This is a genomic window from Streptomyces pseudovenezuelae, assembly GCF_029892565.1.
Lineage (GTDB): Bacteria > Actinomycetota > Actinomycetes > Streptomycetales > Streptomycetaceae > Streptomyces > Streptomyces pseudovenezuelae_A.
Map to the genome: position 1 here is coordinate 1 of NZ_JARXVH010000014.1, position 57671 is coordinate 57671.

The window sequence follows — 57671 nt, forward strand, 5'->3', positions numbered from 1 at the left end:
TCGGAGAAGTACCAGCTCAAGCCCCGCGACTGGAAAGCCGCGGCACGCGAGGGACGTACCCTCGCCCCTCTGATCACCCGACTCAACACGATCCGCCGCGCGAGCCCGGCCCTCCGGCAGTTGCGCGATCTGCACTTCCATCATGTGGATCAGGACGCGGTGATCGCGTATTCGAAACGGAGCGGCTCGAACACGGTTCTGGTGGTCGTCAACCTCGACCCCCACCACACCCAGGAAGCCACGGTCTCGTTGGACATGCCACAACTCGGCCTGGAATGGCACGAGTCTGTGCCGGTGCGCGATGAGCTCACCGGCGAGACCTATCACTGGGGCAGGACCAACTATGTGCGCCTCGAACCGGGCCGTCGGCCCGCGCACGTCTTCACCGTCCTGCGACCGTCCACCCCGCAGATCGGAGGGTCACCCACAATATGATCGTCAACGAGCCCGTTCCGGACACCTTCGAGGACACGCCCGCCAAGGACCGGGACCCGGATTGGTTCAAGCGCGCGGTGTTCTACGAGGTCCTCGTCCGGTCCTTCCAGGACAGCAACGGCGACGGAGTCGGCGACCTCAAGGGACTCACCGCCAAACTGGACTACCTCCAGTGGCTGGGCATCGACTGCATCTGGCTGCCCCCCTTCTTCAAGTCCCCGCTGCGGGACGGCGGTTACGACGTCTCGGACTACACCGCCGTCCTGCCGGAGTTCGGTGACCTCGCCGACTTCGTCGAGTTCGTGGACGCCTCCCACCAGCGCGGGATGCGCGTCATCATCGACTTCGTCATGAACCACACCAGCGACCAGCACCCGTGGTTCCAGGAGTCCCGCAAGGATCCTGACGGGCCTTACGGCGACTACTACGTCTGGGCCGACGACGACAAGCAGTACCCCGAAGCACGCATCATCTTCGTCGACACCGAGGCCTCCAACTGGACCTTCGACCCGGTCCGCAAGCAGTACTACTGGCACCGCTTCTTCTCCCACCAGCCGGACCTCAACTACGAGAACCCGGCCGTGCAGGAGGAGATGATCTCCGCGCTGCGGTTCTGGCTGGATCTGGGCATCGACGGCTTCCGCCTCGACGCCGTGCCCTACCTGTACCAACAGGAAGGCACCAACTGCGAAAACCTTCCGGCAACCCACGAGTTCCTCAAGCGGGTCCGCAAGGAGATCGACGCCCACTACCCGGACACGGTGGTGCTGGCCGAGGCGAACCAGTGGCCCGAGGACGTCGTCGACTACTTCGGCGACTACGCCAGCGGCGGCGACGAATGCCACATGGCCTTCCACTTCCCCGTCATGCCCCGCATCTTCATGGCGGTGCGCAGGGAATCGCGCTACCCGGTCTCCGAGATCCTCGCCAAGACCCCGGCCATTCCGTCGAACTGCCAGTGGGGCATCTTCCTGCGCAACCACGACGAGCTCACCCTCGAAATGGTCACCGACGAAGAACGCGACTACATGTGGGCCGAGTACGCGAAGGACCCGCGCATGCGCGCCAACATCGGCATCCGCAGGCGCCTCGCCCCGCTCCTGGACAACGACCGCAACCAGATCGAGCTGTTCACCGCTCTCCTGCTGTCCCTGCCCGGCTCGCCGATCCTCTACTACGGCGACGAGATCGGCATGGGCGACAACATCTGGCTCGGCGACCGCGACGCCGTCCGCACCCCCATGCAGTGGACACCCGACCGCAACGCAGGGTTTTCCTCCTGCGACCCCGGCCGCCTCTTCCTGCCGACCATCATGGACCCCGTCCACGGTTACCAGGTCACCAACGTCGAGGCGTCGATGTCGTCGCCCTCCTCGCTGCTGCACTGGACCCGCCGCATGATCGAGATCCGCAAGCAGAACCACGCCTTCGGCCTCGGCACCTACACGGAACTGCCGTCGTCGAATCCGGCGGTGATCGCGTTCCTGCGGGAACACGAGGACGATCTGGTGCTGTGCGTGAACAACTTCTCGCGGTTCGCGCAGCCGACGGAACTCGATCTACGGGCCTTCAGCGGACGGCACCCGGTGGAGCTGTTCGGCGGGGTGCGATTCCCGGCCATCGGCGAGCTGCCGTACTTGCTGACCCTCGGCGGGCACGGCTTCTACTGGTTCCGGCTCCGCAAGGACGCCGCATAGAACCCCAGGGTGGGGCGGTTTCCACTGTCCCACCCGGGGCACGCATCAGTAACACCCCGACCTCCGGGGAAAGGACATGACGCTCATGTCGGACACGGTCACCCGCTTCGACGCGACAAGTACCGGCCTCCTCGCGTCACTGGACCCACTGCTGCGGGAATGGCTGCCCAGGCAGCGCTGGTTCGCCGGCAAGGGGCGTCCCGTCACCGGGTTCACGCTGGTCGCGGCCACCGAGCTGCTCCCGGCCGGCTCCCGGCTCGGCCTCTACCACCTGCTGGTCGTCGCCGAGCAGCCGCAGTCCTCCGGGGACTGCTACCAGCTCCTCATAGGCGTGCGCGAGGCGCTGCCACCACGGCTGGCGCCCGCGCTGATCGGACACGCTGAAGAGGGCGCGCTCGCCGGACGGACGGTGTACGACGCCCTGTACGACACCCGGCCCGCCGAGGTGCTCCTGGAGGCGCTGCGCACCCAGGCACGCATCGGCGGGCTTCGCTTCGAGCGGGACCAGGGCCAGGAGATACGCGAGGGCCTGGTCCCCCGCCTGATGACCGCCGAGCAGTCGAACTCGTCGGTCGTATACGGCGATACGTTCATCCTGAAGCTGCTGCGCCGGATCGTGCCCGGCATCAACCCCGACCTGGAGCTTCCGCTCGCGCTCGCCCGCGAGGGCTCCCCCCGGGTGCCCGCGCCGACGGCGTGGCTGCGCTCCGAGCTGGACGGGCAGTCGTATGTGCTGGGCGTGCTCCAGCCCTTCGTGCAGGGCGCGGCGGACGGCTGGGAGCTGGCCCTGCGGGAGCTGGGCAAGGGCGAGGACTTCACGGGTGAGGCGCGGGCGCTGGGCCGCGCCACCGCCGAGGTGCACACCGCGCTCGCCCGCGCGCTGCCGACCGTCACCCTGGGTCACGCCCAGCTGCGGCCGCTGGTGGACGGCATGGTCGAGCGGCTGGACGCGGCCGCGCAGGCGGTGCCCGCGCTGCGGCCGTACGTGCTCGGACTGCACTCCGCCTTCGAGGCGCTGGCCGACCTGGCCGCCGAGGGCCACACCTGGACCGCCCAGCGCATCCACGGCGACCTGCACCTCGGGCAGTGCCTGCGCTCGGCCGACGGGGAGTGGTCGCTGATCGACTTCGAGGGCGAGCCCGCCAAGCCGCTCGCCGAGCGCCGGCTGCCGCAGCCGGTGGCCCGGGACGTCGCGGGCATGCTCCGCTCCTTCGACTACGCGGCCCACTCGGCCGGACCGCCCAACCCCGACTGGGCCGCCGCCTGCCGGGCCGCGTACTGCGCCGGATACGCCGAGGCCGCCGGCCACGACCCGCGCACCGATCCCGTACTGCTGCGCGCCTACGAGACCGACAAGGCCATATACGAGGTCGTCTACGAGGCCCGGCACCGCCCCGACTGGCTGCCCGTGCCGATGGCGGCGATAGAGCGTTACGCCACATCCGACCTGACCTGACCCCAGCTTTCGCCTAGGAGGCGCCGCCCGTGACCCCCCGCCCCTCGTCCAGCGGTTCGCACGCGAAGAAGACGGCCGACCCGCAGGCCGCGAAGAAGCCTGCGAAGAAGACCGTGAAACAAGCCGCTGAGAAGGCCGCCGCCAAGTCCGCCGAGAAGGCTGTCCCGGCGAAGGAGACGGCGGTCAAGGAGACGGTGGCCAAGAAGGCGGTGGCCGAAAAGGCGGTGGCCAAGAAGGCGACGACGAAGAAAGCGGCGGCTCAGAAGGCGACAGTCAAGAAGAGCACGGCCAAGAAGACCGCGGCGAAGAAGAGCACCGCCAAGAAGGGTGCGGCCAAGGAGACGGCACCCGCTGTCAAGAAGGCCACCCCGAGCAAGAAAGCCGCCACCAAGAAGGCTGTTGCCAAGAAAACGGTGACCAAGAAGGCCGCGGCACAGAAGGCAACCGTGAAGACGATCTCGGCGAAGGAGACCCCCGGCAAGAAGGTCACCTCGTCGATCCCCGCCCCACCGCCGGAGGCACCGGCACCCGTCTCCCCCGTCTCTCCCGTCATGCCCTCCGCCGACCGCGACCGACTGATCGCCGGTACCCATCACGACCCGCACGGCGTGCTCGGCGCCCACCCGGTGCCGGGCGGCGTCGTATTCCGGGCGTTCAGGCCGTACGCGCAGGCCGTCACGGTCGTCGCCGGGGACCTGCGGGTGGAGCTGGAGGACGACGGGGGCGGGTTCTTCTCGGGTCTGGCGCCGCTGTCCGAGGTACCGGCGTACCGCCTGCTCGTGGCGTACGAGGGGTCGGTCCAGGAGATCGAGGACGCGTACCGCCTGCTGCCCACGCTGGGCGATCTGGACCTGCATCTGATCGGGGAGGGCCGGCACGAGGAGCTGTGGCACGTGCTCGGCGCGCACCCCATGACGCACCAGGGCGTGACCGGCACCCGCTTCTCGGTGTGGGCGCCGAACGCGCGCGGGGCGTGCGTGGCCGGCACCTTCAACTTCTGGGACGGCAGCGGGTATCCGATGCGCTCGCTGGGCTCCTCCGGGGTGTGGGAGCTGTTCGTGCCGGGCATCGGCGAGGGCGAGCTGTACAAGTTCGAGCTGACCCGCCAGGACGGTTCGAAGACTCAGCGCGCCGACCCGCTGGCCCGCCGCACCGAGGTCCCGCCGAACACCTCGTCCGTGGTGACCGCCTCGCACTACGAGTGGCAGGACGAGGAATGGATGGCGCGCCGCGCGGACGTTCCCGTGCACGAGGCGCCGTTCTCGGTCTACGAGGTCCATCTGCCGTCCTGGCGGCCCGGACTGACGTACCGTCAACTCGCCGAGCAGCTCCCCGCGTACGTCAAGGACCTCGGCTTCACGCACGTCGAGCTGATGCCGATCGCCGAGCACCCCTTCGGTGGTTCCTGGGGCTACCAGGTCACCGGCTTCTACGCGCCGACGGCCCGTCTTGGCACGCCCGACGACTTCCGGTTCCTGGTGGACGCGCTGCACCAGGCCGGGATCGGGGTGCTGATGGACTGGGTGCCGGCGCACTTCCCGCGCGACGACTGGGCGTTGGCGGAGTTCGACGGGCGGCCCTTGTACGAGCACGAGAACCCGCTGCGGTCGGCGCATCCCGACTGGGGCACGCTGGAGTTCGACTACGGCCGGCGCGAGGTGCGCAACTTCCTGGTGGCGAACGCCGTGTACTGGTGCCAGGAGTTCCACATCGACGGCCTGCGGGTGGACGCGGTCGCCTCGATGCTCTACCTCGACTACTCGCGTGAGCCCGGCCAGTGGCTGCCGAACGAGTTCGGCGGCCGGGAGAACCTCGACGCGGTCGCCTTCCTCCAGGAGATGAACGCGACCGTGTACCGGCGGGCGCCGGGCGTGGTGACCATCGCCGAGGAGTCCACGGCGTGGGACGGCGTCACGCGGGCCACCCACCACGTCGGTCCGGGCGGCTTCGGCGGTCTGGGGTTCGGGCTGAAGTGGAACATGGGCTGGATGCACGACTCGCTGGACTACATGAGCCACGAACCGGTGCACCGCAAGTTCCACCACAACGAGATGACCTTCTCGATGGTGTACGCCTACAGCGAGAACTACGTGCTGCCCATATCGCACGACGAAGTCGTGCACGGCAAGGGCTCGTTGGTCTCCAAGATGCCCGGCGACTGGTGGCAACAACGCGCCAACCTCCGCGCCTACCTCGCCTTCATGTGGGCCCACCCAGGCAAACAACTCCTCTTCATGGGCCAGGAATTCGCCCAAGGAGCCGAATGGTCCGAGGCCCACGGCCCCGACTGGTGGCTCCTTGACCCGGGCTACGGCGCCGAGCCCGACCACCGGGGCGTCCGTGACCTCGTCCGGGACATCAACACCGTCTACCGCCACACCCCCGCCCTGTGGCAGCGCGACATCCACCCGGCCGGCTTCCAGTGGATCGTCGGCGACGCGGCCGAGGACAACGTCTTCGCGTTCCTGCGCTACGACGCCGAAGGAGGCCCGCTCCTCGCGGTCTCCAACCTCGCCCCCGTCGTCCGCCACGACTACCGCCTCGGCGTCCCCGACGACATCCCCGCCTGGGCCGAGACCCTCAACACCGACCTCGGCAAGTACGGCGGCAGCGACGTCACCAACCCGGACGACATCAAGCCGGAACCGCAGGCCTGGCACGGCCGTCCGGCGAGCATCCGGTTGACGCTGCCACCGCTGGCAACGGTTTGGCTGCGGCCCGCCTGAGGCGGGTGGGGCGTTCTATAGTTGCCCGGGTCAACGTCGGTGCGCCCACGGGGGGTTGTCGCGCGTGCGATCCAACAGGTCGGTGGCGGCTGTGCTGTGCGCACTCGCCGTACTGCTGCTCGCCGCGTGCGGGACCGAGGTGGCCGGCCGGGGCTCGGTGACGGCGACGGCCACGGGACCGATCCCGTGGACCGTCAACGAGCCCGCCAGGGTCACCGCGGCCCGGCTCGCCGCCGACCACCGCACGCTGAGCGTCGAAGCGGACGTGCCCGACGGCAAGAACCCGTGCGTGCGGGGCCTCAAGGCGGAGGTCACCCAGTCCGACGCCCAGAGCGTGCGGGTGCAGCTCACCTTCAGCACACCGTCCGGGGACCGGCGCTCCGGGTGCACCGAGGAGACCACGGCCACGGCGCGGGTCCGGCTGCCGCAGGCGCTCGGCGGTCAGCACCTGGTCGTCGACCTCGACACGGTGTTCACCACCGAGGGCGCCAAGCTGCCCGCCCTGCGGCTGTGCGGGCAACTGGGCTGCGACCCGCCGGCCACCGGCTGCTCCGCCGGCTCCTACGACCAGGCACTGATGGCGGTCGGCGCGCCCGCGCACACCTATCGGGACGCCGAGCACTGCGACGGCAAGTGGCTGGTGCTGGACTTCTCCTGGCGCACGGGGCCGGTGTGCGGCGGCGACGACGCGCAGGCCTCCGGCTGTGCGTCCCGGCTGGGCGACCGCTTCTTCTTCCGGGCGACGAAGGCCGGCTGGAAGACGATCGCCCGGAGCTCGGCGGGCGGCTGCACGGACGTGCTGAAGGTGGAGCCCGCCTTCCCGACCGCGCTGTGCGCGTCGCTCGCCCCGCTCGACCCCGCCCTGCACCCGAGCTACCCGCCGGCCTCCGCCTCGCCCACGGCCACCGCTACGGCCCGCTGACGCCGTCGGCCAGCGCCTTCGGCAACCGCCCGGTGTGCAGCACCCCGAGCCGCTGGGTGGCCCGGGTCAGCGCCACGTACAGATCGCTCGTCCCGTACCGCCCCGGCTCCACCACCAGCACCGAGTCGAACTCCAGCCCCTTGGCCTGCCGCGGATCGAGGAGTACGACCGTCCGCGTCAGGTCGGGTTCGGTGCCCGCCGTCACCCCGTCGAGCCGAGCGGCCAGCCTGCGGTGCAGGTTGCGCGGGGCGATGACGGCGAGCCGGCCCTCGGCGGGCGTCAGCTCCTCGACCGCCTTGGCGACGGCTCCGGGCAGATCGTCGGTGGCGCGCACCCAGGGCCGTACGCCCGTGGACCGCACCGAACTCGGCGGCTCGAAGTCGGGGTGCTCGGCGCGGACCACGGCCGCCGCGAGGTCCATGATCTCGGCGGGGGTGCGGTAGTTGACGCCCAGCCGGGTGTGGGACCAGCGGTCGGCGACGTACGGTTCGAGGATCTTGTGCCAGGAGCCGACGCCGGCCGCCTCCGCGGTCTGCGCGGGGTCGCCGACCAGGGTCATCGAGCGGGTCGGGCTGCGCCGCATGAGCAACCGCCAGGCCATCGGGGACAGTTCCTGCGCCTCGTCGACGATGATGTGCCCGAACGCCCAGGTGCGGTCGGCCGCCGCGCGTTCGGCGGCGCTGCGGTGGTCGTCCTCCTCCTGCCGCTCCGCGAACCGCTCGGCGTCGATGATGTCGTGCGCGGACAGGACCTCGGAGTCCTCCGCGTCCTTGTCCTCGAACTCGTAGGTGCGCGAGGCGTAGGAGACGTCCAGCACGCCCTGCGCGTAGGCGACCTGCGTCTCCCGCGCGCGGTCGGCCCGCGCCCGCGCCAACCGCTCGTCCACGCCCAGCAGTTCGGCCGCCTCATCGAGCAGCGGCACGTCCGCGACCGTCCAGTCCCGGGTCGTCGGGCGGCGGATGGCGGCCGCGTCCTCGTCGGGGAGGTAGCCCACGGGGTCGGCGAGGAAGTCCGAGACCAGCCGCTGCGGAGTCAGCCGCGGCCACAACTGGTCGATGGCGGCCCACACTTCGGGGTTCTCGGCGAGATCGTCGCGGATCTGGGTGATGTCGCTCGGGTCGAGCAGGTTGCCGCCGTCGAACGGGTCCGTGCCGATGCGTTCGGCGACCATGTCGGTGAGCGTGTTGAGGATGTGCCCCTCGAAGTACTCGCGGGCCACGTTGTGCGGCAGCCCGGCGGCCCGGGTGCGCTCGCGGGCGACGCTCACCAGACCGTCGTCGAGCATCAGGATCTCGCGGTCGTGCTCGATCGCGATCACCGGATCGGGCAGCGACTGCCAGTCGCGTACGGCGTCGGCGAGCACGTCCGCCATGTCGGCGCGGCCCTTGACCGCGGCCGCCTCGCGGCTGTCGGCGCCCTTCGCCCGGACGCCCGGGAACAGTTCGCCGACCGTCGCCAGCAGCACGCCCGTCTCGCCGAGCGAGGGCAGTACCTCGGCGATGTAACCGAGGAAGGCGGGGTTGGGTCCGACGATCAGGACCGCGCGCTTGGCGAGCAGTTCCCGGTGCTCGTAGAGCAGATACGCGGCCCGGTGCAGGGCGACCGCGGTCTTGCCGGTGCCGGGGCCGCCCTCGACGACCAGGACGCCGCGGTGCGGGGCGCGGATGATCTCGTCCTGTTCGGCCTGGATGGTCTGCACGATGTCGTTCATGCGGCCGGTGCGCGCGGTGTTCAGCGCGGCGAGCAGAACGGCGTCGCCGGTGGGGTCCTCGTGGCCGGTCCGCTCCTGGTCGCCCAGGTCGAGGATCTCGTCGTGCAGTGCGGTCACCGCGCGTTCGCTGGTGGTGATGTGCCGGCGCCTGCGCAGGCCCATCGGGGTGTGGCCGGTGGCCAAATAGAAGGGGCGGGCGACGGCGGCGCGCCAGTCGATCAGGATCGGCGTGCGCTCGGCGTCGTCGGTGCGCAGACCGATCCGGCCGATGTGGTGGTTGCCGCCCGCGGTGAGGTCGATACGGCCGAAGCAGAGCGAGCCGTCCACCGCGTTCAGCGCGCCGAGCAGCCCCGACCGCTCGGCGACCAGGATGTCCCGCTCCAGCCGGGCCTGCATCGGGGTGTTGCCCTGCCCGAGCGCGTCCGTCACACCGCTCTCGGTGTCCCCGCGCAGGGCGTCCACCCGCGCGTACAGTCCGTCGATGAATTCCTGCTCACCGCGAATTTCATCGCTGTTTGACAATTCCACTCCCGAGCAGATATAGTGTGCTCACTAAGCCTCTTCGCGACTTCACGCCCTGAAGTCGCGAGCCATTGAATATACGCAAAGAAATCCCCCGAGCGCAATTGCTCGGGGGATTTCTCTGTATTGCGTCAGGTCACAGAACCTCGTCCAGCTCCGCGAGCAGCCGCCGCTTGGGCCGGGCCCCGACCATCGCCTTCAGGGGCTCGCCGCCCCGGAAGACCATGAACGTCGGCATCGACAGCACCTGGTACGCGTTCGTGGTGTCCGGGTTGGTGTCCACGTCCAGCTGGACCACCTTCAGCCGCTCACCCTCCTCCGCGGCCAGGGCGCTGAGCACCGGCCCCATCTGCCGGCACGGCGGACACCAGTCGGCGGTGAACTCCACCAGCACCGGCAGCTCCGCGTCGATCACCTCCGCCGCGAAGTCCGCGTCCGTCACTTCTCTCACGCCCGCCGCCTTGATCACAGCTCCCACCCTCCCAGTTCGCACAACGGTGAATCGCCCTCGGCGGAGGCCAGCCGCACCCCGATCGTCGCCCGCACGGCCTGCAACTCCCCGATCAGGGAGTCCAGTTCGGCCAGCTTGCGCCGGTAGACCGCGAGCGAGGCGGGACAGGTGTCGCCCTCCGGGTGCCCGGCCCGCAGACACTCCACGAACGGCCGCGTCTCCTCCAGGTCGAACCCGAAGTCCTGCAACGTCCTGATCTGCCCGAGCAGCTTCAGGTCGCTCTCGTCGTACGTCCGGTAGCCGTTCCCGGAGCGCCGCGCGGGCAGCAGCCCGCGCGACTCGTAGTACCTGAGCGTCCGCGTCGTGGTCCCGGCCCGTGCGGCCAGCTCGCCGATTCGCATGTCCATGAACGTAATCCTTGACGTGGGCGTCAGGGCAACAGCGGGGAGTCCTCGTCGTCCTCCGGGTCCGGGGGCCACTCGTCCTCGCTGCCGTCCCGCGCCCCGAGCAGCCGGCGGGTCAGCCGGTCGCGGTCGGAGAGGAGTTCGTCGAGGGCGGCGCGGACGTCGTCCCCTTCGGTGGTCGCCGACTCGCGCTCGGCGGCGATCAGTACGGAGCGCCGGACCAGTTCCTTGGTGAAGGAGGCCGTCGTGCCCTCCGTGCGGGTCACGACCTCGTCGGCGATGTCCGGGCCGAGGCCGAGGCCGGTGCCGTAGAGGGCGAGCAGGGCGGCGCGGCCCGGCTCGTCCGGCAGCGGGACCTCGACCGCGAGGTCGACACGGCCGGGGCGCTGGACGAGGGCCGGCTCCAGCAGGTCGGCGCGGTTGGTGGTGAGCAGGAAGGCCACGTCGGCGTCGTCGCCGAGGCCGTCCATCTCGTTCAGCACCTGGAAGAGCAGGGGCTGTTCGCCGCTGCCGTGGTCGCGGGCCTCGGCGATCAGGTCGCAGTCCTCCAGGACCACCAGGGCGGGCTGGAGCATCCGGGCCAGGGCGCAGGCGGGGCCGATCGCCTCGATGCTCTCGCCGGAGAGGATCACGACGGTGAACTCGGGCAGGTGGGAGAGGAGATAGCGGATCGTGTGGGTCTTGCCGGTGCCGGGCGGGCCGTACAGGAGCAGTCCGCGGCGCAGGTGCTGGCCGGCGGCGCGGAGCTGTTCGCGGCGCCGGGCGACGCCGACGACCTGGCGTTCCACGCGCTCCAGGAGCCCCTCGGGGAGCACGATGTCCTCGCGGGTCAGACCGGGGCGGCGGTGGAAGCTGAACGGGCCGAGGCCGTGCCGGAACTGGGAGCCCTCGAAGGAGAGCACCTGCCCCCGGAAGATGTTGTGCTCGCGCACCAGGGCGTCGATCTCGGCGAGCAGCCGGTCCGCGAACTCCTTCTTCTGCGCGAGGACCTCGATCTCGACCTTGTTGCGCCCGTACTCGTCGGCCGGGCCGCGCAGCAGCACCGCGAAGCGGTCGTCGCCGTCGGCGCCGAGGTAGAACCCGCAGGAGACGCAGGCGAGTTCCTTGTCCGGCGCGATCGGCAGGTGCGCGTAGTCGACGGCGCCGATCGTGAACCGGTCGTAGCGGTCGGCGGCTTCGAGGATGTCGCCGAGGGTGAGTTCGCCGTGGTGCTGCGCGCCGCGCATGCCGATCAGCTCGTAGGAGCGGCCCTCAGGGGCGAACCAGTTCTCCAGCGCGAGATGCACGTTGGGCAGGTCGTACGGCGGGTACGCGGCCTTGACCACGGGCTGGTCGGCGGGTGCCGTACCGAGGTGGTCGCGCAGCCGCTTGGTCAGGTTGCGGGCGGCGTCGTGGTCCTTGCTCTTGGGGCGCGCGACCGCCGCGAGGAACTCGTAGAAGAGTTCGCTGATCCGCTCCAGTGACAGGGGCGAGGGGTCCCGTCCCTCGCCGTACCTGCGTTCGTACTCTTCCGAACTGACGAGCTCGACTCCGCCCGCTTCCCCCATGGTTGCCTCCGCCTTGGTCCGACCGGTCATGTCAGGCCTCCCAGCCTGCGGCCGTGCCCGGGGGCGGGTCAAAGCATTTGGGGCGATTGTCCCCGAACGGCCCCCGCCGTCCTCAGACCAGCACCCCGGCGGACGTCTCCACCTCCAGCAGGGACGCGCTCTCGCGCTCCTCGTCGAAGGCCTTGCGTCCGCCGCGCAGGCCGAACAGCCGCTTGGCGAGGGCGATGTAGAGCACGGCGAGGATGTTGAGGGCCAGGGTGGCGATCTTCAACCAGCTGATGTGCTCGGTGAGTTCGTAGACCTCCAGCGGGAGGAAGGCGGCGGTGGCGACCACCGTCAGATACTCCGCCCAGCGCTTGGCGTACCAGAGCCCGACCGCCTCGACGAGTTCGATCAGCGCGTACGCCACCAGCAGGACGGCGACCAGGACCAGCGTGGAGTGCTTGTAGCCGAACGTCTTCTGGATGGTGCCGACGACCGGCGAGTGGTCGAGGTCGTAGTGGAAGTGCCTGAACACCGGCCGGAGGACGTCGAGATACTCGTCGAAGAGCTTGCGCACCGCGTCCTGGCTGTTGCTGAACTTCCACACCGCCGCCGCGACCAGCACGATGAACACCCCGCGCACGGCCCGCTCGATCGCCAGGAAGCGCAGGATGAACAGGTCCCGCAGCACCTTCCCGCGCGGCACCAGCGGCGCCTCGTCGGCCGGTCCCGAACCGTGCGGCTCCCCGAGCGCGAAGTCGCCGCAGCGCAGACAGCGCCAGACGTCTCCGAGGGCGGTCTGCGCGTGCAGGCGCACCCGCAGCCGGGGGTCGTCCGGCGCGTAGGTGACGTGCCCCTTGCGCGCACACGTCCGCCGGTCCCAGTCGATCTTCATCCCCCGTGCCTCCAAAGAGAACTAGCCTGCCGCGCCGGTAATGGACCGGCGCGGCAGGCTAGTGGACGAGGGTAAGAGCTTGGTGAGGATCGGCGCGCGGGATCAGCCGACGTGGATCAGTGGGCGCCGCTCAGCGCGGGCTCCTCGTCGTGGTCGTCCGTGGACTCGACGACCTCGACTCCCTTGTCCTTCCCCGGCAGCAGCAGCGCCACCGCCACCGTGCCGACGCCCAGGACCACCGCGCCGATCAGGCTGGTGTGGGCCACGGCCGAGGAGAAGGACGAGCCGACCGCGTCCGCCATCTGCCGGGCGCCCTGGGCGAGTTGCTGGGCCTGCGCCTTCAACTGGGTGGCCTGCGTCGGGTCGGTGGCCTGCGCGGCCTGCGTCGCCAGTTGCTGCGCCTTCTCGCCGATGCCCTGCGCGACCGTGTATCCGGCGCCGACCGAGTCCTGGGCCGTGGTGAGGGTGGACGCGGGGAGCTTGCTGCCGGCGGTGGCGTCGGAGAGGTGGCCGGAGTACGAGGTCGCGAGCAGCGAGCCGAGGATCGCGATGCCGAGCGAGCCGCCGAGCTCCAGCGAGGTGTCGTTCACCGCGCCGCCGACGCCCAGTTCGGACTCGGGGAAGGAGCCCATGATCGCGTCCGTGCAGGGCGAGAGGGCGAGGCCGATCGCCAGTCCGAGGACGACGAGGGGCGCCACGAAGTCGGCGTACGAGGATCCCGCGTCGACCCGGGTGAGCAGCGCCAGGGCCACCGTGCCGCCGACCATGCCCGCGGTGACCGTCCACTTCATGCCGACCCGGGGCGTGAGGTAGCCGGTGAGGGCCGAGCCGGCGAAGACCGCGCCGGCCAGCGGCAGCATGCGGACGCCGGTCTCCAGGGCGTCGTAGCCGAGGACGAACTGGAGGTGCTGTGTGAGGTAGTAGAAGGCGCCGAAGACGGCCAGGAAGAAGAGGGCCACGGCGAGGTTGGAGCCGGCGAACCTGCGGTCGGTGAAGCGGCGGACGTCGAGGACCGGGCGCGGGTGGCGCAACTCCCAGGCGACGAAGGCCACGAGGCCGAGACCGGCGACGACCGCGGCGGCGATCGCCTTCACGCCCCAGCCGAAGTGCGGTCCCTCGATGATCATGTAGACCAGCGCGGCGATCCACACGACCGACAGCAGTCCGCCGACGTAGTCGATGCGGTCGTGGTGACCGGCCTTGGACGGCGGGACCACGACGAGGGCCGCGATCAGGGCGACGGCGGCTATCGGGACGTTGATGAGGAAGGTCGAGGACCAGCCGTGGTCGCGCAGCAGCGCGCCGGCGACGACCGGGCCCGCGGCGATCGCAAGGCCCGCGGTGGCGGTCCACAGGGTGATCGCCTTGGCGCGCTCGGCGCGCGGGAAGGTCGCGGCGAGCAGGGAGAGCGTCGCGGGCATGATCAGCGCGGCGCCGGTGCCCATCACGGCGCGGGCCGCGATGACCGTCGTGGCGGAGCCTGCGAGATATCCGAAGACCGCGCCGCCGCCGAAGACCACAAGGCCCAGGATCAGGGCGCCGCGGCGGCTGTACTTGTCGCCGATCGCGCCGAGCAGCAGCATCAGCGCCGCGTACGGGACCGTGTAGCCGTCGATGACCCACTGGAGATCGGCGCTGGACAGGCCCAGGTCCTGGGTCATGTCGGGGGCGGCGACCGTGAGAGCGGTGTTGGCCATCACGATGATCAGCAGGCTCAGGCACAGGACGAGCAGCGCCCACCAGCGCCGGGCGTAGGGGCGGTCCATCCTCTCGACCGGTTCGTTCATGACGAGTCGCATGGCGGGCGTGACCTTCCTCGACGGACTTGCACAGTGACGTGCACTTGCACAGCAATGTGCAACTTACTCCGTTGCACACTCTTGTACAAGTAGTAGTTGCACACCCTTGTGCAGGTAGCCGTAAGAAGGGCACAATGGCGTCCATGACCACGGGTAACAGCAGCCGCGCCGACGCCAACCGGCGCCGCATCCTCGATGTCGCGCTCGCCGAGCTGCTGCGCGATCCCGACGCGTCCATGGACCAGATCGCGCGCGCGGCCGGGGTCGTACGACGGACGGTGTACGGGCACTTCCCGAACCGTGAGGCGCTGGTGGCGACGCTCGTCGACGGGGCCGTGGAGGCGGTGGCGGCCGCGCACGCGGCCGGGCGGGCGGGGGCCGAGGGGCCTGCCGAGGCGCTGGCCGGCGGCACGCTCGCGGTGTGGGAGGTCGCCGACCGCTACCGCATCCTGGTCGCGCTGGCCCGGCGCAGCGTCACGCTCCAGGGCCTGCGGGACCGGCTGGCGCCGGTGCGCGAGGCCTGCGCGGAGGTGCTGCGCCAGGGCCTGGAGGCGGGCGTCTTCACCTCGGCGCTGCCGGCCCCGGCGATGGCGTACGTGCACGAGCAGCTGCTGTTCGCGGTGATGGACGCGGTGAACGACGGTCTGCTGACAGCGCGGGAGGCGAGCCGCGCCGCCACGGTCACAGCGCTGACCGCGGCGGGCGTCCCCGCCTCCGATGCCACCGAGCTGGTGGCGAAGCTGAGCGTCGAGAAGGGTGGGCCGGGCGGCTGAGCGACGGGGGGGAACACCCAGCCACCCGGCGTCTTGCGGGCCGTTCCTCAGGCCTTGGCGAGTTCCTTCTCGCCGCCCTGCTCGGGCACTCCGTCGAGGGTGTCCTCGTCCTCGTCCAGCAGCGTCTTCTCGTCGAAGGGCAGATCACCGGCGAGCACCCGGTTCACCCGCTCCTTGTCGACCTCGCCGGTCCAGGTGCCGATCAGCAGCGTGGCCACGGCGTTGCCGGCGAAGTTGGTGACGGCGCGGGCCTCGCTCATGAAGCGGTCGATGCCGATGATCAGACCGACGCCGTCGACCAGCGCGGGCTTGTGCGACTGAAGACCACTGGCGAGTACGGCGATACCGGAGCCGGAGACGCCGGCCGCTCCCTTGGAGGCGACCATCATGAAGAGCAGCAGCCCGATCTGCTGACCGATGTTCATCGGCTGGTCCATCGCGTCGGCGATGAACAGCGAGGCCATGGTCAGGTAGATCATCGTGCCGTCGAGGTTGAAGGAGTAGCCGGTCGGCACGGTGATACCGACGACCGGACGGCTGACACCCAGGTGTTCCATCTTCGCGATGAGCCGCGGCAGCGCGGACTCGGACGAGGAGGTGGAGACGATCAGCAGGAACTCGCGGCCGAGGTACTTCAGCAGCTGGAAGAGGCTGACCTTGGCGACCAGCTTGGTCAGCGTGCCGAGCACGACCACGACGAACAGGAAACAGGTGATGTAGAAGCCGGCCATGATCGTGCCCAGTGCTTTGAGCGCGTCCATGCCGGTCTCGCCGATCACGGCGGCCATCGCGCCGAAGGCACCGATGGGCGCGGCCCACATGATCATGCCGAGGATGCGGAAGACCAGCTTCTGGATGTACTCGACGCCGCGCAGCACCGGCTCGCCGGTCCGGCCCATGGCCTGCAGCGCGAAGCCCGCGAGCAGCGCGATCAGCAGGGTCTGGAGGACCTGGCCCTCGGTGAAGGCCGACACGAAGGTGGTCGGGATGATCCCGAGCAGGAAGTCGACCGGGCCCTCGGCGGCGGCCTTGGCCTGCTCGTGTCCGACGCCCTTCACGGCCTCGGTCAGGTGCATCCCGCTGCCCGGGTGGATGATGTTGCCGACGACCAGGCCGATGGCCAGCGCCACGAAGGACATGGTGATGAAGTAACCGAGCGCGAGCCCGCCGACCTTGCCGACCTGGGCGGCCTTGCGTACGGAACCGACGCCGAGCACGATCGTGCAGAAGATGATCGGCGAGATCATCATCTTGATCAGCGCGACGAAGCCCGTACCGAGCGGCTTGAGCTCCTTGGCAAAGTCCGGCGCGGCGAACCCGACGGCGATACCGAGAGCCACCGCGATGATCACCGCGATGTAGAGATAGTGGGTGCGGTCCCGCTTGACTGCGGGTGCGGCAGGTGCGCTTTCGGGGGTGCTGGCCACGACTGCCCTCCTTGACGACGTCGTCGGCATCATCCGGCGTGCGGCTCACGACCGGCGGAATCCCGGTGTGCGGCTCACATCCGGGTGGATCCGGGAGGTGGGGACTCCCAGGGGGTTGCGGTGACTATCTCCCGCCCTGTGAGGCCGGTCACCCTTCCGTTCATTTAGTTCACACTTAACGTGCGAGGCACACTGACGTCATGCGCATCCCCGTCCCCAGCCCCCGCAGCCTGGCCGGCCAGCTCTTCGCCATGCAGGCCGTGCTGATAGCGGTGCTCGTGGCCGGTTACGCGCTGTTCACCTACGTCAGTGACGAGCGGCAGGCCGAGGACGCGGCCGGCCGGCAGGCGACGGCGGTGGCGCGCTCGGTCGCGGACTCGCCCTCGGTGCACTCGGCGATCGGCACGGCCAAACCCAGCGTCGAACTCCAGCCCTACGCGCTGCGGGTGATGGCGGACACGGAGGTCGACTTCGTCACCATCATGGCCCCGAATCGCATCCGCTGGACCCACCCCGACCCCGACCAGATCGGCCAGCCCTTCCTCGGTCACATCGACCGTGCCCTCAAGGGCAAGACCTTCACCGAGACCTACACCGGCACCCTCGGCGCCTCCGTCCGCGCGGTCACGCCCATCGAGGACGAGAACGACAAGGTCATCGGACTGGTCAGCGCCGGCATCAAGGTCGAGGCGATCAGCGAACGGGTCCGGGGCCAGCTGGCCGCCCTGCTCGGCGTCGCGGCCGGCGCCCTCGCCCTGGGCGGCATCGGCACCTACGTCATCAACGCCCGGCTGCGCCGCCACACCCACGGCATGAACGCGGCCGAGCTGAGCCGCATGCACGACTATCACGAGGCCGCACTGCATGCCGTACGCGAGGGGCTGTTGATGCTCGACGGGCAGTACCGTGTGGCGCTGATCAACGACGGTGGACGGGAGTTGCTGGGGGTGGCCGCTGACGTGGTGGGCAGATCGGTGGCGGAGCTGGGGCTGCCCGCTCAACTGACCGGCGCGCTGCTGGCGTCGGAGCCGCGGGTGGACGAGGTGCATCTGGCGGCCGACCGGGTGCTGGTGGTCAACACCTCGCCGGTGTCGGGCGGAGAGCGCCGCGGCACGGTCGTCACCCTTCGGGATGTGACCGAACTCCAGTCCCTGATGGGCGAGTTGGACTCGGAGCGCGGCTTCACGCAGGCGCTGCGCTCGCAGGCCCACGAGGCGGCGAACCGGCTGCACACGGTCGTCTCGCTCATCGAACTGGGCCGCGCCGAGGAGGCCGTCGACTTCGCCACCGCCGAACTCGAACTGGCGCAGGCCCTGACCGACCAGGTGGTGGCCGCCGTGGGCGAACCGGTGCTGGCCGCCCTGCTGCTGGGCAAGACGGCGCAGGCGAACGAGCGGGGCGTGGAGCTGGTGGTGTCGGAGGACAGCCGCCTCGACGACGGCCTGCTGCCCCCGTCCCTCCCGGCCCGGGACCTCGTCACGATCCTCGGCAACCTCATCGACAACGCGGTGGACGCGGCCCAGGGGAGCGTGCGGGCACGGGTGACGGTGACGGCGTACACCGCGCACGCCGGCTCGGCGGATCCCGGCTCCGCGGACTCCGACGAGTTGGTGCTCAAGGTCTCCGACACCGGCGCGGGGGTGGATCCCGCCCACGCCGAGATGGTCTTCCAGCGCGGCTTCTCCACCAAACCGGCGGGGCCCGGCGGGCGGGGCCTCGGGCTGGCCCTGGCCCGGCAGGCGGTGCAGCGGCACGGCGGGCTGCTGACGGTGGCCGAGGCGGACGGCGGCGGAGCGGAATTCGAGGTGCGGATGCCGTTGCGTACGACGGCGAAGGACGCGACTGTGAAGGCCGCGAGCATGGAGGCCGCACCGGCGGACGTCTCACCGGCGCAGGCGTCGCCGGTGACGGGAGGCCAGGGATGACGGGCGCACCGGCCGATCCGGCCGACCCGATCCGCGTGCTGGTCGTCGAGGACGATCCCGTGGCCGCGGACGCGCATGTCATGTATGTCGGACGGGTGCCGGGCTTCGTGGCGGTCGGCAAGGCGCACACCGGCGCGGAGGCGCGGCGCCTGCTGGACCGTACGCCGGTGGACCTGCTCCTGCTCGACCTCCACCTCCCCGATGTGCACGGGCTGCAGTTCGCCCGGTCGCTGCGGGCCGCCGGGCATCACGCGGACGTGATCGCGGTGACCTCGGCGCGGGACCTGACCGTCGTACGGGAGGGGGTCTCGCTGGGGGTCGTGCAGTACGTGCTGAAGCCGTTCACCTTCGCGACCCTGCGGGACCGGCTCGTGCGGTACGCGGAGTTCCGGGCGGCCGCGGGCGAGGCCAGCGGACAGGACGAGGTGGACCGGGCGCTGGCGGCACTGCGGTCGCCCTCGCCTGCGGCGCTGCCCAAGGGGCTGAGCGGGCCGACCCTGGAGCGGGTGACCGGGGCATTGCGGGAGGCCGAGGAGGGGCTCACCGCGGCCGGGGTCGCCGTGACGGTGGGGATTTCTCGGATCACGGCCCGGCGGTATCTGGAACACCTGGTGGAGGCGGGACGGGCGGGGCGCAGTCCGTTGTATGGGCAGGTGGGACGGCCGGAGCTGGTATATCGGTGGGTTCGTACGCGTTAGACCCCCTGACGACCAAGACGTGACCCGCACGGTCATTGACCTGACTAGACCATTCCTCTTACCTTCGCGGGCAACCAACTCGGCCGACAACGTAGTCATGCCCGTAGGAGGTCGTGCCCGTGCGCCCCACCGCCGCCCGCCGCCAGCTCCCCGTTCTTCTCTCGCTCGCCGTCGCCGCCACCGCGCTCACCGCGTGTGGCAGCGGTTCCGGCAGCGACCCGGACACCGTGAAGGTCTCCTTCAAACAGTCCACGGACAACTCGATCCATGTGATGGACGACTTCCTCGCGGACATCAAGAAGCAGTTCGAGAAGGAGAACCCCGGCAAGAAGGTCGAACTCGTCCCGATCAAGGCCCCGGACTCGGAGTACTACACCAAGCTCCAGCAGATGCTCCGCTCCCCCAAGACGGCCCCCGACCTGGTCTACGAGGACACCTTCCTCATCAACTCGGACATCACCAGCGGGTACTTGAAACCGCTCGACAGCTACCTCGCCAAGTGGCCGGACTGGAACCAGTTCATCGACACGGCGAAGGCCGCGGCCCAGGGTGAGGACGGCAAGACGTACGGCGTCCCGGACGGCACCGACACCCGGGGCCTCTGGTTCGACAAGGCGATCTTCAAGAAGGCCGGTCTGCCGGCCAATTGGCAGCCCAAGACGTGGGACGACGTGCTCGCCGCGGCCCGCACGATCAAGCAGAAGGTCCCCGGAGTCACCCCGCTCAACGTCTACACCGGCAAGCCGGCCGGCGAGGCCGCCACCATGCAGACCTTCGAGATGCTGCTGTACGGCACCAACGACGGCAAGACGGACCCGCTGTACGACAAGGCGACGAAGAAGTGGGTCGCCGGCAGCCAGGGGTTCAAGGACTCCCTGCAGTTCGTCGAGACGGTCTTCAAGGAGAAGCTCGGCCCGGACGTCTCCGACGCCCTCGACCCCAACTTCGGCACCCAGGTCCGCGGTGAGCTGCTGCCCAAGGGCAAGCTCGGCATCGACCTCGACGGCTCCTGGCTGCCGCAGGACTGGCTGCCGGGCAGCGGGCACGAATGGCCCGAGTGGTCCCAGAAGCTGGGCCTCGCCGCCATGCCCACCCAGCACGGCCAGGCGCCCGGCAAGGTGAGCATGTCCGGCGGCTGGACCTGGGCGGTCCCGGCCAAGGCCGGCAACCCCGACCTCGCCTTCGACTTCATCAAGACGATGCAGACCAAGGCGAACGCCAAGAAGTGGTACATCGCCAACTCCGGTATCGCGGTCCGCAAGGACGTCGCGAGCGACCCCTCGTACGCCACCGCGCAGCCCGGCATCAAGTTCTTCACGGACCTGGTGGCGAGCACGCACTACCGGCCGGCGTATCCGGCGTATCCGAAGGTCTCCACGGCGATCCAGGAGGCGACGGAGGCCGTGACGACGGGTGACATGTCGGCGGACAAGGCGGCGAGTTCGTACGACGACGAGCTCAAGTCGGCCACCGACAACAAGGTGATCGAGAAGTGAGCGGCGGCGACCGTCGATGACCACCGCACCGCAGCAGGCGGGCCCGGATCTGACGAAGGTCGGCCCGGGCCCGGCGCCGCACCACCCCGTCCCACCGCGACGCCCGCGCACCCGCTCCCTGACCCGCCTCCTCCCCCTCTCCCCCGCCGTGATCCTCCTGCTGCTCTTCCTCGCGGGACCGATCGGCTACTGCGCCTACATCGCCTTCACCGACCTCCAGCTCACCGGCCAGGCCCACTCCTCCTTCGTCGGCTTCGCGAACTTCCGCGCGGCCTTCAAGGACGAGGAGTTCCTCAACGCCGTATGGCTGACGCTGGTGTTCACGGTCCTGTCCTCGCTGATCGGGCAGAACACGCTCGGCCTGGCGCTCGCCTCGCTCATGCAGCGCGCGTCGAAGCCGGTCCGCACGCTGGTGGGCGGGATCGTGATCACGGCATGGGTCCTCCCGGAGGTCGTGGCGGGCTTCCTCCTGTACGCCTTCTTCCGCCGCGAGGGCACCCTGAACGCCATCCTTGACTGGCTCCATCTCCCGTCCCAGAACTGGCTGTTCACCCTCCCGATCCTGGCGGTGTCCTTCGCCAACGTCTGGCGCGGCACGGCCTTCTCGATGCTGGTCTACACGGCCGCGCTCAACGAGATCCCGAAGGAGATCACGGAGGCCGCGGAGGTCGACGGCGCGGGCGGCTGGCGCCGCATGTGGCACATCACGCTCCCGATGATCCGCCGCTCCATCGGCACGAACCTGATGCTCAACACCCTCCAGACCCTGTCGGTCTTCGGTCTGATCTGGGTGATGACGAGGGGCGGCCCGGGCGACAAGAGCCAGACCCTGCCCCTGTTCATGTACGAACAGGCCTTCCAGAACAGCATGATCGGCTACGGCACGGCGGTGGCCCTGCTGCTGTTGGTGGTCGGCGCGCTGTTCTCGCTCGTCTACGTACGACTGCTGCGGACGGAGGTCTGACACCCATGGCACTCTCGCGGACACTCCCCCGCACCCCGCGCCTCACCCCGCGCCTCACCTCCCGCCTCGCCGACCGCCGGACGACCCGGCGCCTGGCCGCGGACGTGGGACTCCTGGTGGCCGCCGCCGCGTTCGCGCTGCCGCTGATCTGGGTCGTCCTGTCCTCGGTGGACCCGCACGCGAACCTCAGGGTGAAGACCCCCGACGGCTTCACCTTCGGCAACTTCGACGCGATCCTGACGCCGGAGATCACCTTCACGCCGCTGCTCAACAGCCTCATCCTGTGCGGCGGCGCGACCCTGCTGACGGTCGTCTGCGCGGCCCTGGCGGCCTATCCCCTGTCCCGCTTCAAGTCCCGCCTGAACCGCCCGTTCCTGCTGACGATCCTGTTCACCACGAGCCTGCCGATCACGGCGATCATGGTCCCGGTCTACGCACTCTTCGTGCAGGTGAACCTGATCGACACCATGCAGGGCACGATCCTCTTCTTCGCCGCCTCCCAACTCCCCTTCGCCATCTGGCTGATGAAGAACTTCATGGACGGCGTCCCGAAGGAACTGGAGGAGGCCGCCTGGACCGACGGCGCCTCCGCCTTCCAGTCCCTGATCCGCATCGTCCTGCCCCTCATGGGCCCCGGCGTGGCCGTGGTGACGATCTTCTCCTTCGTCATGATGTGGGGAAACTTCTTCGTCCCCTTCATGCTCCTGCTCACCCCGGACCAGATGCCGGCGAGCGTGAGCATCAACGAGTTCTTCGGCAACCGCGGAATGGTGGCGTACGGGCAGTTGGCGGCCTTCTCGGTCGTCTACTCGACGCCGGTGATCCTGCTGTACGTGCTGATCGCCCGACGGCTGGGCGGGGGCTTCGCGCTGGGGGGTGCCGTGAAGGGGTGAGAACGGGCCCGGCCTGGCAGGATGACGCCATGGAACGTGTGCTTGGAATCGGCGGATACTTCCTGCGGGCCGGCGACCCGGCGGCCCTGAGCGCCTGGTACCGCGACTGCCTGGGTCTGGACGCCGACGAGCACGGTCTGTGGCGTCCGGAACCCGGGCCGACGGTCTTCGCGGCCTTCGAGTCCGAGACCGACTACTTCGGCTCCCGCACCCAGCAGACCATGCTCAACTTCCGGGTCCGCGACCTGGACGCGATGCTCGCGCAACTGCGCGCCAAGGGCGCGGACGTCTCCGAGGAGACGCAGGACATGGAGGGCGTCGGCCGCTTCGGCTGGGTCACCGACCCCGAGGGCAACCGCCTGGAGCTGTGGCAGCCGGCCTGATGCGGGAGGGGCCCTACTGCGGTGCCACGACCGCGAGTACGCCCCGCACAGCCGTCCCGTCCGGCCAGGTCCACCCGGCGACGACGCGTACGGACGACTCCTGCGCGGCCCCCTGTACGGCCTCCGCCGACCGCAGGACGCGGTTGACCTGGACATCAAGCCCGCCGCCGAGGCCGGTTCCCGTTCCGTCCACGGTGACCGTCGGGTCAGGGGTGTGGCTCCTGCTCTGCTGCTGCGGCACCGCCTCACCGCGCAGCAGGGCGCGCAACTGCGCCATCACCACCGGGTCGTGGACGCCGTCGTAGATCCACCGCGTGCCGAGCACCCCGTGCTCGGAGGTCCCGATGAACGCCTCGCCGGGGACGCCCTCAAGTGCCGCGCCCCGGTAGCCCATCGGCACCAGATACGCCACCGGTTCCTGAGCGGACGCGTCCACCACGACCATGAACTCGATCCCGACCGCACCCTCCGGATCGTCCAGCCGGAACCCACCGGCCTTCACCAGCTCCGCCGTCGGCCCGTCACCGACGTACCAACTCTGCTTCGGCAGCCAGTCGTTGAGCAGCTCCAGTTTGGTGGGCGTCATGGTGGTCCGGTGGATCACGGCCATGCGGGCTCCCTCTCGCGTGGGTCTGGTTCCGTCCACCGACGGGACGTGTTCGAACCTATCGGAGACCGCGTGGCGTACAGATCGCGCCGCCCCCACACCACCCCCGACCCCTCACCCGTCACCCCCGCCTTGACGCACTCATCTTCGAAGGCCGCCCGCCCCGCCCCGCCGGTCAATCGCAAAAGGCAAGGTAGAACGGCATATTCATCACCGGCCGCCCCGGGCCGACGCTGCCCGGCCGACCCCACCCCTGGCCGAATCCGTACGTTCCTACAATCCGTATTCCTGGCCGAACGGACCGTAGTCACCGCACCCAGGGACCCCTATTTTGTGCCCCGTGCACCAACCCCCGGCCCACCCGAACCCGCCGAACCAGCCGAACCAGCCAACCTCCTCGGCCCCGCCCTTCAACGCCCCTGCCGCCCGTCGTCTGCGGGCCGGTCTCAACATGGGGCCCGAGCATGTCGCCTACGGGCTGCGTACCTCGTACGGGCTGCCCTACGTCACCCCGGATCTCGTCGTCGCCTGGGAGCGGGGGCTGACCGCGCCCAGCAGTCCAGAACTCACCGCTCTCGCGGGCGTGTTGTGGTGCTCCCTCGGTGAACTCATCGGGAGACCGCGGACGCTGGGCGAGCACCGGATCGCCCGTGCGCTCGCCCCGGAGGACGTGGCGCGGGCCGTCGGGCTCGAACTGCGGGCGTATCTCCAGATGGAGGAGGAGAACACCTGGCGCGGCGGCGACCGTCAGTCCGCCCTGCTCGCCGAGGTGCTCGACCTCTCGATCCCGGACTTCGTCGCCGTCACCGGCCGCGAGACCCGGCTCGCCGAGCTGCTGCGCAGTGCCGCGACCACGCGCTGGCAGGCGTACGTCCGGCCGGTGACCAAGCTGGTGCCCCTGGACCGGCGCCTGTTGGAGGACGTCCTCCAGGAGCTCCACCAGGACTACCAGGGGCAGATGGTCGCCTCGCTGAACTGGGGCGAGGGCGCCGCGGCCGGCACGGCACAGGACTCCGGCCGCGCCTACCTGGACCGGATCGTCGACCACTTCTGGGCGGCGGTCCAGGACAACAGCTCGTAGAACAGCGGCAGTTCGCAGAAGGGTGGCAGTTCGCAGAAGCGCGGCAGCGGTTAGAACACCGACTCCGCCTCGTCCATCCGGTCCTTCGGCACCGTCTTCAGTTCGGTCACGGCCTCCGCGAGCGGCACCATCACGACGTCCGTGCCGCGCAGCGCCGTCATGTTGCCGAACTCGCCCCGGTGCGCCGCCTCCACGGCGTGCCAGCCGAAGCGGGTGGCGAGGACGCGGTCGTAGGCCGTGGGGACGCCGCCGCGCTGCACATGGCCGAGGATGACCGGCTTGGCCTCCTTGCCGAGCCGGCGCTCCAGCTCGTACGCCAGGGCCGTGCCGATGCCCTGGAAGCGCTCGTGGCCGAACTGGTCGATGTCGCCCTTGCCGTAGTCCATGGAGCCCTCGGCGGGGTGCGCGCCCTCGGCGACGCAGACCACCGCGAACTTCTTGCCGCGGGCGAAGCGCTCCTCGACCATCTTGACCAGGTCGGCCGGGTCGAAGGGGCGCTCGGGCAGGCAGATGCCGTGGGCGCCGGCCGCCATGCCGGACTCCAGGGCGATCCAGCCGGCGTGCCGGCCCATGACCTCGACGACCATCACGCGCTGGTGGGACTCGGCGGTGGTCTTGAGGCGGTCCATCGCCTCGGTGGCGACGCCGACCGCGGTGTCGAAGCCGAAGGTGCGGTCCGTGGAGGAGATGTCGTTGTCGATCGTCTTCGGGACGCCAACCACCGGCAGACCCGCGTCGTGCAGCATCCGCGCCGCCGTCAGCGTGCCTTCACCGCCGATCGGGATCAGCGCGTCGATGCCGAAGTCGCGCGCGATGTCCGCCACGTTCTCGCAGGCCTCGCGCAGTCGGTCGCGCTCCAGCCGGGAAGAGCCGAGGATCGTGCCGCCGCGGGCGAGGATGCCGCTGACCGCGTCGAGGTCGAGGGTGCGGTAGTGGCCTTCGAGCAGTCCGGCGTAGCCGTCCTCGAAGCCGATGACCTCGTCGCCGTAGTTGTCGACCGCTCGGTGCACGACCGACCGGATCACGGCGTTCAGGCCGGGGCAGTCGCCGCCTGCGGTGAGAACTCCGATGCGCATCGTGCTGTGTCTCCTGCTCGGTGTCGATACCGGTGAGCCGGTCCGATTCTTTCATGCCCGGCAGGACGGTGTCGCTTCTGGTACGTATGACCCGATCGGCCCTATCGGACTGTCATCGGGTGGTCCGGGCCGCCCTCGGGTCCGGCGGGCGCCTTATCCACCGTTACGGGTACCGTCAAGTGGGTCCTGCTCACCTCGGTGGGCGATTTTTGTGCCCCGCCGGATGCCCCGCCAGATACCCCGCCGGATGCCCCACGAAAGACGGAACGGAGAGCACGCGTGACGCGCAGCGTGTACGTGACCGGGATCGACCGCGGCGACGGCCGCCAGGTCGTCGAGCTGGGAGTGATGGAGCTCCTGACCCGGCAGGTCGACCGGGTCGGGGTGTTCCGGCCGCTCGTCCACCACATCCCGGACCGCCTGTTCGAGCTGCTGCGCGCCCGCTACCGGCTGTCCCAGGACCCGGGCACCGTCTACGGCATGGACTACCACGAGGCGTCCGCCCTCCAGGCCGAGCAGGGGACCGACGAGCTGGTGTCGACCCTCGTCGACCGGTTCCACGTCGTCGCCCGCGACTACGACGTCGTCCTCGTCCTCGGCACCGACTTCGCCGACACCCAGCTCCCGGACGAACTCTCCCTCAACGCCCGCCTCGCCAACGAGTTCGGGGCGTCCGTGATCCCCGTGGTGGGCGGCCGCAAGCAGCCCGCCGAGTCCGTGCTCGCCGAGACGCGCAACGCCTACCGCGCCTACGCGGGCCTCGGCTGCGACGTCCTCGCGATGGTGACCAACCGGGTGGCCCGCGAGGACCGGGACGAGATCGCCGAGAGCCTCGCCTCCCGGCTCCCCGTGCCGTGCTACGTCCTGCCCGACGAGCCCGCGCTCGCCGCCCCCACGGTCTCGCAGATCGGCCAGGCCCTCGGCGCCAAGGTGCTGCTCGGCGACGAGTCCGGGCTCGCCCGGGACGTGCTGGACTTCGTCTTCGGCGGCGCGATGCTGCCGAACTTCCTGGGCGCCCTGACCCCGGGCTGTCTGGTCGTCACCCCGGGCGACCGCGCCGACCTGGTCGTCGGCTCGCTGGCCGCGCACAGCGCCGGCACCCCGCCGATCGCCGGCGTCCTGCTGACCCTGAACGAGGTGCCGACCGACGAGGTCCTCACCCTCGCCGGCCGCCTCGCCCCGGGCACCCCGGTCCTCTCGGTGGCCGGCAACAGCTTCACCACGGCCACCGAACTCTTCTCCCTGGAGGGGAAGTTGAACGCGGCCACCCCGAGGAAGGCGGAGACCGCGCTCGGCCTCTTCGAGCGGTACGTCGACAACACCGACCTCACCCGCCGCGTCTCCGCCCCGAGCAGCGACCGCGTCACGCCGATGATGTTCGAGCACAAGCTGCTGGACCAGGCCCGCTCCGACCTGCGCCGGGTGGTCCTGCCGGAGGGCACCGAGCCGCGTGTCCTGCACGCCGCCGAGGTGCTGCTGCGCCGCGGGGTCTGCGACCTCACCCTGCTCGGCCCGCTCGACCAGATCCGCAAGCGCGCCGCCGACCTCGGCATCGACCTGGGCGACACCCAGTTGATCGACCCGGCCACCAGCGAGCTGCGCGACTCCTTCGCCGAGAAGTACGCCCGCTTCCGCGCCCACCGGGGCGTCACCGTCGAGTTGGCGTACGACGTCGTCTCGGACGTGAACTACTTCGGCACGCTGATGGTCCAGGAGGGCTACGCCGACGGCATGGTCTCCGGTTCCGTGCACTCCACCGCCGCGACCATCCGCCCCGCATTCGAGATCATCAAGACCAAGCCGGACGCGGACATCGTCTCGTCCGTCTTCTTCATGTGCCTCGCCGACAAGGTGCTGGTGTACGGCGACTGCGCCGTGAACCCGGACCCGAACGCCGAGCAGCTCGCCGACATCGCCATCCAATCGGCCGCCACCGCCGAGCAGTTCGGGGTGGAGCCGCGGATCGCGATGCTGTCGTACTCGACCGGTACGTCCGGCTCGGGCGCCGACGTCGACAAGGTGCGCGAGGCCACCGAGCTGGTGCGCGAGCGGCGTCCGGACCTGCGGATCGAGGGGCCGATCCAGTACGACGCCGCCGTCGAGCCGACCGTCGCCGCGACCAAGCTGCCGGGCTCCGAAGTCGCGGGCCAGGCCAGCGTGTTGATCTTCCCGGACCTCAACACCGGCAACAACACCTACAAGGCCGTGCAGCGTTCGGCCGGCGCGATCGCCATCGGCCCGGTGATGCAGGGACTGCGCAAGCCGGTCAACGACCTGTCCCGGGGCGCGCTCGTCCAGGACATCGTCAACACGGTCGCCATCACGGCGATCCAGGCCCAGAACCCGAACGAGAAGGCAACCGTCCAGTGAGTCCGTCCCGTGTCCTCGTCCTCAACTCCGGCTCCTCGTCGGTGAAGTACCAGCTGCTCGACATGAGCGACGGCGTCCGGCTGGCCGCGGGGCTCGTCGAGCGGATCGGCGAGGAGAGCGCGCGGCTGAAGCACGCGCACCTCACCAGCGGTGCCGTCCGGGAGTGGACCGGGCCGATCGCCGATCACGAGGCCGCGTTGAAGGCCCTGGCGGAAGAGCTGGACAAGGACGGCTTCGGCCTCGATTCGCCGGAGTTGGTCGCCATCGGGCACCGGGTGGTGCACGGCGGCAAGACCTTCACCGAGCCGACGGTCATCGACGAGGTCGTGCTCGCCGAGATCGAGCGGCTGATCCCGGTCGCGCCGCTGCACAACCCGGCCAACCTCATCGGCATCCGCACCGCGATGGCACTGCGCCCGGACCTCCCCCAGGTCGCCGTCTTCGACACCGCCTTCCACACCACGATGCCGGAGTCGGCCGCGCGCTACGCGATCGACGTACAGGTCGCCGACGAGTACCGCGTCCGGCGCTACGGCTTCCACGGCACCTCGCACGCCTACGTGTCCCGGGCGACGGCGAAGCTGCTCGGGAAGGCGCCCGAGGACGTCAACGTGATCGTGCTGCACCTCGGCAACGGCGCGTCCGCGTCCGCCGTGCGGGGCGGGAAGTGCGTGGACACCTCCATGGGGCTCACGCCTTTGGAGGGACTCGTGATGGGAACCCGCTCCGGGGACATCGATCCGGCCGTCATCTTCCATTTGGCACGTGTTGGCGGAATGTCCATCGATGAAATCGACACTCTTCTCAACAAGAAGAGCGGGCTCGTCGGCCTGTGCGGCGACAACGACATGCGGGAGATACGCCGCCGGATCGACGAGGGCGACGCGAAGGCGCGGCTCGCCTTCGACATCTACATTCACCGCCTCAAGAAGTACATCGGCGCCTATTGCGCCGTGCTCGGTACGGTGGACGCGATCGCGTTCACGGCCGGAGTCGGCGAGAACGCGGCGCCGGTGCGCGAGGCGGCCGTCGCGGGCCTGGAGACCCTGGGCCTGTCGGTGGACGGCGCGCTGAACGCCGTACGCAGTGACCAGCCGCGGCTGATCTCGCCCGAGGACGCACGGGTGAAGGTGGCCGTGGTGCCGACCGACGAAGAACTGGAAATCGCGACGCAGACCTACGCACTGGTGAGACAGAGCGACTGAGCGGTAACCGGCAATTGAGCACGGCCTCGCAATTGAGCACCGCCCCGCCCATTTGTTTCTTCCGCCAGACGGAATATTCCGTAGCGAAACAAACCGATAGGATCGTCCCATGCGCCGTTCGAAAATCGTCTGTACTCTCGGCCCCGCGGTCGACTCCCACGAAATGCTGGTCTCGATGATCGAGGCCGGAATGAACGTGGCCCGGTTCAACTTCAGCCACGGCACCCACGCCGAGCACCAGGGCCGGTACGACCGGGTCCGTGCCGCCGCCAAGGAGACCGGCCGGGCCATCGGGGTCCTCGCCGACCTGCAGGGCCCGAAGATCCGTCTGGAGACCTTCGCCGAGGGCCCGGTGGAGCTGGAGCGCGGCGACGAGTTCGTCATCACGACCGAGGACGTGCCGGGCGACAAGCACATCTGCGGCACGACCTACAAGGGCCTGCCGGGCGACGTCTCGCGCGGCGACCAGATCCTCATCAACGACGGCAACGTCGAGCTGAAGGTCCTCGACGTCGAGGGCCCGCGGGTCAGGACGATCGTCATCGAGGGCGGTGTCGTCTCCGACCACAAGGGCATCAACCTCCCGGGCACGGCCGTGAACGTGCCGGCGCTGTCCGAGAAGGACATCGAGGACCTGCGCTTCGCACTGCGCATGGGCTGCGACATGGTCGCCCTGTCCTTCGTCCGGGACGCCAAGGACGTCGCCGACGTCCACAAGGTCATGGACGAGGAGGGCCACCGCGTCCCCGTCATCGCCAAGGTGGAGAAGCCGCAGGCGGTCGACAACATGGAGGACGTCGTGATGGCGTTCGACGGCGTGATGGTCGCCCGTGGCGACCTGGCCGTCGAGTACCCGCTCGAGAAGGTCCCCATGGTGCAGAAGCGGCTCATCGAGCTGTGCCGCCGCAACGCCAAGCCGGTGATCGTGGCGACCCAGATGATGGAGTCGATGATCACCAACTCCCGCCCCACGCGCGCCGAGGCCTCCGACGTGGCCAACGCGATCCTGGACGGCGCGGACGCGGTCATGCTGTCCGCCGAGTCGAGCGTCGGCGCGTACCCGATCGAGACGGTCAAGACCATGTCGAAGATCGTCGTGGCGGCGGAGCAGGAGCTGATGAGCAAGGGCCTGCAGCCCCTGGTCCCCGGCAAGAAGCCGCGCACGCAGAGCGGTTCGGTCGCGCGTGCCGCGTGCGAGATCGCGGACTTCCTGGGCGGCCGGGGCCTGGTGGCCTTCACCCAGTCCGGCGACACCGCCCGCCGCCTCTCGCGCTACCGCGCCGCGCAGCCGATCATCGCCTTCACCACCGACGAGAACACCCGCAACCAGCTGGCGCTCAGCTGGGGCGTCGAGTCGCACGTCGTGCCGTTCGTGAACAGCACCGACGAGATGGTCGACATGGTCGACCAGGAGATCGCCAAGATCAACCGCTTCAGCCCCGGCGACGTCGTCATCATCACCGCCGGCTCGCCCCCCGGCGTCCCCGGCACCACCAACATGCTCCGCGTCCACCACATCGGCGGCGTCAGCAACTGACGCCCCCGAAAAGGCTCTTGAAGCCCGCTGTACGACGCTGAGGGCGCCCCCTGTGACAGGGGGCGCCCTCAGCGTCTTGTGCGGCTCCCGGACGGGCTTGTGGTGATGCTCAGTCGGTGGTGTAGACGTGCATCCCGGGGATGTGCAGCGTGCCGCCGAACTGCGCGGCCTGGACGACCTTCACGTTGGTGAAGTAGATCAGCGGGATGTTCAGCGGGGGCGGGTTGTCGGGGTCGAACGTGATCGGGATCAGCCCGAACAGGTTCCCCGAGATGCTCTCCGTGTACATCGTGGTGTCGCCGTCGGTGATCGTGGACGTCGAGCCCTTGGAGGCCTGCACGTGGTAGGTCTTGCCGGACTGTTCGTCGTTGACCGTCTGGTGCAGGTCGCCGATGTCGGTGCCGCTGGAGATGACGTACTTCAGCACCTTCTTCTTGGTGCCGTTGGCCGTCTTCACCTCGACGACGCCCTGGTAGTCGGCACCCTTGAGGAGCAGCGAGCTGGCGTTCAGGTACCAGGGGTCGTCCGCCACCGGCACCTTGTTGTCGACGCCGCTCTCGTCGTCCGTGGCGGTCGGGCAGTCGTCCGCGTCCGTGGAGGAGCTCGGCGACGGGCTCGGGCTCGCGGACGAGGTCGCCTCGTCGGCCGCCTCCTTGGCGGCGTCGGTGGTGTCCTTCGCCGCCTTCGACGCCTTGTCGGTGGTGTCCTTCACGGTGTCGTCGACCGTGTCGGTGAGCTTCTTGGTGGTGTCCTTGACGGTGCCCGAGACGTCGGACGAGGTGTCCTTGCTCGCGCTCTCCGACGGGGACGCCGACGGCGACGGGCTGGTGCTCGTGGTGGAGCTGTCGCTCGAACCGCCACCGGTGAGGATGTCCCCGATGGTGTCGCCGATGGTGTCCAGCAGGCCACCGCTGCTCTCGGACGCCGAGGGCGACGGCGTGGCGGTGTCACCGCCGGAGTCGCCGGAACCGCCGCTCTTGGACGGGGACGGCGTGGGCGTCGCCTTGTCGTCGGAACCTGAATCCGACGAAGGGGTCTTGCCCGGGTCCGAGTCCGAACCGGAGTCCGAGGAAGGCGTCTCCGAGGGGCTCGGCGTCGCCGTGCCGGTCGACTCGCTCGCGGACGGCGAGGGCGAACCCGACGCGTCGTCGGAGTCCTCCAGCGCCGCGAGGCAGTCCTTGTACTCGTCCGCGGTCAGGCTCTTGGAGCTCGGCGACGGCGAGGAGCCGTTGCCGTCGGCGAGCGCGAGGCTCGATGTGAACCCCATACCCACGATGACCGCCGTCGGCATGGCCGCCATGGCTATCGCCTTGCCGGCCGGCATGTGGAACCTGGTGAACAGCGGCTTCTTGGGTGCCGCGTGGCGCGGCCCGGTTCTCACACGGGACTCGTCCACATCCGTCCCGTGGGTCACCTCGTCAGCCGGCACTGTGCCTCCCGTTCGCCCCGTTGGCCGGGCTCGTTCCTGACAGATCGTTCGGCTCGCCCACCACGGGCTTGAGGATGGTGGTGTCCGGGTCGTTCCCCTCGGGAGCGCCACCGGTTCCCCGGGGCTCCTCGTACGCCCGCTCATCGGCGGGCGGCGCACCCGGCGCCCACGACACGGCCATCGCGCCGCCGACGAGGGCGAGCAGGAAGCCGATCAGGAAGCCACCGAGGTTGGACACGGGGATGGACACCAGCCCGAGCAGGATCGAGGCGACGCCCGCGAAGGTGCGGACGTGCTTCTGGAACCAGAGGCTGAAGCCCAGGACGACGAGCAGCACACCGATGATCAGGGACCCGGCACCCGCAGTGGTGGCCATCGCCAACGTGAGGTGACCGATCTGCAGATTCGCGTACGGGAAGTACGCGATGGGGACTCCGGCGAGCATGACGAACAGGCCGGCCCAGAACGGCCGGTCGCCCCGCCAGGCGCGGAACTGCAGCCTCCGGCGGCTGAACTGGCCGTCGGACACGGCAGGAGTCTCGGCGCTCATGGAAAACAGCTCCCTGGTGCGGCTTTTCTGTGGTGTGGTGCTGGTGGTGTTGGTGTGGTGGTGGAGAGTTGTACAGGCGGTGAAGAAAGCCCGCGAAGAGTGGACGGGCGGGGGCGCCAGAGGCTCCCCCGCCCGTCAGTGAGTGCTTAGAAGCACTCCTTGACACCCGTCGACACCGACATGTGCAGACCGCTGAGCTTGAAGGTTCCGGCGGTGGTGGCCCACGCCGTCTGCTTCACACCGGTCAGCGAGGCCGAGTCGGCCTGCTGTGCGAATCCGTACGGGTTCGCGGTGTCGCCCTTCTGAATGCCGGGACCCTTGTTGGCGTCCTTGGCCGCGACGCCGATGTCGATGCCCTTGAACGTGGCATCGGCACTGAGGTCGTCGAGGTCGATGTACAGGTTGTCGGCCTCGACCGGCTTGGCCCCGCCGCCCGCCTTCAGGATCAGGCTGACGCTGCCCAGCAGCGGGATGTCCGGGGTGACCACGGACTGGCACAGGTTCTTGATGGTCGCCGACTTGAACGCCGAGACCGCGACCGGGTGTGCCGTCTTCTTGCCGTCGAGGGTGTACCCCGAGTCAATGGCCCCGTACTGCGAGAAGCCGGTGCCTTCCAGCGACTCGGCCGACACCTTGAACTGCTGGCCGGACACGCTGAATGACGCGGCGAGAGCACCCTGGGCAAGGGCGACACCTATCGCGGCCGTAGCGGCGACGCTGGGCACCATGACCACAGCGAACCGCTTCCATCTCGTCCCGCCACGCACCTGGGACTCCATATTTCCTCCTTCTCGGACGTACATCTCCTGGCCCTGACTGCCCCATTGGTCGGCTCAGCCGGGCAGGGATGGGAGAAGTGCTACGTCCTCGGGAAGGGGAGCGCCCGTACTCGGAGGCGCTGAACAGCGCACCGATCACCGGCGATCACCCCCGAGCGACAACCACTGGTCGCGCCTGACACGCATCACGCACAACCCTGCTGGACAGGCTCCACCCGTTGGGCGAAGACCCCCCTGTCCAAGAGCCGGCACCCGGGGCGTCGGCTCTGCTCGGTGGGGACCCAAGGAACTCCCGCGACCCGACCGGCTGTCGGAGTACGGGAATGGACCGAGCGTCGCCGATCGTGGTGCATTCTCGCCGCCCGCACAAGGGGGTTCGTTACTGGCTAGTAACGGCCGGATAACCGAACAACGACCCACAGGTCTCGACCGGCGACGCAGGGTGCCCCAAGGCGTCAGGACAAACCATTTGACACCGGGACAGAATCCGACAGACCGACGCCCAGAACTTACTCGCAGTAACAGCGGCCGCGATTACCAAGTTTTGGTAAAGCGCGGCCGCACTGACGCTCTGTCGGCAAATCTTTCACTCGGGCAACACAAGCACCGGCGTTTAGTGACTGGTCAGAACCGGCCCGGCGACCCGCTCAGAACAGCGCGCGCGCCAACGCCCGCCGCGCCGCCGCCACCCGCGGATCCTCGGCCCCCACGACCTCGAAGAGCTCCAGCAGCCGCAGCCGTACGGTGTCCCGGTCGTCGCCCGCCGTGCGCCGCACGGTGTCGATCAGCCGCCCGAACGCGTCCTCGACGTGCCCGCCCACCAGATCCAGGTCGGCGGCGGCGATCTGCGCCCCGGCGTCGGCCGGCCGCTCCGCGGCGTCCTTGCGCACCTGCTGCGGATCCAGCCCCTGCACCCGCTGGAGCAACTCGGCCTGGACCAGCCCCAGTTTGGCCTCGGGGTTGCCCGGGTCGTCGCTCAGCACGTTCTTGTACGCCTGGATCGCTCCGCCGAAGTCACCCGCGTCCAGGGCCTGTACGGCCGCTTCGAGCAAGGCGTCGTAGGGACCGACCGGGATCTCGGGAGCCGGCTGGACCGCGCCCGGCTCGGCGTCCGGGTCGACCGCCAGACCCGTCAGGCCGAAGCGCTGCTCGGCGACCTCCACCAACTGGTCCAGGGTCTGCCGGATCTGTGCCTCGCCGGCGGCCCCCTGGAAAAGCGGCAGCGCCTGTCCGGCGACCACCGCGAAGACGGCCGGGATGCCCTGGATCCCGAACTGCTGCATCAGCATCTGGTTGGCGTCGACGTCGATCTTGGCGAGTACGAAGCGCCCCGCGTACTCGACGGCGAGCCGCTCCAGGACGGGGCTGAGCTGCTTGCAGGGCTCGCACCACTCGGCCCAGAAGTCGATGACGACGGGCACCTCGGTGGACCGCTGCAGGATGTCGCGCTCGAAGGAGGCCTCGTCGACGTCGATCACCAGGTCGACCGGGGAGACGGCACCGGTGCCGGTGCCCTGCCGGGCGGCTTCGGCGCGCGCCTGCTCCGCCTTCGCCTTGGCCTCCTGGGCCGCCTTCACCGCGGCGAGGTCGACGACTCCGCTCATGGACATGTTCCGTGGCTGCATGCGTCTATCCTCCCCCGTTCCCGCGTGTACGTGAAAAGCCTTGTGAAAGCCGGTCCCGCTACGTGCCGTTCGGCGCCGGGTCCCCACCCCACGCCCGTGGTTTCGCTACGGGTCGTAGCGTAATGGCATGAGGTGCCTGCGGTACACCTCACCCCGGTGATCTCCCTCACGGCTCCACATGAAACGCCGGTTATGGTCAGGGGATGCAGAGCCGCACTCCCGCCCCACGCGCCACAGGACGCCCCCGCAGCGCCGCGGCGGACGCCGCGATCCTCGCGGCCACCCGGGAGGCCCTGGTCGAGCTGGGCTGGTCGAAGCTCACCCTCGGAGACGTGGCCACGCGCGCGGGGGTTGCGAAAACGACCCTCTATCGCCGCTGGGCCGGCAAGAACGAGCTGGTCGTCGACGCGGTCGCGGAACTCTTCGACGAACTGCGCCTCCCCGACCGCGGCACCCTGGCCGCCGACATCGAGGGCGTGGTCCTGCAGTTCGCGGCGATCCTGGCCCGCCCGGAGGCCAAGAGCGGCCTGATGGCGGTGGTAGCGGAGTCGATCCGCGACGACGCCCTGCGCGAGCGCATCCGCGAGTCCATCGTCGACCGGCAGAAACGCCTGGTCCTGGAGGGCCGAGCCCGAGCCCAGGCCCGAGGCGAACTCCCCCCGGAAACAGACCCGCTGGAAGCAACCCGCACGGTAGACCTGATCTTCGACATGGTCGCGGGTGCGGTGGTCCACCGCACCTTGGTCAGCGCGGAGCCCGCGGACGAGGAGTGGGTCCGCAACTTCACGCAGGTCCTACTGACGGGCTTGGCGGGCACGCCGTAGCCCGAGCGGCCGCCGCAGCGGCACAGCCCGCCCAACTCACCTGGCCTGCGGGCAGTCATGCCGCTGCGGCGGCGCCCGCCCCAAAAGAGGCGGCACCCCGTAGCGCCGGGCTGCGCAACCTCCTTGCCCTTCGCCCACGCCAACCGACGCTCAGAACCCAGCAGGCTCCGTGTACACCCCCCACTCGTCCCGCAGCACCCCGCAGATCTCACCCAGCGTCGCCTCAGCCCGCGCGGCGTCCAGCATCGGGCCGATCATGTTCGAGCCGTCCCGCGCGGCCGCCAGCATCGCGTCCAGCGCCGCCCGCACCGTCGCCTCGTCCCGGGCCTCCCGACGGCCGCCCAGCGCGCTCACCTGGTCCCGCTCCACCTCGTGGCTGACCCGCAGGATCTCCAGGTCTCCGGTGACGGACCCGGTGTGGACGTTCACACCGACGACCCGCTTGTCGCCCTTCTCCAGGGACTTCTGGTACTGGAAGGCGGACTCGGCGATCTCGCCGGTGAACCACCCGTCCTCGATCCCGCGCAGGATGCCGGAGGTGACCGGCCCGATGGGGTGCCGTCCGTCCGGGTGCGCCCGCAGCCCGCGCTCCTTGATCTGCTCGAAGATCTTCTCGGCGTCCGCCTCGATCCGGTCCGTCAACTGCTCGACGAACCACGAACCGCCCAGCGGATCCGCCACGTTGGCGACCCCGGTCTCCTCCATGAGCACCTGCTGGGTCCGCAGCGCGATCTCCGCGGCCTGCTCGCTCGGCAGCGCGAGCGTCTCGTCCAGGGCGTTGGTGTGCAGCGAGTTGGTGCCACCGAGCACCGCCGCGAGGGCCTCAACTGCCGTACGCACCACGTTGTTGTACGGCTGCTGGGCGGTCAGCGAGACACCGGCGGTCTGCGTGTGGAAGCGCAGCCACTGCGCCTTGTCGGTCTTCGCGCCGTACACGTCCCGCATCCACCGCGCCCAGATGCGGCGCGCGGCACGGAACTTGGCGATCTCCTCGAAGAAGTCGAGGTGCGCGTCGAAGAAGAAGGACAGACCGGGCGCGAACACGTCCACGTCCATCCCGCGGCTGAGCCCCAGCTCCACGTACCCGAACCCGTCCGCCAGCGTGTACGCCAGCTCCTGCGCGGCCGTCGCCCCGGCCTCGCGGATGTGGTATCCGGAGACGGACAGCGGCTTGTAGGCGGGGATGCCGGTCGCGCAGTACTCCATCAGGTCGCCGATCAGCCGCAGATGGGGCTCGGGCTGGAAGAGCCACTCCTTCTGCGCGATGTACTCCTTGAAGATGTCGGTCTGCAGCGTGCCGTTGAGCACGCGCGGGTCGACACCCTGCCGCTCGGCTGCGACGAGGTACATGCAGAAGACCGGGACGGCCGGCCCGCTGATGGTCATGGACGTCGTCACATCGCCGAGCGGGATGTCCTTGAACAGGACCTCCATGTCGGCGGCCGAGTCGATGGCGACCCCGCAGTGCCCGACCTCGCCGAGCGCGCGCGGGTCGTCGGAGTCGCGCCCCATGAGCGTGGGCATGTCGAACGCCACGGACAGACCCCCGCCGCCGTTGGCGAGGATCATCTTGTACCGCTCGTTGGTCTGCTCGGCGTTCCCGAACCCGGCGAACTGCCGGATGGTCCACGTCCGCCCCCGGTAGCCGGTCGGGTGCAGCCCGCGCGTGAAGGGGTACTCCCCCGGCCAGCCGATCCGCTCGAATCCCTCGTACGCGTCACCGGCCCGGGGCCCGTACACAGGCTCCACGGAGTCCCCGGAGAGCGTCGTGAAATCGGCCTCACGCGTGCGTGCGGCGTCGTACCGGGCCTGCCAGCGTCGGCGGCCCTCTTCGATGGCGTCAGCGTCCATACCCTCGAATTTACTAGGACGTCCAAGTAAATGTCGATGGCCGACCGCCGTACGCATGTCGCACGGCGGTGTGAGTTACGCCTTGACGGGCGCTGGCGCGGGCTCGGCGATCTTGCCCTCAAGCTCGTGGCTGATCTTGCGCTCCACGAAGAAGGCGGCCGTCGGGATGGTCCCGGCGAGCAGGACCCACAGCTGCTTGCCGACCGGCCACTTGGCCTTGGAGCCCAGGTCGAAGGCGAAGACCAGGTAGACCACGTAGAGCCAGCCGTGCGCGATGGCGACGACGCGGGTGAAGTCCGCGGCCCCGTCGACGTCCAGGCCGTACTTGGCGATCATGCTCAGGCACAGCAGGACCAGCAGCACACCGGTGACGTAGGCCATGACGCGGTAGCGGGTCAGCACGCTCTTTTTCATGGCTACGAGCGTAACCACCCGTTTCGCGCGATCTTCCGGCGCCCCTGTGCCGCGAGACGTACCGGGCGGGCGTCCGGCTACGCCTCGTCGAAGTCGCTCGCCGCCACCCGCAGCGGGCGCAGCATCGCGAAGATCTCCGCGCACTCCTCGGCGTCGTAGGCACCGAGGCCGAAGTCCATCGCCATAAGGTCGCGGGTGGCCGACTCGACCACTTCGCGCCCCTTGTCGGTGATGGTGGCGAGCGTGCCGCGCCCGTCGTTGGGGTTGGGGCGCTTGTCGACCAGGCCCGAGCGGACCAGGCGGTCGACGGTGTTGGTCACGGAGGTGGGGTGCACCATCAGGCGCTCACCGATCTTCGACATCGGCAGCTCGCCGGCCTTGGAGAAGGTGAGCAGCACCAGCGCCTCGTACCGCGCGAACGTCAGTCCGTAGGGCTTGACCACCGCGTCGACCTCGGCGAGCAGGATCTGCTGGGCTCGCATGATCGAGGTGATGGCGACCATCGAGGGCACGTTTCCCCAGCGCTGCTTCCAGAGTTCGTCGGCGCGGGCGATGGGGTCGAAGGGAAGGCTGAGCGGCTTCGGCACGGCAACGACCTTACCGGCCGGTCATATTGTGGTCAGCCCCGTCTCGCCTTTCGGTCGGATGCGTACCACCTCCCTCGCCAGCAGGGCGCAGCACACCGCGCCGAGCAGCCCGGCGCCGGCCACGGTCGCCCGCACTCCGGCGAACTCCGCGACCACCCCGGCGAGCGCCATCCCCACTCCCTGGATCGTCATCAGCCCGGCGGTGAGCAGGGTCATCGCGCGCCCCCGCAGCTCGTCGGGCACGGCCCGCACGAACCACTGGTCAAGACCCAGCGTGTACGCCGATCCCGCACCCGAGACCAGCAGGAGAAGGAGGGAGACCGCGAGGCCCGGGCGGAACAGATAACCGGCGTACGGCAGCAGCGTGCAGCAGACCAGCGGGACGGTGATGCGCTCGCGGGCGGCCGGGCGCAGCCGGGAGCCGGCGTACAGCTCGCCGGCGATGGTGCCGACCGGCAGCGCGCACATGAGCAGGCCGAGGCCGACGGATCCGGCCGTCAGTTCGGCGGCGTAGGGCGCGGCCAGCGCCTCCGGGGCGACCGAGAACATCGGCGGGATCCAGAAGAGGAGGAGCAGGGCGCGGACGCGGCGGTCGGCGAGCACCTGCCGGGCGCCCTTGAGGCCGTCCCGCACCAGGGCGTTCCCGACGCCCGCCCGGGCGGGCCTGCGCCGGGTGCCGAAGCGGAGCAGGAGCGCGGAGGCGCAGAAGGTGCCGACCGTGATGAGCAGCGCGTGGCGCGGTGATACGACGATCAGGAGCAGGCCGCCGAGGCCGTAGCCGACGAGCAGCGCGCTCTGCGAGACGATCCGCAGCAGCGAGCGCCCGAGCACGAACAGGTCGCCGTCGCCGAGGATGTCGGCCAGCGTCGCCATCCTGGTGCCCTGGAACACCGGCGAGACGACGGCCACGCAGCAGCGCAGCGCGAGCAGGACGCCGATGTGCGCGCCGGGCAGCACCATCGGCGCGACGCACACCGCGCACACCAGGTCGCACACCACCAGCACCCGCCGGGCCGGGAAGCGGTCGGCGACGCCCGCGAGCAGGGTCCCGCCGACGACGTACGGCAGGAAGCCGAGTGCGAAGGCGAGGGCGCTGAGCAGGGGGGAGCCGGTGAGGTCGTAGACGAGGACGGAGAGCGAGATCTCGCTGACGACGACGCCGAGCAGGGAGAGGGCGTGCGCGGCGAAGACGGCGCGGAACTCGGGGACGGCGAAGACACGGGCGTATCCCGTGGGGGCCGGTGGTGCGGACACGGTCGTGGTGCCCGCGGACTGGTCTGGCATGGGCAGCAGCGTGCTCGGCCGGGGCGAGGCATCCTAGAGATTCGGCGCCGACCGAATGTTGGCCGCCAGAGGGGAGCAGGTGGTCGTGCCGTCGCGTCTGCACTTCGGGGAGGACGACTTCCTGCGCTGCCGCTTCGCGGTGTCCCCGCTGTGGGAGACGCAGGAGGTGGTGCGCACCCTCAAGCGGCCCGAACGGCAGGGGTATCACGCGCACTGGCTGCGCCGGATGGAGAAGGTGGCGGCAGGCCTCGACCTCACGGACCTGTGGCTGCTGATGCCGCGCCGGGGGCACTGCCCGGACTGGCTGTGCCCGCCGCCGATCGGTCCTGCGGCCACGTTCGAGGAGGAGATCGCGGCGGTGCGGGCGAGCGACCCGGCAACCGCCCGCGCCGACACCGCCAAGTCGCTCGCCGACACCCCGGGCGCCCTCGACTCGCCGCAGGCCAGGCGGTGGCTGCGGGATCCGGCCGGGATGGTCCGGGAGCTGGCGGACGCGATGGAGGAGGTCTGGCGCACGCTCGTCGCCCCGGACTGGCCCCGCCTGCGCACCCTCCTTGAGGCCGACGTCGCCTTCCACTCGCGCCGGCTGGCCGAGGTCGGGCTCGGCGGGCTGCTGCCCGAGATCAACCGCCGGTTCGGCTGGCAGGCCGGAACGCTCACCGTCGACATGAACCTGGAGCACGAGCGGCATCTGGGCGGACAGGGCCTGATGCTGATGCCGAGCGTCTTCATCTGGCCGGACGTCGTCAGCACCTTCGAGCCGCCCTGGCAGCCGACCCTCGTCTACCCGGCCCGCGGCATCGGCGGCCTGTGGGCCGAGCCGGCCGGCCGCACCCCCGACACCCTGGTACGGCTGCTCGGCCGCGGACGCGCCACCGTCCTGGCCGCCCTCGACGAACCCGCCTCCACCGGCGCCCTCGCCCACCGACTCGGACTCGCCCCGTCGTCGGTCTCGGCCCACCTGACACTGCTGCGGGAGGCCGGGCTGCTGACCGCGCGGCGGTACGGCCATCAGGTGCTGTACGAGCGGACGCCGCTGGGGATCGCGCTGGCGTCGGGGGACGACTGACGGCGGCCATGTCGGTTCCGTATCCGTAGATCGCTTTATGGGACGATCACTGACGTTCCGTCACCTTCGCCCCAGGGAGCGGCATGTCCCGGCTGATCCACACCCTCGCGGCTCTCGCGGTCCTCGGGCTCGCGGCGGGCTGTTCGTCGTCCGGCGTCGACGAGGCCTCCGTCGCCGGCGCCGCCTCCGGTAAGGCGCGCGCCAAGACCTCCACCGCCTTCTGGGTCGACCCGGAGAGCCCGGCCGCGCAGCAGATCGCGATGTGGCAGCGCCAGGGACGCAAGCAGGACGCCGAACTGCTCGGCCGGATCGCCGACGAGCCCGTCGCGCTGTGGCCGGCCGGCGAGATCGCCCCGGGCCCCGCCGTGCGGACGGCGACCGCGTCCGCGAGTTCGCAGGACCGGACGGCGCTCTTCGTGGCGTACGACATCCCGCACCGCGACTGCGGTCAGCACTCGGCGGGCGGGGCGGCGGACGCGGACGCCTACCGGGCCTGGATCGGGAAGTTCGCGGATGCTCTCGGTGACAGCAAGGCGCTCGTGGTGCTCGAACCGGACGCGGTCGCGCACATCGTGGACGGCTGCACGCCGGGTGAGTACCACGAGGAGCGCGAGCAGTTGCTGGGCGAGGCGATCGACCGGCTGAAGCAGCAGCCGAACACCAAGGTGTACCTCGACGCCGGCAACCCGTCCTGGATCCGCGAGCCCTGGAAGCTGGTCGACCCGCTCAAGCGCGCGGGCATCGACCGGGCCGACGGCTTCTCGCTGAACGTCTCCAACTTCCAGACCGACGACCGCACGACGAAGTACGGCCTCCAGCTCTCGCGCGACCTGGGCGGCAAGCACTTCGTCGTCGACACCAGCCGCAACGGCAACGGGCCGATGCCGGGCGCCTGGTGCAACCCGCCGGGCCGCGCGCTCGGCACCAGGCCGACCACCGACACCGGCGAGGAGGCCCTGGACGCCTACCTCTGGGTCAAGCGGCCCGGGGAGTCGGACGGGACCTGCGAGGGCGGTCCGGACGCGGGGCAGTGGTGGCCGGAGTACGCCCTGGAGCTGGCACGCAACTCCAAGGCGTAGCACCGGCGTTCGGCCCTTCGGTCCTTTGTGTCGAGGACGTCACTTCACCTGGATCCACTTGGCCTCGGACGGCGTGCCCTGCGCGTCCGTGACGAACAGCATGTACCAGCCGGGCGGCACCAGGGCCGGGTCGTTGGGCACGTCCACCGTCACCGCGTGCGCGTCCTTGGTCAGGCCGAGTTCGATGGAGCGCTGCTCGACGTCGGTCGTGTGGGTGACCGCGCTGGGCCGCATCAGCCGGGCCTTGACGACCCGCTCCGGGTGATCGGTCCGGTACGTCGCCCGGTGGTGCCGGTCGAGTTGCTGCGGGCCGTCCTCCAGGACCGGCCTGGTGCTGCCGCCCCGGTGCACGGCGGGCGGGGTGAAGATCTCCATGCGCTGCTCGAAGTGGCCCAGTTTCGTGTTCTGTTGGTCGTCGAAGAGCGGGTCCGAGCCGAAGGTGACGACCCGGCCGTCGGGCAACAGCAGTGCCTCGGAGTGGTAGTTGCGGCCCACCGCGGGGTCGGCCGCCTCGTGGAAGGCGTTGGCCTTGGGGTCGTAGAACTGCGCCTTGAGGATGTTGCTGGCGCCGCGCCCGCGGTAGTCCTCGGAGCCGTTGGTCGTGAACACCGAGTCGTCCGGCATGATCACGCTGTTCAAGTACCGCGTGCCCTGCGGGAGGTTGGGGCCGTCCTTGAAGGCGGGGTTGTCCTTCTTCAGGTCGACGACCGCCGTCCGGGGCGTCGACCGCTTGGACTCGCCGACCCCTCCGCCACCCATGATCATCACCTTCTGGTCCTGCGCGGGTGGCAGGAGCAGGGAGGAGGAGGTCTCGGTCTCGTCGGGGTCGCGCAGGCCCGGCACCTTGGTGAAGGTGTTGGTCTTCAGGTCCCACAGCCCCGGCTCGCGGCCCTTCTCGGCGGGCCCGTAACCGGCGTTGGAGGCCGGGTAGAAGAGCTTGCCGCCCTTGGTGAGGAAGAGGGCGGGGTACGTCGGGAAGTACCGCTTCGGTCCCGGCGACCACTTCTTGGTCTTCGGGTCGTAGTACTCGTTGTCACCGGGGTCGATGACGCCGACGTCGTCCAGTCCGGAGACGGCGAGGACGCGTCCGTCGTCGAGGCCGACGAGGGTCGGGTACCAACGGGCCTTCTGCATCGGGTCGACGGGGATGTACCGCTCCGCCCTGGGGTCGAACTCGTAGGCGGCGCGGATGCCTTGGAAGTCCTGCTTGTCGAGCGTGATCTTCTCGCTCAGCCCGTACGTGTTGTTGGCGTCCTTGCCGGTCAGGCCCTCGATGTCGTACTGGGACTGCTTGTCCGTGGCGGACAGCGGGCCCGTCTCGACGGCCTCGACGAAGACGCGGACCTCGCTCGCGGTCACGCTGGTGCGCCAGGGCTGCATCACACCGCGGGCGTTGTAGGTGACCTTGAAGGCACGCTTGGCCTTGGGCACGGTGACGTCGAAGCGGCTGACGTACTCGACGCCGGCCGGCGACCTGAACCGGGTGCCCTTCTTCAGGAACATGGCCTTTTCGGGGTTCTCGTTCTTGACCCGCATCCCGCCACCGGCCCGCTTCACCTCCCCGTCGAGCCGCTCGTAGCGGGCGGTGCCGCCGGCCACCAGGAGTCTGCCGTCGGGGAGTTGGGCGTGGCCCGAGCAGAAGAAGTCGTCGGGGGTGGGGATCTTCTTGAAGGTGTTGGCCTTCGGGTCCCACAGGACGGTGTCGAAGGACCCCTTGTCGAACTTCTTCTGCTCGTTGCCCGACCCGGCCACGATGAGCACTTTGCCTGTGTGCAGGAGCGCCGCGTGGATGGCGTTGGTGCGGTACTGCTCCGGGATGTCGATCTGACTCCAGGAGCCGTACTTCGCCTGGTACTCGGGCCGCGAGATCTCGTACTCGTGGTACTTCTCGCTCGCGAAGTCCAGGGCGGCCGGGGCGTTCAGGCCCGCCAGGACAGCGATGCCCCCGATCCCCAGGACGGTCTTCTTGGTCTTCTGGGACGGCTGGTAGGCCATGGCCTAGTTGCCTCCTGTCGCGGAGCCGGAGACGGAGGAGCCGGCCGCGCTGGTCGCCAGGGCCGGTTCGGCGCCCTCGACACTGAGCGGGGTCCGGTGCGGCGACTGCCGCGCGCGCCGCTCCTTGAGCAGCGTGGAGCACCACACCCCGACCGGCGCCAGGGCTATCGCCATGGCCAGGACGGCCCAGGTGCGCATGGCCGCGTGGGTGTGGTTCAGGACGACGGACGCGGCCAGGGAGGTGCCGAGGAAGGTCGCCCAGAAGAGATGGATACGGAAGGTCGCCAGCCGGTCCGCGCTGGCGTCGCCGCCCTTGGGGGTGACGACGAAGCGGGAGGGGCGGCGGATGATGGCCTCGCCGAAGGACTTGAGGTAGATCGGCGCGGACAGGGCCGACATCGCCATGCCCGCCAGTCCGCCCGATCCCTCCGGTTCGTGCGGGGAGACGTTGTGGCGACGGTTCCAGAGGTAGAGCCCGATCTGGAGTGCGGCGGCGTCGCTGTAGAGCATCAGCCACACGGACGCGGCGACCTGGGTGCCGGACGCGCCGAACCAGAGGAAGAGGAAGCAGCTCATGATGCCGAGGAACCAGTTGACCGCCGTCATCGGGTAGTACACGAGCATGAGGGTGTAGGAGAACAGCCGCCCGGGAGGCATCGTGAACGGCGCCTTCCAGTACTGCTTGAAGAGCGTCTCGTAGGTCCCCCGCGACCAGCGCATCTGCTGCGTGAAGAAGTCGGTCCAGGAGGCCGGGCCCTCACCGGTGGCCAGGACGTCGGGCGTGTAGACGGACCGCCAGTGGGTGCGGGTGACCGGGTTCCGGTGCCGGTGGATCTCGAAGCCGGTGGCCATGTCCTCGGTGATGGAGTCGAACAGTCCGCCGATCTGCTTGACGGCCGCGATCCGTACGACGTTGTTGGTGCCGACGAACATGGGGGCGCGGTAGCGGTTGCCGGCGCGCTGGATGAGGGCGTGGAAGAGGAACTGCTGGGACTCGGCGGCCTTGGTGACGGGGTTGTGGTAGTTCCCGTACACCTGGGGCCCGACGACGAAGGCGACGTCCGGGTCCCGGAAGTACCCCATCATCCGCAGCAGGAAGTCCGGGTGCGGGATGTGATCCGTGTCGACGGAGGCGAAGAACTCGTACTCGTCGCCGTGCATCGCGATCCACGCGTTGTAGTTCCCGTGCTTGGTACGGGCCTTGTGGACACCCTTGGGCCGGTTCCACTCGGCAACCCCGTGCCGGGTGAAGTGGCGCACGCCCAGCTCGGCGCAGAGCGCCTTGGCCTGCTCGTCGTCCCCTTCGTCGAGGAGCCAGACGTCGAGGGGCCCGGTGTGCGTGATCCTGACCGCGCCTTCGAGGGTGGCGCGGACCATGGAGAGGGGTTCCTTGCCCGGGACGTAGGTCGTGAGGAAGGCGACGCGGGTGCCGGGTGCCGGGACGACGGGGACGGGGTCGCGGGCGACGAGGGTGGCGTGGGCGACGGAGGCCACGTTGACGACCATGAACAGCTCGATGAGGCCGATGGCTATCAGCATCGCGATGTCGAGTCCGACCATCCACTCCTGACCGCCCTCGCGCTCCACCCAGTGGGTGGGCCACACGAGGTAGACGAGCAGGGCCGCGGTGAGCAGCGGCGCGAGGCTCATCAGCAGGACGGCACGTATTCGGTGGGGCTCGCGCGACAGGAGCGAGGTGTACTGCACCCGGTACGCCCCGGCGGACGGCTCGGTGAGCGGTCCGGCGAGTCGGCTGTGGGTGTCGTAGTCGTAGCCCTCCGGCCGCACAGCGCCCTCCAGTGAGTGAGGAATGATCGGCGATCTTGTCCGATATCCATACAAAAGAGGACATTTGTGGGCGTGTCGAACTGGGGGCGGCCAGGTGGGCGTATGCGCCATGCCGCCGCCGGCGGCGGGGGCCGGAGCGCCGACTGTCCGGTGGGTGGGTCGGGGGCGTGGGGGTGCGTTGGGACCAGCTGAGCGGCGGCCTGCGACGCACCCCCACGCCCCACTCCCGTGGTCGGGCGGCCGCGGGTGCGTGCGGGTCCCGCAGAGGTCGACGCCGGCCCGCGTCTGTGTCTTTCAGCCCGTCCGGCGTTTGAGGACGAGGCCCCTTCAGGGCCGATGGGGGCCGGGGCGGAGTCCCGGTGGGGGTGAGGGGGCGGAGCCCCTGGGGATGGGACGGGTAGGGGCGGCGGGGGCGAGGAAAGCCCGGTCAGCGGCGGGCCGTTCGGCGGAGGCGATGGCGGACCGCCCGTTGGGCAACCGGCCCGAGTTCCTCCAACGCCGAGACCAGGAGCCCGAGTTGGTCAAGAGCGTCCAGTGCCGAATTCGCCCCGACCGCATCCACCCCCTCGTACAGCTCCATCCCCACGAACGACGCCGCGACCGCCCGAGCCAACCCCGCCGGGTCCACGAACTCCCCCACCGGCGAGCCCCCAAGCACCCTCACCAGCACCTTCTCGATCTCCGCGATCCACAGGTCCAGCCCCGCCGCCGTGGCCGGCCCCAGCGCCTCGTTAGTCTGCGCCCCGGCAAGCAGTTGGCCGAGGAGCGCGACATGCCCCCCGTCCCGCTCCGCCTCATGCATCTCCCGCCCCACGACAAGGAGTTCCGACAGAGACGTCACCGCGTCGAACCGCTCCCGGTAGCGACCAACCGCCTGCTCCGCCCCGTACCGACAGGCCGCCGCCAACAGCTCGTCGACAGACCCGAAGTGGTAGAAGACCAGCGCCTGGTTCACCCCCGCCGCCGCCGCGACACTCCGCGCCGACGTCTTCGCGATGCCCTGCTCGGTGAGCGTCCGCAACGCCCCCTCCAGCAACTTCGTCTTCGTCTCCACCGACTTCACCGAACTCGCCGACTTCATCGATTTCGCCGGCCTCGCCGTCTCGGGGCTCACGCGCGCGACTCCTCCCGGACAGGGCGAAGACCAGGCCGCACACCACAGGTACGGATGTCCGTGTACGTCGCCCGGAACGACCCCTCGTAACCGAACAGCGGCCCGAAGTACCTGTTGACCACGCGCACCCGGATGCGGAAGCGGTCGGTCGTGTCGTCGTACGACTCCCGGACCTCCGCCGTCGCCCCGATCAGTTCGGGGACGCGGACGTCCACCACCCCTTCCCTGAACCGGTGTTCCCCGGAACGGATCAGCAACGACCCGTCCGGCTCGGCGCGGAAGTGCAGGTCGCTGGCGAGGTGCTGGTGGGTGCCGAGGTAGTCGAGGACACGGTCGCCCTTGGGGCTCAGCACCATCTGGGCGTCGAATCGGCGGGGGCCGGCGGGGAGGTCGAAGGTGCGCACGAAGGTCACCGTCTCACGGCCGAAGCTGTCGACGTAGGGGACGTTCTCGATCACGAAGGGCACGTCCCGCCCCTCACGCGGGACGAGGATGTTGCGTGTGGCGCCGAGCGCGAGGAACGGCTTCACGAATGCCCCGCCGTGCCAGATACGGCCCATGACGCCCCGCCCTATGCACGCCTCCCCGCTCGCCAGGCCTACCGAGAAACGGCGCTGGAGGTGGGGGTGCAGGCGGTCGAAGTCCGCGCCCATGACCGTACGGAAGATGGATGGGTTCGTCATCGGGGGCTCTCCGAGTTCTCCAGGCCGCCCGAGTTGCCCAAGCCGTCCAAGGTGGCGAGCAGTCGAGGTGCACGCGTGCGTGCCGGTCTGCGCAGGCAGCGGCGGGCCGCCGGGGTGGTGGGGAGTGGGGGTGCCAGGAGCGCCAGGGAGAGCAGCACCAGCGCCAGCAACGGCATCGCGTAGAAGAAGAGCGGGGCGAAGGGGCCCGTCAGCCGCAGCAGCCCTCCGTAGCCGAAGCCCGTGCACGCAAGGACGATCGCCATGGCCCGTGCCGACAGCTCGGCCAGCCAGTTCCGGCGTGCGCGCTCCGGTGTGATCCCTCGTTCCAGCCACAGCCGGAGCCGGTCGAAGGACCATGCCGTCGCCCAGCCCATCAGCGGGCGGAAGAAGACGCGATCGGCGGCGGTGCCGACGACACCCCAGCGGGGGCGGTAGTCGTAGCCGGTGAGGAAACGGACCCCGTCGCCGTCCGGGACGTAACGCCAGTACCCGCTCCCCTCCGCCAGCAGCGAGAGGCGGCTGGGAGAGGAGAAACGAAGCGCCGAGGTACGCGTGCCGTCCGGGCGTTCCTTCTCGCCGGCCGAGACTCCGGTACCGGCGACGGCGAGGAAGGGCAGCACGCGCGTGGCATAGCGAAAACGCTGGGGCTCGCCCTCCGCGCGCGGGAGGTAGGTGATCTCGGTGAAGCGCAGGTCCCAGCGCTGATGGAGGGAAGGGTCCTGCGTGCGGGCCCAGAGGTCGTCCAGGGAGGCGTTGATCCGCGCCTCTATGTAAAGCCCCGCGTTCCGCATGCGCATCCCCCCGCGTTTCATGTTTGAGCGGTCGCTCAAATTCGCTGGACAGGAAATTACACCTCTTTGAGCGATCGCTCAATCGCATCGCCACAAGAAAGCCCCTGCCCGGGTGGGCAGGGGCTTATCGCGTCAACTGGCCTGGCTACTCCGCCAGGTGTCGCTCCACCGTCGCCACCTTGGACGTGAGTCCGTCGGTCACGCCGGGGCGGATGTCCGCCTTGAGGACCAGGGAGACACGGGGTGCCCGCGCCTCGACGGCGGCGACCGCGCGCTTGACGACGTCCATGACCTCGTCCCACTCGCCCTCGATCGACGTGAACATCGCGTCGGTGCGGTTGGGCAGGCCCGATTCGCGGACGACGCGGACGGCGTCGGCCACGTACTCGCCGACGTCCTCGCCGACGCCGAGGGGGGACACGGAGAAGGCGACGATCATGCGTTCACGATTCCTTCCTGGCGCGCGCGGGAGGCGATGACCTCGGCCTCGGCGGCGCGCTTGAGCTTGCGCTCGGCGAAGAAGCCGCCGGTGGGCAGGACCGAGAGGACGAAGTAGAGGGCGGCGGTGCGGGGGCCCCACTTGGTGCGGTTCCAGGCGTCGGCCCAGAAGAGCACGTACAGGATGAACAGGATGCCGTGGACAAAGCCCATCGGCCGCACCGCGTCGAAGTCCGTGGTCCGCTTCAGGACCGAGCAGACCAGCAGGAGCAGGAAGGAGACGGCCTCGGGGGCCGAGACGAGGCGCAGGCGGCGCAGGGCGGAGGCGGTCTTGAGGTCCACGGGTCACCTTCGGTGGGAGACAGGTCGCTCTTTGTGAACGGAAGCACAAGCGTTCGTCCATTCTGACAAACACTCCCCCTAGGGGTGCGGTCAGGGTGCCTCTCCACCCCCGGGCCCTGTTCGGCGGCCCGACCCGGCGGTTACCTTCGCTGCGTGGCGATGTTCCGACTTCAAGGCAGCAAGGTGCTCGCCGTCGACATGACCGGGGATGCCGTCAAGGCGAAGAACGGCTCGATGGTCGCGTACGACGGGCAGATGGCCTTCAAGAAACTGAGCGGCGGCGGTGAGGGCCTGCGGGGGATGGTGACGCGCAGGATCACCGGTGAGCAGATGACCGTGATGGAGGTGCGGGGGCAGGGGACCTGTTGGTTCGCCGACCGGGCCTCGGAGATCAATCTCGTCGAGCTCCGGGGGGACAAGCTGTACGTGGAGTCGAGCAACCTGCTCGCCACGGACGCGGGGCTCAGGACGGGCACGACCTTCACGGGGATGCGCGGCGCCTCGCAGGGCAACGGGCTGTTCACGACGACCGTGGAGGGCTCCGGGCAGGCGGCGATCACGTCGGACGGGCCGGCGATCGTGCTGCGGGTCAGTCAGCAGTACCCGCTGATCGTGGACCCGGGGGCGTACATCGCCCATCAGGGCAATGTCCGGCAGTCCTTCCAGTCCGGCGTGACCTTCCGCACACTGTTCGGGGAGGGCGGCGGCGAGGCCTTCCAGATCCGGTTCGAGGGGGACGGGCTGGTGTACGTACAGCCGAGCGAGCGGAACACGATCGCGGGGGACGTGTGACATGACCTTCCGCGAGATCAATTCGAAGATGGTCGAGGCGACCGTGCTGCCCGGGCAGCGGGTGTTCAGCCAGCGGGGCGCGATGCTCGCCTACAAGGGAGACGTGTCCTTCACGCCCAATGTGCAGGGCGGGCAGGGCGGGGTCATGTCGATGATCGGGCGGCGGGTGGCCAATGAGGCCACGCCGCTGATGACCGTCGAGGGCAGCGGGACCGTGCTGTTCGGGCACGGGGGGCATCACGTCCAGGTCATCGGGCTCACCGGGGACACGCTCTACGTGGAGGCGGACCGGCTGCTCGCCTTCGAGGGCACGCTGCGGCAGGGCACGATGTTCATGGGCTCGCAGGGCGGCGTGATGGGCATGGTGCGCGGGCAGGTCACCGGACAGGGGCTGTTCACCACGACGTTGCAGGGGCAGGGTGCCGTCGCCGTGATGGCGCACGGCGGTGTCTTCGAGATCCCGATCACCCCGCAGCGACCGGTGCACGTCGACCCCCAGGCCTACGTCGCCCACCACGGCGACGTCCGCAACAAGCTGTCCACCGCGCTCGGCTGGCGCGACATGGTCGGCCGCGGCTCGGGCGAGGCCTTCCAGCTGGAGCTCAGCGGCAGCGGTGCGGTGTACGTCCAGGCGTCGGAGGAGAAGCTGTGACCACCTACCCGGGGGCGGGACCCACGGTCTTCGACCCGATGACGCTGCCGGTCGACGACAACGTCAACAAGTACACCTTCTGCGTGGAACTCAAAGGGAGCCAGTGGTTCCTGCAGAAGGGGAAGATGATCGCCTACTACGGCTCGATGGAGTTCAACGGCGTCGGACACGGCCGCCTGGACCGTCTTGTCCGTACGTCCTTTCATTCGCCTCTGCACGCCAGCGACTGGGTCGTGGCGGAGGGTTCGGGCAAGATGCTGCTCGCCGACCGGGCCTTCGACGTGAACTCGTACGACCTGGAAGACGGCAATCTGACCATTCGCTCGGGCAACCTCCTCGCTTTTCAGCCAACTCTCGCGCTGAAGCAATCGATCGTGCCCGGTTTTCTGACACTCATCGGAACCGGAAAGTTCGTGGCCGCCTCGAACGGTCCGGTGGTGTTCATGGAACCCCCGATCCGGGTCGACCCGCAGGCGCTCGTCGGCTGGGCCGACTGCCCCTCGCCGTGCCATCACTACGACCACGCCTACATGACAGGTGTAATGGGCGGTCTACGTGCACTGACGGGCATCGGCGGGGCCTCCGGGGAGGAGCACCAGTTCGAGTTCGTGGGGGCCGGCACCGTGCTGCTCCAGTCCACCGAGATCCTCATGGCCGAGCAGGCCACGGGGGCGGTTCCGCAGCAGGCCGGAGTGCCGGGACATGGCGGACCCACAGGTCCCGGACAGCAAGCCGGCGCACCGCGCCTTCCCGGACAGCTGGGGGACCTCCAACGTCGCTTCGGGCTGTGAGCGGTAGTCTGCGGAGTGTGACGTCGAACGCGTGCGCACCGTCACACCGCCCTCACTAGTTCGCATTTCAACATTTTAGGTAGACTTCATTCATGGAGACCGAGACGGCCACGCGCTGGCTGACCGATGCGGAGCAGTGCGCCTGGCGCACCCACCTGGAGGTCAACAGGCTGTTGACGTATCAGCTCGAGAAGGACCTCCAGCCGTTCGGCCTGACGATGAACGACTACGAGATCCTGGTGAATCTCTCCGAGTCGGAGGACATGCGGTTGCGGATGAGCGACCTCGCCGCCGCCACCCTCCAGTCCAAGAGCCGCCTCTCCCACCAGATCACCCGCATGGAGAACGCGAACCTGGTCCGGCGCGAGAACTGCGAGTCGGACCGCCGCGGCCTCTACGCGGTCCTCACCGCGCAGGGCCTGGAGACGATGAAGAAGGTCGCGCCCCATCATGTGGCGTCCGTGCGCAGGCACTTCATCGACCTCCTCTCCCCCGAGGCCCTGGCGGAGCTCGACAAGGGGCTGAAGCCCATCGCGGATCATCTGCGAGGGCAGCGGGGCCGGCCCTGACGGCCCCGACTCTCTCAATCGACTAGCGGCAGGCGGAGCTCGAACAGGGCTCCGCCTGCCGGTGCGTCGCGGACCGTGAGCGTGCCGCCGTGGCGCAGGGCCACGTCCCGGGCGATGGCCAGCCCGAGGCCGGCCCCGCCCTCGTCCCGGCCGCGGGCGTCGTCGAGCCGTACGAACCGCTCGAAGACCCGCTCCCGGTCCCCCACGGGCACCCCGTCCCCGTCGTCGGCGACGGACAGCACCGCCCACCTCCCGTCCCGCCGCACGGACACGGTGACCGCCGACCGGGCATGCCGCTGGGCGTTGTCGAGCAGATTCCCGAGCACCCGCCCCAACTGCCCCCGCGATCCGCCCACTTCGACCGACTCCGCCTCGACACTCACCCCTTCCCGCCGGGCCGCCTCCTCCCCCGCCAGCGCCCCCAGGTCGAACCGCCCCTTCCCCGGCCGCTCCCCCGCGTCGAGCCGGGCGAGCAGCAGCAGGTCGGCGGCGAGGGACTGCAGTCGTACGGTGTCCTCGACCGCGCCCGTCACGTCCAGCAACTCGGGGTGGGCGGCGCCCACTTCGAGCTGGGTGCGCAGGGACGCGATCGGGCTGCGCAGCTCGTGCGAGGCGTCGGCCACGAACCGGCGCTGCCGCTCCACGGAGGTCTCCAGGGCGGCCAGCGTCTCGTTGGTGGTCCGGGCGAGCCGGGCGACCTCGTCGTGCGTGCCCGGCACCGGCACCCGCCGGGCCAGGTCCGCGGAGGCGGTGATCGCGGCCATCTCGCGCCGGATGCCCTCGACGGGCCGCAGGGCGCGCCGGGTGACCAGCCAGGTCACGCCCGCGACGACGGCGAGCAGCAGCGGGAAACCGATCAGCAGGGCGGTCAGCGCGGTGCTCACGGCGCTCTGCTCGGCGGCCAGTTGGGCGCCGGCGTAGACGGTGAGCAGCCCCTTGCCGGGGACCTCCACGCGGACGGCGGCGAAGCGGTAGTCGGTGCTGTCACCGTCGATCGTCGCGGAGCCGGCCGCGTAGGAGACCTCGTCGTCGATCTCGCCGGGTTCGAGTGCCGAGTCGTCGTCGCGGCCGTCGCCGCCGTGGTCGTCGCTCTGATCGTCGTCGGCGTCCTCGCCCGTGCTCGCCGTGGCCGACGGCTGCGGCCGTACCGCGCCCGTGCCGGTGCCCCCGATCCGCTCCAGGCCCTCCGTGGCCGCCACGAGCCGCCCGGCGCCGTCGACGACCTGGACCGGCTCCTCGTCGTCGTCCAGGGACAGTCGGGCGTACGCCGTCCCGGCGGCGAGGTCGGCCGCCACGTTCCGTGCGGTGCGCTCGGCCTGGGTGTCGGCCTGGTCGGTGAGGTTGGACCGCAGGGACAGCAGTACGGCGACCCCGGCCGCGACCAGTGCCACGGCGACGACGAGGGTGGCGCCCAGGGTGGCCCGGGCCCGCACGGAGCCGAAGAGGCGGCTCATCGCGGGCTCTCCAGCCGGTAACCGGCGCCGCGCACCGTGGAGATGAGCCCGGCGCGCAGCTTGCGGCGCAGGGCGCTGACGTACACCTCGACGATGTTGGGATCGCCCTCATACGCGAAGTCCCAGACGTGCTCCAGGATCTCGGCCTTGGACACCACCGCGCCGGCCCGCACGACGAGGTGCTCCAGGACGGCGAACTCCTTTGTCGTCAGCGTCACTTCCTCGTCCGCGAGGTGGACCCGCCGGGCTGCGGTGTCGACCCGCAGATCACCGAGGACATGGACGGGCGAAGCCCCGGGACCCTGGCTCCGGCGCCGCAGCAGCGCCTTCACCCGGGCCACGAGGACGACGTACGAGAACGGCTTGGTGAGGTAGTCGTCGGCGCCCGTGTCCAGCCCCTCCGCCTCGTCGTACTCGCCGTCCTTGGCGGTCAGCATCAGGATCGGCACCTCGTGGCCCGCGGCGCGCAGGGCGGCGCAGACGCGGTAGCCGTTGAGGCCGGGCAGCATGATGTCGAGGATCACGAGGTCGTACGCGTCCTCACCGGCCCGGTGCAGGCCCTCGCGGCCGTCGTGCACGACGTCCACGGCGTATCCCTCGGCGGTCAGACCCTTGGCGAGCGACAGGGCCAGCCGCTTCTCGTCCTCCACGATCAACAGGCGCATGTCCTACAGGGTCGCAAAACGAACCTGAAGATCCCTTCAGGCGGCTTCAGCGTCTCCTCAGCATCGGTTCGCGAAGGTGAGGGTGTCGAAAGCGACGTGACTCGGGAGGAAACACCATGAAGCGCAACATCGTGATCGCCACCGTGACGGCCGCCGCCCTGCTCGGAGGCGGCACGGCCACGGCTCTCGCCGTGACGGGGGACGACGGTGGGCGGCAGACGGCGGTTCGAGGGAGCGGCGACGACCGGGACAGCGGTGACAAGGGGGACGACGCGGGCTCGGACGACGACGGTGGGCGGGACGACGACGGTCGCGATGACGCGGCTCCGGTCGTGCGGTCCGGGGATGTGACGGCCGCCGACGCGATCGCCGCCGCCTTGCGGGACACGCGGGGTACCGCGGTCTCCGCCGACTTGGACGACGACGACCGTCGGGGCGGGGCGACCGTGTGGGACGTGGACGTCCTTGCCGGGAACGGGAGTTGGCACAGCGTGCGGGTCGATGCCGGCAGTGGCGCGGTGCTCGGCTCGCACACCGAGGACGAGGACGACGCCGGTCAGGTGCGGGCCGCGCTGAAGGGTACGTCCGTGACGGCGGCCGAGGCCGCGCGGGCCGCGGCCGCCAAGGGCACGGTGACGTCGGTGGACCTGGACGACGACGCCCGGTCGCAGGGCTGGGAGGTCGAGACCCGTACGTCCGCCGGCAAGGCCGACCAGGACTGGCTGGTCGACCTCCGCACGGGGAACGTCACGGTGGACCGGTCGGACGACTGACGACGCCGGTCATTCGGCCTCGGTCCCGCTCAGCGCCGGTCGGCAGCAGGTTGCCCGTCCGGCGTCTGAGGCCGTTCAAGCCGAACGGGGTTCCTGTGGCGCCGTCCCCAGCCGCTGACGGGACGACGGGTGAGGGTGGCGGGGGCGAGTACCGCCACCCCCGCCACCACGAAGCACGCCCCGAGCGGCAGCCGGCCGATCAGCAGGCCGGCCGCCATCGCCCCGCCCGAACTCCCGGCGTTGACGCCCGTGTTGATCCAGGCTCCGGCCCGCGTCCGGGCCCCCGGCGCCGCCGTCTCGTCCGCCAGCAGGTACGCCGTCGTCAGCGCGGGCGCGACGAAGACACCGGCGCAGGCCACGGCCGCCGCGAGCGTCCACAGCCCGGGCGCGAGGCCGGCCGCGGCCAGGGCAAGCCCCAACCCCACCGCCAGCCGGGGCAGTCGTACACGTGCGGGGGTACGCCAGTCGACGGCGCCGTTGAGCAGGCCGCCCACCGCGCTGCCCGCCGAGAGCGCCGCGAGCACCCAGGCGGCGGAGTCGGCGCCGAGGTGGCGCTGCTCGGCGAAGGCGACGACGAGGAGATCTACGACGCTGAGCGAGAGGCCGACGCCGGTCGCGACGACGACGGGTTGCAGGAGCGCCCGCCCGTCCACCGGCGAACTCTCCCTCTTCCGGGGTGACTTGGGGCCGGCCCCAGGCCGGGACTCCGGGCCGGAGTCCCGGTGGGCGGCCCGCACCCCGCCCACCGCCGGTGACGTCACGAAGGCCAGCGTGCCCACCGCCATCAGCACCGCGCTCAGCAGCACCCCGGCGGCCGGGGAGGCGAACCCCACCACCACGCCGACCAGCAACGGGCCGGTGACGAAGAGGAGTTCCTCCGCGACCCCGTCCAGGCCGTACGCGCGCTGCAACATCCCTCGCTCGGGGACGAGTTCGGCCCACACGGCACGCATGGTGGGGCCCAGCGGGGGCGCGCAGGCGCCGGTGACGGCGGCGATCACGCCGAGCGCCACCGCGGGTGTGCCGGGGCGCCAGGTGGCCGCCGCCAGCACGCAGAGCAGTGCCGCGTACAGCAGCGCCATGGGGGTCAGCGCGCGGCGCGGCCCGTACCGGTCGACCAGGGCCGCGCGGTACGGCATCAGGAAGACGCCGGTGGCGCCGAACAGGGCCATGACCGTGCCGGCCACGGCGTAGGACCCGGTCGCCCGGGTCACGGAGAGCATCACGGCGACCGAGACCACGCCGTAGCAGAGCCGCCCGACGAGGGCGGCGAGGAAGGTACGGCGGGCATGGGGGATGCGGAGAACGGCGGCATACGAAGGCCGCGGAGATGACGACGCGGACATGAGAAAGGTTCCTCAACTGGAGGCAACGAGGGGACGCCGAGGGACCGCGAAGGCGACATCCATGGGTGCCGATCGCGGGCCGGGGCGGGCCCTATGCCAAGAGGAGGAACACGTGGGGCAACCTAACAGCGGGGGGCGGGGGTCGACCAGGGCTTTCCGACCAGGCATGGTCAACACCGGCGCCGGCCATCGCCCTAGGGGCGCGGGGAACTGCGCGACCAGCCACGACAAACCCGCACTCGCCACACCACCGCACCCGGCAGACGAAAAGGCGCCCCCACACCCGGGTCACCCCCGAGTAAGCCCCGCCACCAACTCATCCGCCGCGCGATACGGATCCAGCTCCCCGGCAACGATCCGTTCCGCGAGAGCGCCAAGGCGGCGGTCTCCGTGGAGGTCTTCGATGCGTTCGCGCAGGGCTGTGACGGCGATGGCTTCCACCTCGCGGGCGGCTCGGGTGCGGCGGCGGTCGGTGAGGACGCCTCGCTCCTCCATCCAGGCGCGGTGTTTCTCCAGGGCCTCGACGACCTCGTCGATGCCTTCGGAGCGGGCGGCGACCGTCTTGACGATGGGTGGGCGCCAGTCGCCGGGGCCACGGGACTGGCCGAGGCCCAGCATGTGGTTGAGCTCGCGGGCGGTGGCGTCGGCGCCGTCGCGGTCGGCCTTGTTGACGACGTAGACGTCGCCGATCTCCAGGATTCCGGCCTTCGCGGCCTGGATGCCGTCGCCCATGCCGGGGGCCAGGAGGACGACGGAGGTGTCTGCCTGGGAGGCGATCTCCACCTCCGACTGGCCGACGCCGACCGTCTCCACCAGGATCACGTCGCAGCCCGCCGCGTCCAGGACGCGGATCGCCTGCGGGGCCGCCCAGGCGAGGCCGCCGAGGTGGCCGCGGGTGGCCATGGAGCGGATGTAGACGCCCGGATCGGAGGCGTGGTCCGACATGCGGACGCGGTCGCCGAGCAGGGCGCCGCCGGAGAAGGGCGAGGACGGGTCGACGGCCAG

The 57671-nt window shown here is 70.1% G+C and carries 52 protein-coding genes (1 of these 52 running past the window's edge); 24 read left to right on the forward strand and 28 right to left on the reverse strand.

What is annotated here, in order from left to right; genetic code table 11:
- From M2283_RS35515 to M2283_RS35535, 5 genes are all read left to right on the forward strand, one after another.
- Positions 1-435 (forward strand): DUF3459 domain-containing protein (locus M2283_RS35515; RefSeq protein ID WP_280880600.1); only part of this gene is annotated, 435 nt, incomplete at its 5' end.
- Positions 432-2132 (forward strand): maltose alpha-D-glucosyltransferase, encoded by a 1701-nt coding sequence (gene treS, locus M2283_RS35520; RefSeq protein WP_280880601.1) that lies wholly within the window; start codon positions 432-434, stop codon positions 2130-2132. The genes M2283_RS35515 and treS, both read left to right, overlap by 4 nt.
- An 85-nt stretch (positions 2133-2217) precedes the next feature.
- Complete coding sequence (locus M2283_RS35525) at positions 2218-3588, forward strand: maltokinase N-terminal cap-like domain-containing protein (protein ID WP_280880826.1); 1371 nt, start codon at positions 2218-2220, stop codon at positions 3586-3588.
- Between the two features lie 29 nt (positions 3589-3617).
- On the forward strand, positions 3618-6314 hold the full coding sequence (gene glgB / locus M2283_RS35530) for a 1,4-alpha-glucan branching enzyme (RefSeq protein WP_280880602.1): 2697 nt from the start codon (positions 3618-3620) through the stop codon (positions 6312-6314).
- Between the two features lie 64 nt (positions 6315-6378).
- Entirely contained in the window at positions 6379-7236 is an 858-nt protein-coding gene (locus tag M2283_RS35535; protein ID WP_280880603.1) for a hypothetical protein, read from the forward strand.
- On the opposite strand, the gene M2283_RS35540 is transcribed toward M2283_RS35535, so the two are convergent.
- The 6 genes from M2283_RS35540 to M2283_RS35565 form a co-directional block, all read right to left on the reverse strand.
- Positions 7223-9451 (reverse strand): HelD family protein, encoded by a 2229-nt coding sequence (locus M2283_RS35540; RefSeq protein WP_280880827.1) that lies wholly within the window; start codon positions 9449-9451, stop codon positions 7223-7225. The genes M2283_RS35535 and M2283_RS35540 overlap by 14 nt on opposite strands.
- A gap of 154 nt (positions 9452-9605) precedes the next feature.
- Positions 9606-9938 (reverse strand): thioredoxin family protein, encoded by a 333-nt coding sequence (locus M2283_RS35545; protein ID WP_280880828.1) that lies wholly within the window; start codon positions 9936-9938, stop codon positions 9606-9608.
- Complete coding sequence (locus M2283_RS35550; protein ID WP_280880829.1) at positions 9935-10321, reverse strand: MerR family transcriptional regulator; 387 nt, start codon at positions 10319-10321, stop codon at positions 9935-9937. The genes M2283_RS35545 and M2283_RS35550 overlap by 4 nt, the downstream gene beginning before the upstream one ends.
- A gap of 29 nt (positions 10322-10350) precedes the next feature.
- Positions 10351-11901: an AAA family ATPase gene (locus M2283_RS35555; protein ID WP_280880604.1), complete on the reverse strand. Its 1551-nt coding sequence runs from the start codon at positions 11899-11901 to the stop codon at positions 10351-10353.
- 82 nt (positions 11902-11983) lie between these two features.
- On the reverse strand, positions 11984-12748 hold the full coding sequence (locus tag M2283_RS35560; protein WP_280880605.1) for a DUF2127 domain-containing protein: 765 nt from the start codon (positions 12746-12748) through the stop codon (positions 11984-11986).
- A gap of 116 nt (positions 12749-12864) precedes the next feature.
- Positions 12865-14547, reverse strand: coding sequence for an MFS transporter (locus M2283_RS35565; protein WP_280880606.1), 1683 nt, complete (start codon positions 14545-14547; stop codon positions 12865-12867).
- 134 nt (positions 14548-14681) lie between these two features.
- On the opposite strand from M2283_RS35565, the gene M2283_RS35570 reads away from it, so the two are divergent.
- Entirely contained in the window at positions 14682-15320 is a 639-nt protein-coding gene (locus M2283_RS35570; protein WP_280880607.1) for a TetR/AcrR family transcriptional regulator, read from the forward strand.
- 47 nt (positions 15321-15367) lie between these two features.
- Here M2283_RS35570 and M2283_RS35575 read toward each other — a convergent pair whose 3' ends face one another.
- Positions 15368-16747, reverse strand: coding sequence for a cation:dicarboxylate symporter family transporter (locus tag M2283_RS35575; RefSeq protein ID WP_280880608.1), 1380 nt, complete (start codon positions 16745-16747; stop codon positions 15368-15370).
- Between the two features lie 200 nt (positions 16748-16947).
- Between M2283_RS35575 and M2283_RS35580 the strand changes: the two genes are divergently transcribed.
- From M2283_RS35580 to M2283_RS35605, 6 genes are all read left to right on the forward strand, one after another.
- Positions 16948-18672, forward strand: a complete 1725-nt coding sequence (locus M2283_RS35580) for a sensor histidine kinase (RefSeq protein ID WP_280880609.1) — start codon at positions 16948-16950, stop codon at positions 18670-18672.
- Positions 18669-19370, forward strand: a complete 702-nt coding sequence (locus M2283_RS35585) for a response regulator (protein ID WP_280880610.1) — start codon at positions 18669-18671, stop codon at positions 19368-19370. The genes M2283_RS35580 and M2283_RS35585 overlap by 4 nt, the downstream gene beginning before the upstream one ends.
- Positions 19371-19483: 113 nt before the next feature.
- Positions 19484-20866, forward strand: coding sequence for an extracellular solute-binding protein (locus M2283_RS35590; RefSeq protein ID WP_280880611.1), 1383 nt, complete (start codon positions 19484-19486; stop codon positions 20864-20866).
- A gap of 16 nt (positions 20867-20882) precedes the next feature.
- Positions 20883-21830, forward strand: a complete 948-nt coding sequence (locus M2283_RS35595; RefSeq protein WP_280880612.1) for a carbohydrate ABC transporter permease — start codon at positions 20883-20885, stop codon at positions 21828-21830.
- Positions 21831-21835: 5 nt separating this feature from the next.
- Complete coding sequence (locus M2283_RS35600; RefSeq protein ID WP_280880613.1) at positions 21836-22723, forward strand: carbohydrate ABC transporter permease; 888 nt, start codon at positions 21836-21838, stop codon at positions 22721-22723.
- A gap of 29 nt (positions 22724-22752) precedes the next feature.
- Positions 22753-23106: a VOC family protein gene (locus M2283_RS35605; protein WP_280880614.1), complete on the forward strand. Its 354-nt coding sequence runs from the start codon at positions 22753-22755 to the stop codon at positions 23104-23106.
- A 13-nt stretch (positions 23107-23119) separates the two neighbouring features.
- Here M2283_RS35605 and M2283_RS35610 read toward each other — a convergent pair whose 3' ends face one another.
- Positions 23120-23716, reverse strand: coding sequence for a maltokinase N-terminal cap-like domain-containing protein (locus M2283_RS35610; RefSeq protein ID WP_280880615.1), 597 nt, complete (start codon positions 23714-23716; stop codon positions 23120-23122).
- Positions 23717-24053: 337 nt separating this feature from the next.
- Between M2283_RS35610 and M2283_RS35615 the strand changes: the two genes are divergently transcribed.
- The gene (locus M2283_RS35615) at positions 24054-24794 is read left to right on the forward strand and encodes a helix-turn-helix domain-containing protein (protein WP_280880616.1); all 741 of its coding nucleotides are present in this window, start codon (positions 24054-24056) and stop codon (positions 24792-24794) included.
- 50 nt (positions 24795-24844) lie between these two features.
- Here M2283_RS35615 and M2283_RS35620 read toward each other — a convergent pair whose 3' ends face one another.
- Complete coding sequence (locus M2283_RS35620) at positions 24845-25870, reverse strand: ATP-dependent 6-phosphofructokinase (protein WP_280880617.1); 1026 nt, start codon at positions 25868-25870, stop codon at positions 24845-24847.
- Positions 25871-26149: 279 nt separating this feature from the next.
- On the opposite strand from M2283_RS35620, the gene pta reads away from it, so the two are divergent.
- From pta to pyk, 3 genes are all read left to right on the forward strand, one after another.
- Positions 26150-28240, forward strand: coding sequence for a phosphate acetyltransferase (gene pta, locus M2283_RS35625; RefSeq protein WP_280880618.1), 2091 nt, complete (start codon positions 26150-26152; stop codon positions 28238-28240).
- The gene (locus M2283_RS35630) at positions 28237-29445 is read left to right on the forward strand and encodes an acetate kinase (RefSeq protein ID WP_280880619.1); all 1209 of its coding nucleotides are present in this window, start codon (positions 28237-28239) and stop codon (positions 29443-29445) included. Before pta ends, M2283_RS35630 begins: the two co-directional genes overlap by 4 nt.
- A gap of 109 nt (positions 29446-29554) precedes the next feature.
- Positions 29555-30982, forward strand: coding sequence for a pyruvate kinase (pyk, locus tag M2283_RS35635; RefSeq protein WP_280880620.1), 1428 nt, complete (start codon positions 29555-29557; stop codon positions 30980-30982).
- 109 nt (positions 30983-31091) lie between these two features.
- On the opposite strand, the gene M2283_RS35640 is transcribed toward pyk, so the two are convergent.
- From M2283_RS35640 to M2283_RS35655, 4 genes are all read right to left on the reverse strand, one after another.
- The gene (locus M2283_RS35640) at positions 31092-32411 is read right to left on the reverse strand and encodes a hypothetical protein (RefSeq protein WP_280880621.1); all 1320 of its coding nucleotides are present in this window, start codon (positions 32409-32411) and stop codon (positions 31092-31094) included.
- Complete coding sequence (locus M2283_RS35645; RefSeq protein ID WP_280880622.1) at positions 32401-32961, reverse strand: DUF6114 domain-containing protein; 561 nt, start codon at positions 32959-32961, stop codon at positions 32401-32403. The genes M2283_RS35640 and M2283_RS35645 overlap by 11 nt, the downstream gene beginning before the upstream one ends.
- A 146-nt stretch (positions 32962-33107) precedes the next feature.
- Entirely contained in the window at positions 33108-33740 is a 633-nt protein-coding gene (locus M2283_RS35650; protein WP_280880623.1) for a DUF6230 family protein, read from the reverse strand.
- Between the two features lie 647 nt (positions 33741-34387).
- On the reverse strand, positions 34388-35365 hold the full coding sequence (locus M2283_RS35655) for a tetratricopeptide repeat protein (RefSeq protein ID WP_280880624.1): 978 nt from the start codon (positions 35363-35365) through the stop codon (positions 34388-34390).
- Positions 35366-35568: 203 nt separating this feature from the next.
- Here M2283_RS35655 and M2283_RS35660 point away from each other — a divergent pair, with 203 nt between their 5' ends.
- Entirely contained in the window at positions 35569-36189 is a 621-nt protein-coding gene (locus tag M2283_RS35660; protein WP_280880625.1) for a TetR/AcrR family transcriptional regulator, read from the forward strand.
- Between the two features lie 150 nt (positions 36190-36339).
- Here M2283_RS35660 and M2283_RS35665 read toward each other — a convergent pair whose 3' ends face one another.
- The 4 genes from M2283_RS35665 to M2283_RS35680 form a co-directional block, all read right to left on the reverse strand.
- Positions 36340-38040, reverse strand: a complete 1701-nt coding sequence (locus M2283_RS35665) for an acyl-CoA mutase large subunit family protein (protein ID WP_280880626.1) — start codon at positions 38038-38040, stop codon at positions 36340-36342.
- Positions 38041-38115: 75 nt separating this feature from the next.
- Entirely contained in the window at positions 38116-38454 is a 339-nt protein-coding gene (locus M2283_RS35670) for a DUF3817 domain-containing protein (RefSeq protein WP_280880627.1), read from the reverse strand.
- A 77-nt stretch (positions 38455-38531) separates the two neighbouring features.
- Positions 38532-39041: a MarR family winged helix-turn-helix transcriptional regulator gene (locus M2283_RS35675; protein WP_280880628.1), complete on the reverse strand. Its 510-nt coding sequence runs from the start codon at positions 39039-39041 to the stop codon at positions 38532-38534.
- A 21-nt stretch (positions 39042-39062) separates the two neighbouring features.
- Positions 39063-40325 (reverse strand): MFS transporter, encoded by a 1263-nt coding sequence (locus tag M2283_RS35680; RefSeq protein ID WP_280880629.1) that lies wholly within the window; start codon positions 40323-40325, stop codon positions 39063-39065.
- Between the two features lie 85 nt (positions 40326-40410).
- Here M2283_RS35680 and M2283_RS35685 point away from each other — a divergent pair, with 85 nt between their 5' ends.
- Together M2283_RS35685 and M2283_RS35690 are read left to right on the forward strand one after the other, a co-directional pair.
- Entirely contained in the window at positions 40411-41394 is a 984-nt protein-coding gene (locus M2283_RS35685) for an ArsR/SmtB family transcription factor (RefSeq protein ID WP_280880630.1), read from the forward strand.
- Positions 41395-41477: 83 nt separating this feature from the next.
- A complete protein-coding gene (locus M2283_RS35690) occupies positions 41478-42473 on the forward strand; it encodes a glycoside hydrolase family 6 protein (protein WP_280880631.1) in 996 nt (331 codons plus the stop codon).
- Between the two features lie 39 nt (positions 42474-42512).
- On the opposite strand, the gene M2283_RS35695 is transcribed toward M2283_RS35690, so the two are convergent.
- From M2283_RS35695 to M2283_RS35725, 7 genes are all read right to left on the reverse strand, one after another.
- The gene (locus tag M2283_RS35695; protein WP_280880632.1) at positions 42513-44468 is read right to left on the reverse strand and encodes a kelch motif-containing protein; all 1956 of its coding nucleotides are present in this window, start codon (positions 44466-44468) and stop codon (positions 42513-42515) included.
- Positions 44469-44471: 3 nt separating this feature from the next.
- Positions 44472-46256: a glycosyltransferase family 2 protein gene (locus M2283_RS35700; protein WP_280880633.1), complete on the reverse strand. Its 1785-nt coding sequence runs from the start codon at positions 46254-46256 to the stop codon at positions 44472-44474.
- Positions 46257-46683: 427 nt separating this feature from the next.
- Entirely contained in the window at positions 46684-47337 is a 654-nt protein-coding gene (locus tag M2283_RS35705; RefSeq protein WP_280880830.1) for a TetR/AcrR family transcriptional regulator, read from the reverse strand.
- Positions 47338-47366: 29 nt separating this feature from the next.
- The gene (locus M2283_RS35710) at positions 47367-48053 is read right to left on the reverse strand and encodes a DUF4166 domain-containing protein (RefSeq protein WP_280880634.1); all 687 of its coding nucleotides are present in this window, start codon (positions 48051-48053) and stop codon (positions 47367-47369) included.
- Positions 48050-48844 (reverse strand): hypothetical protein, encoded by a 795-nt coding sequence (locus tag M2283_RS35715; RefSeq protein ID WP_280880635.1) that lies wholly within the window; start codon positions 48842-48844, stop codon positions 48050-48052. Before M2283_RS35715 ends, M2283_RS35710 begins: the two co-directional genes overlap by 4 nt.
- A gap of 145 nt (positions 48845-48989) precedes the next feature.
- On the reverse strand, positions 48990-49283 hold the full coding sequence (locus M2283_RS35720; protein ID WP_280880636.1) for an MTH1187 family thiamine-binding protein: 294 nt from the start codon (positions 49281-49283) through the stop codon (positions 48990-48992).
- The gene (locus M2283_RS35725; protein WP_280880637.1) at positions 49280-49624 is read right to left on the reverse strand and encodes a DUF3817 domain-containing protein; all 345 of its coding nucleotides are present in this window, start codon (positions 49622-49624) and stop codon (positions 49280-49282) included. Before M2283_RS35725 ends, M2283_RS35720 begins: the two co-directional genes overlap by 4 nt.
- 159 nt (positions 49625-49783) lie before the next feature.
- Between M2283_RS35725 and M2283_RS35730 the strand changes: the two genes are divergently transcribed.
- From M2283_RS35730 to M2283_RS35745, 4 genes are all read left to right on the forward strand, one after another.
- Positions 49784-50416, forward strand: coding sequence for an AIM24 family protein (locus M2283_RS35730; RefSeq protein WP_280880831.1), 633 nt, complete (start codon positions 49784-49786; stop codon positions 50414-50416).
- A 1-nt stretch (position 50417) separates the two neighbouring features.
- Positions 50418-51068, forward strand: coding sequence for an AIM24 family protein (locus M2283_RS35735; RefSeq protein ID WP_280880638.1), 651 nt, complete (start codon positions 50418-50420; stop codon positions 51066-51068).
- A complete protein-coding gene (locus M2283_RS35740) occupies positions 51065-51859 on the forward strand; it encodes an AIM24 family protein (RefSeq protein ID WP_280880639.1) in 795 nt (264 codons plus the stop codon). The genes M2283_RS35735 and M2283_RS35740 overlap by 4 nt, the downstream gene beginning before the upstream one ends.
- A 92-nt stretch (positions 51860-51951) precedes the next feature.
- A complete protein-coding gene (locus M2283_RS35745; protein ID WP_280880640.1) occupies positions 51952-52428 on the forward strand; it encodes a MarR family winged helix-turn-helix transcriptional regulator in 477 nt (158 codons plus the stop codon).
- A gap of 14 nt (positions 52429-52442) precedes the next feature.
- Here the strand turns inward: M2283_RS35745 and M2283_RS35750 are convergent, their stop codons facing one another.
- Complete coding sequence (locus M2283_RS35750) at positions 52443-53882, reverse strand: sensor histidine kinase (RefSeq protein ID WP_280880641.1); 1440 nt, start codon at positions 53880-53882, stop codon at positions 52443-52445.
- Positions 53879-54547 (reverse strand): response regulator transcription factor, encoded by a 669-nt coding sequence (locus M2283_RS35755; RefSeq protein WP_280880642.1) that lies wholly within the window; start codon positions 54545-54547, stop codon positions 53879-53881. The genes M2283_RS35750 and M2283_RS35755 overlap by 4 nt, the downstream gene beginning before the upstream one ends.
- Before the next feature lie 116 nt (positions 54548-54663).
- Between M2283_RS35755 and M2283_RS35760 the strand changes: the two genes are divergently transcribed.
- A complete protein-coding gene (locus M2283_RS35760; protein ID WP_280880643.1) occupies positions 54664-55320 on the forward strand; it encodes a PepSY domain-containing protein in 657 nt (218 codons plus the stop codon).
- A 29-nt stretch (positions 55321-55349) separates the two neighbouring features.
- On the opposite strand, the gene M2283_RS35765 is transcribed toward M2283_RS35760, so the two are convergent.
- Both M2283_RS35765 and meaB read right to left on the reverse strand, forming a co-directional pair.
- Positions 55350-56666, reverse strand: coding sequence for an MFS transporter (locus M2283_RS35765; RefSeq protein WP_280880644.1), 1317 nt, complete (start codon positions 56664-56666; stop codon positions 55350-55352).
- A gap of 288 nt (positions 56667-56954) precedes the next feature.
- Positions 56955-57671: the 3' portion of a methylmalonyl Co-A mutase-associated GTPase MeaB gene (gene meaB, locus M2283_RS35770; protein ID WP_280880645.1), read on the reverse strand. It continues 240 nt past the right edge of the window; only the last 717 of its 957 coding nucleotides appear in the window; its start codon lies off the right edge, out of view; its stop codon occupies positions 56955-56957.

Excerpts from the sequence above, each read along its gene's own strand:
- treS (WP_280880601.1), top strand. The coding sequence starts at position 432 with ATGATCGTCAACGAGCCCGTTCCGGACACCTTCGAGGACACGCCCGCC.
- M2283_RS35525 (WP_280880826.1), top strand. The coding sequence starts at position 2,218 with ATGTCGGACACGGTCACCCGCTTCGACGCGACAAGTACCGGCCTCCTC.
- M2283_RS35550 (WP_280880829.1), bottom strand. The coding sequence starts at position 10,321 with ATGCGAATCGGCGAGCTGGCCGCACGGGCCGGGACCACGACGCGGACG.
- M2283_RS35555 (WP_280880604.1), bottom strand. The coding sequence starts at position 11,901 with ATGACCGGTCGGACCAAGGCGGAGGCAACCATGGGGGAAGCGGGCGGA.
- M2283_RS35560 (WP_280880605.1), bottom strand. The coding sequence starts at position 12,748 with ATGAAGATCGACTGGGACCGGCGGACGTGTGCGCGCAAGGGGCACGTC.
- M2283_RS35565 (WP_280880606.1), bottom strand. The coding sequence starts at position 14,547 with ATGCGACTCGTCATGAACGAACCGGTCGAGAGGATGGACCGCCCCTAC.
- M2283_RS35570 (WP_280880607.1), top strand. The coding sequence starts at position 14,682 with ATGGCGTCCATGACCACGGGTAACAGCAGCCGCGCCGACGCCAACCGG.
- M2283_RS35580 (WP_280880609.1), top strand. The coding sequence starts at position 16,948 with ATGCGCATCCCCGTCCCCAGCCCCCGCAGCCTGGCCGGCCAGCTCTTC.
- M2283_RS35585 (WP_280880610.1), top strand. The coding sequence starts at position 18,669 with ATGACGGGCGCACCGGCCGATCCGGCCGACCCGATCCGCGTGCTGGTC.
- M2283_RS35595 (WP_280880612.1), top strand. The coding sequence starts at position 20,883 with ATGACCACCGCACCGCAGCAGGCGGGCCCGGATCTGACGAAGGTCGGC.
- M2283_RS35600 (WP_280880613.1), top strand. The coding sequence starts at position 21,836 with ATGGCACTCTCGCGGACACTCCCCCGCACCCCGCGCCTCACCCCGCGC.
- M2283_RS35605 (WP_280880614.1), top strand. The coding sequence starts at position 22,753 with ATGGAACGTGTGCTTGGAATCGGCGGATACTTCCTGCGGGCCGGCGAC.
- M2283_RS35610 (WP_280880615.1), bottom strand. The coding sequence starts at position 23,716 with ATGGCCGTGATCCACCGGACCACCATGACGCCCACCAAACTGGAGCTG.
- M2283_RS35620 (WP_280880617.1), bottom strand. The coding sequence starts at position 25,870 with ATGCGCATCGGAGTTCTCACCGCAGGCGGCGACTGCCCCGGCCTGAAC.
- pyk (WP_280880620.1), top strand. The coding sequence starts at position 29,555 with ATGCGCCGTTCGAAAATCGTCTGTACTCTCGGCCCCGCGGTCGACTCC.
- M2283_RS35645 (WP_280880622.1), bottom strand. The coding sequence starts at position 32,961 with ATGAGCGCCGAGACTCCTGCCGTGTCCGACGGCCAGTTCAGCCGCCGG.
- M2283_RS35650 (WP_280880623.1), bottom strand. The coding sequence starts at position 33,740 with ATGGAGTCCCAGGTGCGTGGCGGGACGAGATGGAAGCGGTTCGCTGTG.
- M2283_RS35655 (WP_280880624.1), bottom strand. The coding sequence starts at position 35,365 with ATGCAGCCACGGAACATGTCCATGAGCGGAGTCGTCGACCTCGCCGCG.
- M2283_RS35660 (WP_280880625.1), top strand. The coding sequence starts at position 35,569 with ATGCAGAGCCGCACTCCCGCCCCACGCGCCACAGGACGCCCCCGCAGC.
- M2283_RS35665 (WP_280880626.1), bottom strand. The coding sequence starts at position 38,040 with ATGGACGCTGACGCCATCGAAGAGGGCCGCCGACGCTGGCAGGCCCGG.
- M2283_RS35670 (WP_280880627.1), bottom strand. The coding sequence starts at position 38,454 with ATGAAAAAGAGCGTGCTGACCCGCTACCGCGTCATGGCCTACGTCACC.
- M2283_RS35680 (WP_280880629.1), bottom strand. The coding sequence starts at position 40,325 with ATGCCAGACCAGTCCGCGGGCACCACGACCGTGTCCGCACCACCGGCC.
- M2283_RS35690 (WP_280880631.1), top strand. The coding sequence starts at position 41,478 with ATGTCCCGGCTGATCCACACCCTCGCGGCTCTCGCGGTCCTCGGGCTC.
- M2283_RS35695 (WP_280880632.1), bottom strand. The coding sequence starts at position 44,468 with ATGGCCTACCAGCCGTCCCAGAAGACCAAGAAGACCGTCCTGGGGATC.
- M2283_RS35705 (WP_280880830.1), bottom strand. The coding sequence starts at position 47,337 with ATGAAGTCGGCGAGTTCGGTGAAGTCGGTGGAGACGAAGACGAAGTTG.
- M2283_RS35710 (WP_280880634.1), bottom strand. The coding sequence starts at position 48,053 with ATGACGAACCCATCCATCTTCCGTACGGTCATGGGCGCGGACTTCGAC.
- M2283_RS35715 (WP_280880635.1), bottom strand. The coding sequence starts at position 48,844 with ATGCGGAACGCGGGGCTTTACATAGAGGCGCGGATCAACGCCTCCCTG.
- M2283_RS35720 (WP_280880636.1), bottom strand. The coding sequence starts at position 49,283 with ATGATCGTCGCCTTCTCCGTGTCCCCCCTCGGCGTCGGCGAGGACGTC.
- M2283_RS35730 (WP_280880831.1), top strand. The coding sequence starts at position 49,784 with ATGTTCCGACTTCAAGGCAGCAAGGTGCTCGCCGTCGACATGACCGGG.
- M2283_RS35735 (WP_280880638.1), top strand. The coding sequence starts at position 50,418 with ATGACCTTCCGCGAGATCAATTCGAAGATGGTCGAGGCGACCGTGCTG.
- M2283_RS35745 (WP_280880640.1), top strand. The coding sequence starts at position 51,952 with ATGGAGACCGAGACGGCCACGCGCTGGCTGACCGATGCGGAGCAGTGC.
- M2283_RS35750 (WP_280880641.1), bottom strand. The coding sequence starts at position 53,882 with ATGAGCCGCCTCTTCGGCTCCGTGCGGGCCCGGGCCACCCTGGGCGCC.
- M2283_RS35755 (WP_280880642.1), bottom strand. The coding sequence starts at position 54,547 with ATGCGCCTGTTGATCGTGGAGGACGAGAAGCGGCTGGCCCTGTCGCTC.
- M2283_RS35760 (WP_280880643.1), top strand. The coding sequence starts at position 54,664 with ATGAAGCGCAACATCGTGATCGCCACCGTGACGGCCGCCGCCCTGCTC.
- M2283_RS35765 (WP_280880644.1), bottom strand. The coding sequence starts at position 56,666 with ATGTCCGCGTCGTCATCTCCGCGGCCTTCGTATGCCGCCGTTCTCCGC.